We start from the raw sequence: 45,986 nt of genomic DNA, 5'->3' as shown, positions 1-45,986 counted from the left end.
GTCAACTGTGGGAGGGGGCTTGCTCCCGATGGCGGTGGGTCAGTCAATTCATGTATCAACTGTAAAACTGCTATCGGGAGCAAGCCCTCTCCCACAAAATGCAAAAGCAAAACTGCTGTGTATGCAAAGCCGCATTTGATCCGCTTCAAACACTCAAAATCAAAAGCAGGCGGCCTGAAAGCCGACCCCATCTTCCAGGCTGAATGCAGTCAACTGTGGGAGGGGCTTGCTCCCGATGGCGGTGGGTCAGTCAATTCATGTATCAACTGTAAAACTGCTATCGGGAGCAAGCCCCCTCCCACAAAATGCAAAAGCAAAACTGCTGTGTATGCAAAGCCGCATTTGATCCGCTTCAACCACTCAAAATCAAAAGCAGGCGGCCTGAAAGCCGACCCCATCTTCCAGGCTGAATGCAGTCAACTGTGGGAGGGGGCTTGCTCCCGATGGCGGTGGGTCAGTCAATTCATGTATCAACTGTAAAACTGCTATCGGGAGCAAGCCCTCTCCCACAAAATGCAAAAGCAAAACTGCTGTGTATGCAACGCCGCATTTGATCCGCTTCAACCACTCAGGTCGGCTTTCAGGCCGCCGTGCTGTTGCTTTTGATCTGCTGTTGATCTGAGAAGCGCCCCGTTAAACCACGATGCCCACACTACGCCTTAACCGTCTGCGCCTTGGCCCGCATCTTGTCGGCCATCACCGTCATTTCGTCATACAACAACTGCGGGTTCTGCTGCTTCAATGCCCACGCCATTCGCCCCTGTTCATGCGGCAAAATCATAAACTCGCCCGCTGCCACCCGCAGGTAAATATAGTCAGCGATGTCCGCCGCCGTGATCGGCGAACTCTCCAGCAACTTACCCACCTGCGCCTTCATCGCTGGCGTAGGCCCGCGAAACGAGTCGAGCAAATTAGTCTGAAAAAACGACGGGCACACCACATGCACGCCCACTGCCTGCTGCTTGAGTTCCACCAGCAAACTCTCGGACAACGCCACCACGCCCGCCTTGGCCACGTTGTAATTGCTCATCGCGGGGCCCTGCATCAGCGCCGCCATCGAGGCGATGTTGATAATCCGGCCCTTGCTCTTTTCCAGCAGCGGCAGAAACGCCTTGCAGCCTTTAACCACGCCCATCAAGTTGATCGCGATCTGCCAGTCCCAGTCTTCCAGGGACAATTCGGCGAAGAAGCCACCCGACGCAACCCCTGCATTGTTGACGATCACATCAATACCCCCCAGCTTCACCTCGCACGCTTGGGCAAAAGCGGTGAGCTGGCTGTAGTCGCGCACATCGCAGCGCTGGGTAAAGCCGTCGCCACCCGCCTCGCGTACGCGCTTGAGGGTTTCCTGCAAGCCCGCCTCACTCACGTCAGACAAGGCCAACTGCCAACCCTCGCGGGCCCAGCGCAGCGCGATTTCGCGACCCAGGCCGGACCCGGCGCCGGTGATCATCATGCGATTTTGCATAGGACAGTAGCCTTGTGGTTCACAGTAGAAGTGATCCGCAGTGTAGCGAAGGTTTTTACCGCACCCACGCACCATCCAATTGATGAATGCCTTGAGCAAACCCAAGGCCGGGTGCGAGGACGACTTAACGCGTAAGTTCAATATTTCTCAACTAACGTGTGGTAAGTGCCAACGGGTTAAAAGAAATAAACATGTTTGCGAAATGCTTTAAGAAATCACGGAATTTTTTACCCGGTCGTACAGTCGGAGTTGTTAACGCGCTCGCATTTACAGTGTGCGGTCCCAACGTTAAATAACCGGTCCTTGAAGAAGGCCTATAAGGAAATAAAACATGAGCCTCATTCTAATCATCATCCTCATCCTGCTGCTGGTCGGCGGCCTGCCGGTGTTCCCGCACTCGCGTAACTGGGGCTATGGCCCGTCGGGTATCCTCGGTGTTGTGCTGGTGGTGCTGCTGGTGCTGTTGTTGCTCGGCCGGATATAAAAGCCGGACAAAAAAAGAGGCCTTAATGGCCTCTTTTTTTTCGTCGGTTAGTTAGTCGGGCTTGCCGTCAACTACACCGGCAGTGTTATCCAACAGGCTCTTGGTGGCCGTCTGCAGGAACGAATCGAGTTTCTGCTTCAACGCCGCTTCGTCCGGTGACTCGGAAATTAACTTACCGGTCGGGTTAGCGCCCAGTTCGTAGGACCACAGCTTCGGCGGCATTTCCTTCGGCAATACCAGCACGCGGTCATCTGTGACCAGCGCTACGGTCTGGTCGCTGCCCGACGGCTTGATTACGCCAAAGCCCTTGTCGCCTTCCGGCAGGTTGAGCAGGTCACGGCCCCAGCACTGGTGCAAGGTGTCGCCGCCCAGGCGGCCCATGATGGTTGGCACGATGTCGATCTGCGTACCCACGGTGTGGTCACGCTGGCCGAACTTCTCCTGCATGCCCGGTGCAATCATCAGCATCGGCACGTTGAAGCGGCCCAGGTCCATCTCGGTGATCTGCTGCTCGTTACCGAAGCCGTGGTCACCCACAACCACGAACAGGGTCTCTTTGAAGTACGGCTCTTTACGGGCTTTTTCAAAGAACTGGCCCAGCGCCCAGTCGGAGTAACGCATGGCCGTCAAATGCTCGTTGAGGCTGCCACGGTCGGTGACTTTCTCAACCGGCAATGGCGTCGGCAACGCGTACGGCGTGTGGTTGGAGAGGGTTTGCAGGAGTGCGTAGAACGGCTTGCCGCCTTCGCGGGCCTTCAGTTCTTCGAGGCCACGGTTGAACATGTCCTGGTCGGACACGCCCCACGTCGGGTCGGAGAACACCGGGTTAACGAAGTCATTACGCCCGATGAAGTTGGTCATGCCCTGGTTGCTGAAGAAGCCCGACTGGTTGTCCCAGGCGAAGTCGCCATTGTAGACATACACGTCGTCAAACTTGCGCGCGCTGAGCAACTGCGGCAGGCCCGACAGCTTGTGGCTGCCTTCCGGGGTTTGCATCAGGTATTCGAAGCCCGGCAGGTTCGGGAAGCAGGCCATGGTGGCAAACATACCCTGGTGGGTGTGGGTGCCGTTGGAGAAGAAGCGGTCGAACAGCAAACCTTCCTTGGACAACTTGTCGAAGGCCGGCGTGATATTGCCGGGGCGACCCAAGGCGCCCACCGAGTGCCCGGCGAAGCTTTCCATCAGGATCACGACGACGTTCTTGATCGGCAGGGTTTTCTCGGCCGGCGGCGTGTAGTCACGGCGTACGGCGGCAGTGTCGGCATCCACCAGCTTTTCTTGCGGCAGCAACAGCATGTCACGCACGGTCTGGGTGGCCAGCGGTTGCTCCAGGGTGGCTTTCCAGATGTTCGAGCGGTCTTCGGAGAAGCGCGACTTGGCCGCAGCGATCAGCGACAGGGTGCCGTTCAAGCCCAACTGGTTGGCGAAGTTCGAATCGGTGGTGTAAACATCACCCCAACGCAGCGGCGGGCCCTGGCGCAAGGTGCCACGGATGGCAACCACGGCGACCAACAGGCAGACCACGAACACCGCGATGCGGGTGTACCACGGCGCCACTTGGCGCGTGCCGACAGTGCCGCCGCTGAACGGCCCGCGTGGGCGCGTCGCACGGTCGGCGCCCTTGAAGGCGATGCTCAGAATCAACGTGCCCACGGCCCAGGCCAGCAGGTAGCGCACCACCGGGAAACCATACCAGAGCATGCTCATCACGGTTTTCGGGTCTTCTTTCACATACTGGAAGACCAGGCCGTTGAGGCGCTGGTGGAACTCACGATAGAAGTCCATCTCCATCAGGCCCAGGAACAGCGCAATGCTCGACGCGACGGTCAGCCACAAACGGAAGAACCCGCGCGCCGCCATGGCCCGAACGCTGAACAACGCCAGCAGCAGCGGGACCAGCACGTACATCACCAGGCGAATGTCCAGGCGCAGGCCGTTGCCGAAGGCTTCCAGGAAGGTTGAGGCCGGTGTGTCGAGGATCATCTCGCGGTTGTAGGCCAGCAGCGCCAGGCGCAGCAGGGAGAACATCACCATCATGACCAGTGCGCAGAGCAGCGTGTACGCCAGATGGGATTTGACGGTCGGTTGCAGCAGGCGATTAGAAGCTCGCTGCTGACTCAGGGCGTCCGGGTTTGCCATGTCGTTTCAGGACCCATTGGAAGTTTAAGTTGCGAAATAATGCAGTTGCGTCCGACCCTCGCCCAGGCTGGCTGGGGTAGGCGGTTAACGCGGTGGCGCAAATGGTGCCCGATCAACGGCATCAACGCTATTAATTACTCAACGTGCGCCGCTGACCCACCTTTAGTGGCGTGGGAAACAGGGCGTGAGGGGGAGCCATAAAGCCGGGGAATTGTCTTGGATAAGATGTGAAAATTGTGTGCAGCGAATATTTCGAAACACAAATCTTCTGAGCGCACATAAAGCAAATGTGGGAGGGGGCTTGCTCCCGATGGCGGTGTCTTAGTCATTAAACAAGTGACTGTCACACCGCTATCGGGAGCAAGCCCCCTCCCACATTGAGTCAGCGGTTATATCCGCACGTTACCGCGCGGCCCGGCGATTGCCCAGATGATCAGGCCCAGCACCGGCAGCAACAGGATCAGCAGAATCCACAGCACCTTGGCACCGGTGCTTGCGCCGCTTTTGAACACATTTATGATCGCCCAAATATCCAGCGCGAGGATGATCAGGCCAATCAGACCATTAAACGTTGAACCCATGGTGTCGCTCCTAAGTGAGGTCATGCAACTTGTAGGATAGCCAGCCCTGGCAGGGGTTCCGTTTTATTTCAGACGTGTAGGGCGATGCGCAGCGCTTCGAGGGAAGGTTCAGCCTTGATGCCGACCTCGGCACACAATTCAAGCACGCGCGGCAGGTCATTACCGTAGACCAACACGGCCTGTATCTCGTCATCGAGCAACTGGCTGAAATTAAGCAGCACATACCCGCCATCTTCCGGGCTGAGGGCACTCATCTGGATCTGGATACGGTTGAGCGCGGTGAGGTCCTCGGTTTTGGCCAACTGCTTGGGCTTGAGGTTGAACGCCACGCCCGCGCCGAACGACGCGACGATCTGCGCAAACAAATCGCCATAGGTGTCGGCCTGAAACAACACGGTATCCGGCAAGCTGCCCACCACTACCCACTCACCCAGCGTGATCGGGAAGGAGTCGTCGTAGTTGATGTCCGGGTTCGCTGCCAGGAATGCCGCAGGGTCAGCGTAGGCCTGCGCCGCTTCTTCGGCGATGCGCGCCACCTCGTCTGCGCTCATCACGCCGGCGCTGATTTTGCTGATGAGTTCGACGAGTGCGGCTTTCATGGGGAGATCCTGTGGTGGGCTGGTTTTAAAGGGCGCGTAGCCTACACCAGTTTCTGCAAGTGCGCCGCCGTGTCCATGGCCCCCATGGTCTGCGCCGCCGCCAGTGCGGTGGCACCCTGCGCGTCGGTGGCCTTGGGGTTGGCGCCCTGACCGAGCAAGTACTCAAGCATTTCGACACGGTTGAACATTGCCGCCATCATCAAGGCTGTACGGCCGTCCGAGGAGGCTGCGTCTACTGGCGCGCCGCCTTCGATCAGCGCCTTGACCACCGGCAGGTTGCCTTTGAACGCCGCACCGGCCATCGGCAATTGGTTCTTGTCATTGGCGATCAGCGGATCGGCCTTGGATTCCAGCAGCACTTTCACCGCGTCGACGTGGCCGTGGTAGGCCGACAGCATCAACAACGTGTCGCCGTTATGATTACGCAGGTTAGGCGGCAAGCCTTTGGCCAGCAACGCGGCGAGCATGGCGGCGTCGCCTTTGCGCGCGACATCGAAGACCTGCTCGGCAAACGCTGCGGCTTCGTCTTCGGTCATTTGTTTAGGCTGGTCTGGCATGTGGAGGCTCCTTGTGGGGTGCTGCTTTAAGTACTGGATAAGGCGCCCAGTGTCGCGACGGAGTTCCCTGCTGTCATGACTTTTTTGCCAAAAGTGAGCATAACCACAATCAATAGCGAAACTGCCCGCCCTGGATCTGCGCCAACAGTTCGCCGGTGACCGGGACGTAGCAGTCAGCGCCCGGCAGCCACGCATAGACCGGGTCGGTGCCAGCCTTGTGCGGGTCGAACGCTTCCTCCTTGAGCCGTACCTTCTGGTATTTGAACGTGCCGGTGGTGTCCATTTTCACTTTGATCCGCAGGAACAACGGCACAGCGTAGTGCGGTAACCGTCCGTGAGCGAACTGCAGCAGTTCACGCATATCCAGGCACGCCAGGGATTCACTCGGGGTGATGGCGACCATGCCCGCGCGGCCATTGGTGTTGTCGATCTCGACGCCGTAAGCCACCACTTCGGCGATCTGCGGGTGCTGCAGCAAGACGTTCTCGACTTCAGTGGTGGAGACGTTTTCGCCCTTCCAGCGGTAGGTATCGCCTAGGCGATCAACAAATTGCGCGTGGCCAAAGCCAATACTGCGCAACAGGTCGCCGGTATTGAAATAACGATCACCCTTCTCGAACACGTCCGTGAGCACCACCTTGCGGTTCTTTTCCGGCTCGGTGTAGCCGTCAAACGGCGATTTTTCGTCAATTTTGGCCAATAGCAGCCCCTGCCCGCCCGTTTGCACCTTGCGCATAAAACCATCACTACCACGTGTGGGCTCACCGCCTTCGTGGGAGTAGTCCACCAGCGCCCACTGCTGCAGGCAAAAGCCGATGGTGTTGTCGAAGTTCAGCACATTGGTAAAGCCGATATTGCCGTCGCTGGCAGCATACAGCTCGCACACATGCTCAACCGCGTAGCGCTGCTTGAACTGCGCCCACACACCGGGGCGCAGGCCATTGCCGACCATCTTGGTCACACGGTTATCGCGGTCCAGCGCGCCGGCTGGCTGATCGAGCAGGTAGCGGCACAATTCACCGACGTAACCCAAGGTGGTCGCGTTGAATTTTCGCGCATCCTCCCAGAACTGGCTGGCGCTGAATTTTCGCCGAATAGCGAACCCGGACGCTCCGACAATGGCCGAGCCCCAGCACACACACAACCCGGTGGCGTGGTACAGCGGCAAGGTGCAATACAGCACGTCTTGCGGGCACATGTTCAAGGCAATGCTGGCGAAGCTGACCGCAGTTTTGGTCCAGCGTCCGTGCTTCATGATGCCGGCCTTGGGCAAGCCCGTGGTGCCGGACGTGTAGATATAGAAGCACGCGTCGTTGAAAAAAACTTGCCCGGTGCTGGCGGGGTTTTCCACCGAGCCGTCGGCACTCGCGGCCATCAGGTCGATATAACCCTCGGGCAGCCTGCCGCTCTGTTGATCGGCGACATACCAGGTTCTGTCCGCGGTGATCGCCACGTGGTCGCGCACTGCCGCGTGAGCGTCTAGCAATTCTGCACCCACCACCATCGCCACCGGCTTCACCAGGTTCACGCTGTGCACCAGCGCCGCCTGGGTTTGCGAGGTGTTGAGCATGGCGCAGATGCCGCCCGACTTGGCCACCGCCAGCACGCTCAGCAGCAGCTCGGGGCGGTTTTCGATAAACAGCGCGACCACATCCCCCTTGCCGATGCCTTGGCCCTGCAGGTAATCGGCGATGCGGTTGGCACGCTGGTTGGCTTGGCGGTAGCTGAGCACGCTGTCGCCGTACAAAATCGCCGCGCCCTCGGGGTTGCGCAGCGCCGCCTGTTCAAACTGCCAACCAAGGCCGCAGGGCTGCCGTGGGTCGGTGACATTGGCGGCGCGCATGCCGCGCACCACACGCGGCAGCGCCCGAACAATCGCCGGCACCTTACGCAGCATTTTGCCCCACGTGATCATGTCGTCTTGCTGATGACTCATGGCGGAACGTCCTTTTTCTTATTGTTTGTCTGATCCAGAACAACCGCAGCGTTGACGCCAGGGCGGCGCGAATGCCTTGCTGGAAAATACGCCTGCCGTTCTTCGGCTGTACACGCAGGATTTGAAAAGTTTTGTATCCCGGCCCCACACGCTGTACCCAGGGAATTTTGCGGCGTGTGAACAGTCTTTATCAGTAAGCGAACCGTGAAATGCCCGGGTTAGATAGCGCAAAATGCAGGACGCACGATGGCCTTTCATGCAAATTGCACGAAAGTGAATTTCGTGAAAATTTTTAAGTTATTGATTTATAACGATTTTTTCGAACACCCAATACTGGCACAATCACTGCACCTATCACTCCATGCTTGCCAACTTGAGCCAACGGAGCTGATAGACATGAGCCTGATCCAAGATAAATTCGCTTCTGTATTTTCCCAATACGATGTCACCACTCAGCCACGCCCCGACGGCGGTATCCTGCTGACCCTGCGCAATAGCGAAGGCAAGCAGGTCAAGCGCTCGATTTCGTACCAACAGCTGCACACTGCCGATCAACTGACGTGGGTGATCAGCGCGATTCGTCGCGACCTGGCCGAACAAGCCAGTGACCTGCCGCAGATTTCGATGCTGCAAAGCCAGAACCGCTTTGCCCTGCCGACTTACCATTCGGCATAAGTGCCGGATGTAAAAAGCTGCCAGACATAAAAAGGGCCGCGACGCCGTTAAGCGTTGCGGCCCTTTTTTTTATGCGTTCAGCAAATGCCCTGGCGGGCCGCTTCATTCATCGCCTGTACACGGTTGCTGACTTCCAACTTGCCGTAGATGTTACGCAGATGGAATTTCACCGTAGCCTCGGAAATGGCGCGAATCTGGCTGATTTCCCAGACGGTCTTGCCCTCTGAGGCCCAACGCAGAACTTCCAGCTCGGTCGGTGTGAGGCGTTTGCCGCGTAAGCTCAGGCGCCGTCTAACCGCCATGGGCACCGCAGCCTGCGTACAGCACAAGTCCTCTGGGCCACTCATTAATCTCTCTCCTTTTTATTAACGTATCCCTACCACCCTTCGGATTCTTCCCATTGACAGGCGATATAAACATCGGGATTGGAGAGAGTTACATAACCCCGGAGATGAAAGCATAAGGCGCAGAATAAACAGCTGCGCCTTACAGAGAATTGGGTTTATTCCCACAGCAATTTCCAACGTGCTGCGGTTAAACAGTCAGATATGAATGCTTAATCGTCCAACCCTGGAAACTTGGCAGCAATACCGTCGCCGCTGAACGCTGGCTCACAGCCTTCGGCAGTATTGAACAGACGCATTACCACCACATGGGGGTTCTCACCCATATCAAACCAATGCGGCATGCCCGCCGGAATCACCAACAAGTCATTTTTCTCACAGCGTACGGCGTACACGTACTCACCGACGTGCAACGAGAACAGGCCTTGGCCGGCGATAAAAAACTGCACGTTGTCTTCGCTGTAGCGGCACGCCTTGAGCAACCTGGCGCGCAATTCAGCGTTGTGCGCAGGGTCGCCCGTCAAACTGAGCACCTGTGCGCCAGCGTAGCCCAGGGCGTCGATTTGCGGTTGGTACGCCGCGATCATTTCAGCGTCGCTGGCGCCCTGCTCGATGGGGCTGGGCTGCCAGCGCTCAAACCGCACGCCGAGTTCGGCCAGGGTAGCGGCGATGTCGCCGAAGTGGGTCAACACCTTGTTTGGGGTAGCGGGTGTGGCGACGTGGTAAACAGCGACATAACTCATTGCACGGTTCCTTGGTTCGGCGCTTGCAATCGAAGGCCAATGATAACGGCGGCTGCCAGCGCCGCAATGCTCGCAATGCTGAAGGTCAGCGTCGGGCCCAGCAGGTTCCAGCTATAACCCGAATACAAGGCGCCCAGCGCGCCCCCAGTACCGGACAGGGCGGCGTATAACGCCTGGCCCTGGCCTTGCTGTCGCGCGCCGAAACTGCGTTGCACAAAGGCAACCGCCGCTGCATGAAAGCTGCCAAAGGTGGCAGCGTGCATGAGCTGGGACAGCAGCAGCACCCAGAACACCTCGGCAAATGAACCCAGCAGCAGCCAGCGTACCGCCGCCAACAAGAAGCTTGCCAGCAACACCCGTCGCACTGAAAAGCGCGCAAGGATGCGGCTCATCGCCAGGAACATCAGCACTTCCGCCACCACGCCCAAGGCCCAGAGCATGCCGATGACGCCACGGCTGTAGCCCAAATGTTCGAGGTGCAGCGTGAGGAACGTGTAATACGGGCCATGACTCAGTTGCATCAGCGCCACGCAGGCATAAAACGCCAGCACCCCGGGGCTGCGCAGTTGCGTGAGGAACCCCTCGCCCGCCAGACGATTGCCGTGGGTGGCGGGCTGCGCGTTCGGCACCCACAGGCTCGCGCCAATAATACCGGCCATGATCACCACGACCACCACCGGGTAAATGTCCAGGCTCAACCCGTCGAACACACGCCCCATGATCACTACGGTGAGGATAAAACCGATGGAACCCCACAGCCGGAGCTGGCTGTAGCGTGCGGTATTTTTTTGCAGATGGGCCAGCGTGATCACTTCAAACTGCGGCAATACGGCGTGCCAGAAGAACGCATGCAGCGCCATCACCAAGGCCAGCCAGGCGTAGGTTTTGCTGACGAATATCAGCGAAAAGCTGGCCAGGGTGCACACCGCGCCAAACCGTACGATGGCCAGGCGCCGACCGGTGTAGTCGCCGAGCCAGCCCCACAGGTTCGGCGCCACGCAGCGCATCAACATGGGGATGGCCACCAACTCGCCGATGCGTGCGCTGGAGAACCCGAGGTGGTTGAAGTACAGCGCCAGGAATGGCGCGGTCGCCCCCAGCAGGGCGAAGTAGAACAGGTAGAAGCTGCAGAGGCGCCAGTATGGGAGGGCTGGAGTCAGCATAAGTGTGGGGTTGCAGGGGGCCGCTGCGCGGCCCAATGCGAGCAAGCGCGCTCGTCACTGGGAGCTTGCTTGCCGCATGCGGTCACAGTTGGCCCAGCACCGGGGTGGTTACGCGCACATCGGCGTTTTGCCCACGGTTGCGCAGCAGGTGGTCCATCAGCACGATGGCCATCATCGCCTCGGCAATCGGTGTGGCACGGATGCCCACGCACGGGTCGTGACGACCCTTGGTGATCACCTCGACCGCGTTGCCGTGTACGTCGATCGAACGGCCCGGGGTGGTGATGCTCGACGTGGCTTTCAACGCCAGGTGCGCAACAATCGGCTGGCCGGAAGAAATGCCGCCGAGGATGCCGCCCGCGTTGTTGCTGAGAAAACCCTGCGGCGTGAGTTCATCGCGGTGTTCGGTGCCGCGCTGCGAAACACAGGCGAAACCGGCGCCGATTTCAACGCCTTTCACCGCGTTGATGCTCATCAAGGCATGCGCGAGTTCGGCGTCGAGGCGGTCGAAGATCGGCTCGCCCAGGCCCGGTTTGACGCCCTCGGCGACCACGGTGATCTTGGCGCCCACGGAGTCCTGATCGCGGCGCAACTGGTCCATGTAGGCTTCCAGTTCCGGCACTTTGTCGGGGTCGGGGCTGAAAAACGCATTGTCGTCGACGCTGTCCCACGTTTTGAACGGAATTTCGATCGGGCCGAGTTGGCTCATATAGCCACGAACGACGATGCCCTGGGTCGCCAGGTATTTCTTGGCAATCGCACCGGCAGCCACGCGCATTGCGGTTTCGCGGGCCGAGCTGCGGCCACCGCCACGGTAATCGCGCTCGCCGTATTTGTGATGGTAGGTGTAATCGGCGTGGGCCGGGCGGAACAGGTCCTTGATCGCCGAGTAGTCCTTGGACTTCTGGTCGGTGTTGCGGATCAGCAGGCCGATGGCGCAACCGGTGGTGCGGCCCTCGAACACACCGGAGACTATCTCGACTTCGTCGGGCTCCTGGCGCTGCGTGGTGTGGCGGCTGGTGCCGGGCTTGCGGCGGTCAAGGTCACGCTGCAGGTCTTCCAGGCACAGCTCAAGGCCTGGCGGGCAGCCGTCGACAATGGCGACCAACGCCGCGCCATGGCTTTCGCCGGCGGTGGTGACTGTGAACAGCTTGCCGAAGGTATTGCCGGACATGCAGGGCGCTCCGTGAAATCAGTTGAATCAAGTCAACCGTAATAACTTAAGGCGGGCAGTATACGCAGGCTAACCGACTAGTTCATCCTCGAAACCTTACCGGTAGACGTTGGTCCAACCGGCACCTCCCCAATGATGGCGCGATGATGCTGCGAGTTCTGCTTTTGACCCTCACTCTGTTTTCCAGCCTTGGCTTCGCCGCCTCCCCCGTCGTGCTGCAACGGCCGATCAGCCTCGACACCGGCAGCGGCGAGCTGTTTGGCTCGCTGTTATTGCCCAAATCCGACGCGCCAGTCCCCGTGGTGTTGATCATTGCCGGTTCCGGCCCTACCGACCGCAACGGCAACAGTGCCGACGGCGCGCGCAACGACAGCCTCAAGCGCCTGGCCTGGGTACTGGCGCGGCACAACATCGCCAGCGTGCGCTATGACAAGCGCGGCGTGGCCGCCAGCCTCGCCGCCACCCCCGACGAACGCAACCTGACCCTGGACGCCTACGTGGCCGACGCGGTGGCCTGGGGCAAGCAGCTCAAAACCGACAAGCGCCTGGGCCCGCTGATCGTGCTGGGCCACAGCGAAGGCGCGCTGGTCGCTGCACTTGCCGCGCCGCAACTTGATCCCGCAGGTGTTATTTCCCTGTCCGGCAGCGCGCGCCCGGTAGACCAGGTAATCCGCCAGCAACTGGCCGACCATCTGCCCCCCGCCCTGTTGCTGCGCAGCAATGAAATACTCGACCACCTCAAGGCCGGCCAAGTGGATGCCGATGTGCCGCGCCCGCTGGAGGGTATTTTCCGACCGAGCGTACAGCCTTATCTGATCAGCCTGTTTCGCGCCGATCCGTCGGCCGCCTTCGCCAAACTGAACATGCCCGCGCTGATCATCCAGGGCACCCACGATATTCAAGTGGGCGTCGCAGATGCCCGGCAGCTGAAAAACGCCAAGCCCGACGCAGAGCTGACCGTGATCGAAGGCATGAACCATGTCATGCGTATCGTGCCCAAGGACGTGAAGGAGCAGTTGGAGTCCTACAACGACCCAAAACTCCCGCTCGCCGCCGAGCTGGGCGAGCGCATCGTGCGTTTTATCCAAGGGCTTCAACCGCGTTAAACGACTCGTTGCCTCCAGTCCTGGAAAAAGCGGCCGATAAGCCCAGGGTCGACAGTAAAAAGACTGCCGACCCGCAGGGCTTGGACAGGATCGCAGCGCATGACAACCACACAAGCATTACCCGAACAGAGTGCCGACACCCCGGCCGAAAACGCCGAAGCCGTTGAGGCCCCAGCCCTGCCGTGGGCGGACGTGCACGCTGAACACTTCAAGCTGCTGCGCCTGGCACCACTGGCCACAGACCGCGCCACCGGCGTGCGACCGTTGCGGTTTGTGCAATTCGGTTATGCCGAGCGGCACGATAAACACCACAGCCTGTTGCGCATGATCATCCAGTTGCCGGGCCAGCGCGTGCGCCGCGAGCAGAACCACCTGGACATCTGGGTGGATCACGATGAACGCCGCGTGCATTTCGGTCCGGGTACCAGCCTGGAAATCGAACCGGCCAACCGGGGAATCGGCCGTTTCCTGGTAGCCCAAGCCGCCGCGTGGGCGAAAAAGAAGTGGTCGGACTACCGCGTCGACGGCGTGGACTTATCCAACAAGGACGCGCTGAACGAAGCGACCCGCCTGCGTCGCGACCACTTTCTGCGTATCCACGGTTTTGATGTGGCCTACGCCGATGTGCAGCACCTTAAGGGTAAAGTGCAGCCAGGCAGAGTCGGCGATGTGCTGGACAGTTGGAACACTGAGAAGGTGCAGTTCGTCGAGATTCTGGAAGCTGCGCAGATGCTGCAACAGGCCGAGCATAACCTGGCGGAGCACGAAGTAAAGCTGCGCAAGGAAGAGGAAAAAGTCACCAAATTCAAGCGCGAGGACACCGGCCTGCGCTTTACCATTACCTGTTTGGTGGCGTTTACCGTGTTTCAGGCGGGCTTGTTGATCTGGATTGCGACGCATCGGTAAGCGGCGATTGACCTTGGATCAAACGGGCTTTTGTGGGAGCGGGCTTGCTCGCGATTGCAGTGTGTCAGTTGAAAAATATCTACCTGACACACCGCTATCGCGAGCAAGCCCGCTCACACATTTGACCGCGCAAGCGGCGGTCAGACCCGAGCCGCAAACACCGCTTGATGCTCGCGGCATTGCTCGGCCGTCAACATAAACACCCCGTGCCCGCCACGCTGGAACTCCAGCCAGGCAAAGTCCACCTCCGGGTACAACGCCTCAACATGCACCTGGCTGTTGCCCACCTCAACAATCAACAAGCCTTTCTCGGTCAAATGCTCCGCGGCCTCGGCCAGCATGCGCCGCACCAGGTTCAAACCGTCATCGCCACAGGCCAGACCCAACTCCGGCTCGTGCTGATACTCATCCGGCATGTCGGCAAAGTCTTCGGCATCCACGTACGGCGGGTTCGACACAATCAAGTCAAAGCGCTGCCCCGGCAGGCCATCAAAACCATCGCCCTGCACCGTGTAAACGCGCTCGTCGACACCATGGCGCTCGATGTTCTGATTAGCCACCTCCAACGCCTCATAGGACAAGTCGCCCAGCACCACTTCGGCATTCTGGAACTCATAAGCACAGGCGATGCCGATGCAACCAGACCCTGTGCACAGGTCGAGGATGCGCGCTGGCGGCTGGGCCAGCCACGGTTGAAAACGCTGTTCGATCAGCTCGCCAATCGGTGAGCGCGGGATCAACACGCGTTCATCGACGATAAACGACATGCCGCAGAACCAGGCTTCCTTCAACAGGTAAGCGGTGGGCACGCGGTCGTGTATACGGCGATGCAACAAGCGCTGCACGTGGGAGATCTCTTCTTCTTCCAGGTTGCAATCCAGGTAGCTGTCGGCGATTTCCCACGGCAGGTGCAAGGCACCGAGCACCAATTGCCGGGCTTCGTCCCAGGCATTGTCGGTGCCATGCCCGAAAAACAGGTCTTCCCCATGGAAACGGCTGACAGCCCAACGGATGTGGTCGCGCAACGTGCGCAGGCGGGATGTGATCACGGGGCAAGCTCCTGGAAAAAACGACTGGCGATTCTATCAGCCTTCGTCTGCACCGACGACGTACGAAAGCCCTTCGCCGTGCGTCGGATTTCATCCAGTTTGCCATCGCCGGGGTAAACACGCTGCCTACTTGACAGGGCTGCACGTCAATAACGGCGTACCTTACGATGGTAGCGATTCACAGAACCGCTCAGCCAGTGGACAATGTCACAAAAGCCCCACTCACAGGAGCCCCAGAATGTCCGTTCCAAAGACGATGTTTCAACTCAGCGGTCGCGGTTACGCAGCAGCCAACCTGAACCACGCGACCCTCCTGATCATCGACGCCCAGAAGGAATACCTCAGCGGCCCACTCGCCCTTTCCGGCATGGACGCGGCGGTGGGCAACATCAAGCAACTGGTGGCCGCAGCGCGCAGCGCCGGGCGCCCGATTGTGCATGTGCGCCATTTGGGCACCGTCGGCGGTCTGTTCGACCCGCAGGGCGAGCGCGGCGAATTCATTGCAGGCCTTGAGCCGCTCGGCGACGAAACCATCATCGGCAAGTTGCTGCCCAGCGCCTTTCATGGCACCGGCCTGGAAAAACACCTGCAAGACCTCGGCTCGCTCGACCTGATCGTGTGTGGGTTCATGAGCCACTCCAGCGTCAGCACCACGGTGCGCGCGGCCAAGAACCTGGGCTTTCGCTGCACCTTGGTCGAAGACGCCTGCGCCACTCGCGACTTGCCCTGTAAAGACGGCGTGCTGAGTGCCGAGCACGTGCAACAGACCGAAATGGCCATAATGGCCGACAACTTCGCGACCCTCGCGTCGACCAAAGACCTTATCTGACCTGATCGCACTTCCGATGAGCGGCGCGGCGTGTTTATTACCCCGCTCATGCGCAAGGCCCGCTCATTTGGCGCATTTACCTCGGGCACTGGAACAACCTGTGTATCTTCCGGTCGAAGGGCCGATACCCTGGAGGAAAGGTCGGAATGAAGATATCCGATGGTGGATTTGATGCTCGTCGCTTGCGCCCCAAGGGCCCGAGCAACTGGCGTCTGCGCCTGGTGGCCGGCTTTGCCGCGCTGCTGGCAATGGTAGGTTTGCTGCTGGCGGGTGCTGGTGGCGCCGGTTTAGTGGGGCATTCACCGGCACTTGGCGAGCTGAATGCGAGCCCGGGCGGCTCGGCTCTGCTGTTGGTCATGGGCCTGCTGGTGGTGTGGCTGGGCGTGTGGTTGTGGCGTCGCAGCCGTCGGCGGATGCGCCAACCGTTGTCGCTGAACATCGCTTCGCACTTGATGAAAAAGCACGACTGATGGCGCTTGGATAGCGTTTCCTGCGCCCTGGCCGCCGCGATTAGGTAAACTGCCCGCCCTTCGCGGAGGCTGACATGCAAGACGACGATTTTTCCCTGTTCAAAAACGAGCTGCGCGGCGTCAAGCCGATCAAGCACGACCGTGCCGATACCGGCAAACCCAAGGCTGACCGGGCGCAGATCGCCAAGCTGCGCCAGGCCGCAACCGTGCGCACCGATGCCACCACCGTGGATGGTTTGTCGGACCAGTTCGTGATCGACGTCGGCCCCGAAGACGAGCTGATGTGGGCGCGTGACGGCGTGCAGGAAAGCCAGATGCGCAAGCTCAAGATCGGCCAGATCCCCTTCGAAGGCAGCCTCGACCTGCACGGCATGAACGTCGAAAAAGCCCGCGAAACCCTCTGGGCGTTTCTTGCCGAAGCGACTAAATTCGAAATCCGCTGCGTGCGCGTCACTCACGGCAAAGCCGTGCGGCTGGACGGCAAACGGCCGATGATCAAGAGCCACGTCAACACCTGGCTGCGCCAGCATGCCCAGGTACTCGGCTTTACCTCGTGCCAGGCGCGCCACGGTGGCGCGGGTGCGGTGTATGTGATGCTCAAGCGCACCATGCTGGAAGGCCGCGACGAGTAACAAGTGCCATCGTCAGGCTTGCAGCGATGTGCCCGCCACCGTAACCTTGCGCTTTGCGAACATCCCACAGGTAGTTTCATGTCCCTGGAACAGAATTACACCGACATTCTCGGCCAACTCGGCGAGGACGTTTCCCGCGAGGGCCTGCTCGACACGCCAAAACGTGCCGCCAAGGCAATGCAGTACCTTTGCCGCGGTTATGCACAGACCCTCGAAGAGGTCACCAATGGTGCCTTGTTCAGCTCTGACAACAGCGAAATGGTGCTGGTCAAGGACATCGAGTTGTACTCGTTGTGCGAACACCACCTGCTGCCGTTTATCGGCAAGGCTCACGTCGCGTATATCCCGAGCGGCAAAGTGCTGGGCCTGTCCAAGGTCGCGCGCATTGTCGACATGTATGCGCGCCGCCTGCAGATCCAGGAAAACCTCAGCCGCCAGATCGCCGATGCGGTGATGCAAGTCACCGGCGCGCTGGGCGTGGCCGTGGTGATTGAAGCCAAGCACATGTGCATGATGATGCGCGGTGTGGAAAAACAGAATTCGTCGATGATCACCTCGGTGATGCTCGGTGAGTTCCGCGAAAACGCGGCCACCCGCAGCGAATTCCTCAGCCTGATCAAGTAACCGGCTGGGTACAAAAAGACCGGCGTTCATCGCCGGTTTTTTTTCGCCTTCCGAAATCAGGTAAGCTGCGGCCCATTCTGTATCGGGCAAGAGGTTTCAGCCATGTTCGTCAAAGCACTTCGAGTAGGCCTCGGCCACGTCATCATCGCGGGCGACGCCCTTACCCGCCCACGCAAAAAGCAGCGCAGCGCCGAACAACAGGCGCAGGTCAACGCCGCCGCCGAGCACCTGACTTTGTATCAGTTCCACGCCTGCCCGTTCTGTGTGAAGACCCGTCGCACACTGCACCGCCTGAATGTGCCGGTGGCGTTGAAGGATGCGAAGAACAACGCACACGACCGTCAAACCCTGCTGGAGCAAGGTGGCAAGATCAAAGTGCCGTGCCTGCGTATCGAAGAGAATGGCCAGACCACCTGGATGTACGATTCCAAAGTGATCATTGATTACCTGGACAAGCGCTTCGCAGCGGTCTGACCGACCGATGCGAAGCCAACGCGGGAGGGAGCGTGCTCCCTTCCCACCGTTGACCGGGTGAATCAGCCCAGCATCGCCACGTGCTTGGGGTGGCTGGCCACGCGCGTCAACCACGCCTGCACGGCCGGGTACGGCGCCAGGTCAAAACCACCCTCGTGGGCCACGTGGGTGTAGGCGTACAGCGCTATATCGGCAATCGAATATTGCTCGCCCACCAGGTAGGGCGTGGCTTGCAATTGGCGCTCCATGACCTTCAAGGCCTTGTGCCCGCGCTTGTGGGTGGTGGTGTATTCCTCAAGGCGGTCTTGCGGCATGTTCAGGTAGAACTGGATAAACCGCGCCACTGCAATGTAGGGCTCATGGCTGTATTGCTCGAAAAACTGCCACTGCAATACTTGAGTGCGCAAGCGCGGCTCGGTCGGCAAGAACTCGCTGCCATCGGCGAGGAAGTTGAGGATCGCATTCGATTCCCACAGGCAGGTGCCGTCTTCCAACTCCAACACAGGGATTTTGCCGTTGGGGTTCTTGGCCAAAAATTCGGGGGTCTCGGTGCCACCCTTGAGGATGTCGACATCGATCCATTGATACGCGATGCCCAACAGGTTGAGCATCAACTTGACCTTGTAGCAATTGCCCGACTTGTAATCGCCGTAAACCTTGTACATGGGGCTCCCCTTATGCCGCTTGCGCGTGCTGTGCTTGACGGACCACTGCGGCCAGGCGCTTGAGACCTTCGTCCAACCGGGACGGGTCGATGTGACTGAAATTCAGCCGGAACGAGCCAAGGTGCTGGTCGGGCTCGGAAAAGAACGGTTCACCGGGCATAAATGCGACGTTCTGATCGAATGCTTGCGCCAACAAGGTGCGGGTGTCGAGCGGTTGTTTCAAGGTCAGCCAGAAGAATAATCCGCCCTGCGGCGTTTGCCAGTCGGCCAAGTCGCCGAAATGGCGCTGCAGGGCAGCCTGGAATGCATCGCGACGCTCGCGGTAAAAGCTGCGCAGTTGCGTCAGGTGTTGCTGGTATTTTTCGCTGCCGACCCACTGCATCGCTTGCCATTGGCCGACGCGGTTGGTGTGCAGGTCGGCAGACTGCTTGAGCTTGAGCAGGTGCGGGTACAGGTCCGGGCTGGCGATCAGGTAACCGACGCGCAGGCCGGGCAGCAAGGTTTTGGAGACGGTGCCGGTGTAGATCCAACTGGCCTTTTGCAGGCGCCCGGCGATGGGCTGCGCGCTGGCGCCGTCGAAGGTCAGCTCGCGGTAAGGTTCATCTTCGATCAAGGTCACGCCGAACTCATCCAGCAACGCGGCGACGGCTGCGCGCTTGGCCTCGCTGTAGCGCACGGCCGATGGGTTCTGGAAGGTCGGGATCAGGTAGATGAATGCCGGTTGATGGTGTTCGAGGCTGGCGCGCAAGGCCGCGAGGTTGGGGCCGTCGGCTTCCAGTTGCACGGTCAGGCAGTCGGCGCCGAACAGTTGGAATATCTGCAACGCGGCCAGGTAGGTCGGGCCCTCAAGCAGGATCTGCGTGCCTTTGTCGATATACAGTTTGGCCGCCAGGTCGAGTGTTTGCTGGGAACCGCTGACCACCAGCACCTGGCTGGCCTGGCACGGTACGCCAATGGCGCGCGCCTGCGCGGCGAGCAGTTCACGCAACTGCGGCTCGCCTTCGCTCATGCCGTATTGGCCGATGTTCAGCGGCATGTCGTCCCAGTTCAGCGCGGGCAGCATGGCTTCGGCGGGCAGGCCTCCGGCGAACGACATCACTTCCGGGCGCTGCGCCGCGGCGAGGATTTCACGGATCAAGGAGCTTTTGAGGCGCGTAACACGTTCAGAGAAGGCCATAAGGTCACCGGTGGCAAAGCGTGCAGGAAATACGTCAAACTGGTTGACCGAAATTACGACGACTTGAGTAGATACGTCAATATGCTTGACCTTAAAAACCAAAGCAGCCAACAGCAAGCCATGGAAGCCTTCTTCTTCGGTTACCAGGCGTTCACCGCCAAGGCCGATGAAATGCTTGAGCGCCGAGGCCTGAGCCGCGTGCACCAGCGCATCGTATTTTTTATCGCGCGCTACCCCGCATTGAGCGTGAAGCAACTGCTGGAATTACTCGGCGTGAGCAAGCAGGCGCTGAACATGCCATTGCGCCAATTGCAGGCAATGCACTGGGTGAACAGCGTGGCGTCCGAGACCGACAAACGTAAACGCCTGCTCGAATTGAGCGAAGAAGGCCGGCGTTTCGAGCAAGCGTTGCGCCGCGAACAGGTGAAGTTGTTGCAGCGCGCGTTCAGCGAAGCCGGGGCGGACGCGGTCGCGGGGTGGCTGGCAGTGAATCAGGCACTCGCTGGCTTGCCTTAGGCCGTGAGGCAAGCGGCCTTATTGTGGCTGGCTCGCCACAATAAACCACCTTCTGCGCACACAATCGAAAACACTATTTGCTTTATTTGTATACAAAAGCATAATCAACTTTGCGTGAGTTTCTGACCTATTAGTCAACAAAACCCGCCAGTACCTCAAAGCGCCGTTACCCACGCAAGTGACCGGCGCCGCCAATAACAATAAAACGCTTGAGGAGTATTCGCTGTGGATAGCCGCAAAACCGAAGCCCCTACGCTGGACCTCTCCACACCGCACAACGGTTGGCTGGAGCGTCTGTTCAAACTGCGCTTGCATGGCACCACCGTGAAGACCGAGCTGATCGCCGGCCTGACCACCTTCATCACCATGGCCTACATCATCTTCGTCAACCCGAACATCATGGCGGACGCAGGCATTGATCACGGCGCAGCGTTCGTTGCCACTTGCATCGCCGCCGCGCTCGGCTGCCTGTTGATGGGCCTGTACGCCAACTGGCCGGTGGGGCTGGCGCCGGGCATGGGCTTGAACGCGTTTTTCACCTACACCGTGGTCGGCACCCTGGGCTACCACTGGGAAACCGCGCTGGGTGCGGTGTTTATCTCGGGCGTGTTGTTCATGGGCCTCACGCTTTCAAGGGTGCGCGAATGGCTGCTCAACAGCATTCCGGTGAGCCTGCGCCATGCGATGGGTGCGGGCGTCGGCTTGTTTCTCGGGGTGATTGGCCTGAAAACCGCCGGCATCATCGTCGACAGCCCCGCCACGCTGATCAAGCTCGGCTCCTTGCACGAGCCCGCGCCGCTGTTGGCGGCAGTGTGCTTTTTGCTGATCGCGATTCTCAGCTATCACCGGGTATTCGGCGCGATCCTCATCAGCATCATCGCCGTAACGCTGGCCGGTTGGGGCTTGGGCCTGGTGCACTACAACGGCATTCTCTCCACGCCGCCGAGCTTGGCACCGACCTGGATGGCGATGGACATCAAGGGTGTATTCCATGTGAGTATGATCAGCGTGGTTTTCGCCTTCCTGTTTGTGCACATGTTCGACACCGCCGGTACGCTGATGGGCGTTGCACAGCGCGCCGGGCTAGTGAATGCCGATGGCAAGATTCATAACCTGTCGCGCGCCTTGAAGGCCGACAGCGCGTCCAGCGTATTCGGCGCCATGGTCGGTGTGCCACCGGTGACCAGCTACGTAGAAAGTGCCGCCGGTGTGGCCGCGGGTGGGCGCACCGGGCTGACGGCCGTCACCGTGGGCGTGTTGTTTGTGGCGGCGATGTTTTTTGCACCGCTGGCCGGCATGATCCCTGCTTACGCCACCGCCGGTGCGCTGATTTACGTGGCGATGCTGATGATGGCAAGCATGGCGCACATCAATTGGGATGAGGCCACCGACAGCATTCCGGCGATCGTGACGGCGATCATGATGCCGCTGACATTCTCGGTCGCCGACGGTATCGCCTTGGGCTTTATCACGTATGTGGCGCTCAAGGCAGGCACCGGCAAGTACCGCGAAATTTCCGTGAGTTTGTGGGTGCTGTGCGTGATATTTATCGCGAAGTTTGCGTTCCTGTAATGCGGTAGTTGAATTTTTGGGGCCGCTGCGCAGCCCAGCGCGCAAGCCCGCTCGCCACAGGTAAGGCGCGGCCCGATTGCTGTATTGGGTGAGGCTTTTGGACGATTGGAGGACTGTAAATGACCCTGGAAACCTGGCTGCTGTTCAGCGGCGCTGCACTGATTGTGATCCTGATTCCAGGCCCGCTGTCGCTGTTGATGATCAGCAATAGCCTGAATTACGGCCTGCGCCGTTCATACCCGGCGTTTTTGGGCGGGGTATTTGCCTCGATCTGCTTGCTCAGCGCGTCGGCCTTGGGCTTGGGTGCGCTGTTGCTGGCGTCGGAGCAACTGTTCAGCGCCTTGAAGATTGTCGGCGCGCTGTACCTGTTCTACCTTGCCTGGCAGAGCTGGCAGCAATCGCGCCTGCCGTCCCAGGCGGCCGCCGTGCCGAACGCGCTGCCGGCGCCGCGCTTTGCTGCGCTGTTCGGCCGAGCCTTTGTGCTGGGCGCGAGCAACCCCAAAGACATTCTGTTTTTCGCAGCTTTCCTGCCGCAGTTTCTGAACAGCCAGCACGCGTTTGTGCCGCAACTGCTGAGCATGATCGCCACGTGGGCGGTGCTCGACCTGTTGTGCAAGCTGGCCTACGGTTTGGGCGCGCATGGCGCCGCGCGCTATCTGCGCAGCGGCGCAGGCCAAAGCTGGTTCAACCGCGTGAGTGCGGCACTCTTCAGTTGCGCCGGCATTGCCTCGCTGATCAAGGTTCGAGCGGGTGCGCTTTAACCACGCCAGAACCTTGCGCCGCGCATAAAAAAGCCCGCTGTGTGAGCGGGCCAAGCTAACCAGGCGCCGAGATCAGCTACCGCGATAGGTGGAGTAGCTGTAAGGCGAAAGCAGCAACGGTACGTGGTAGTGGTCCTGTTCGGCGCTGATGCCGAAGCGCAGTACCACCACGTCAAGAAACGCCGGTTCCGGCAATTGCACGCCACGCGCGCGGTAGTAATCGCCAGCGCTGAAGTGCAGTTGGTACACGCCGCTGCGGTAGTCGTCGCCTTGCAACAAGGGCGCGTCGCAGCGCCCGTCATTGTTGGTCACGGCGCTCGCCACCTGCACCAGTTGCGTGCCTTCGACGCGGTACAGCTCAACCTTGATTGCGCTGCCGGGGCACCCGTGCGCGGCGTCCAAAACGTGTGTGGTCAAACGTCCCATGGCGTCTATGCGCCTCCATAAGTCAGTAGAAGGTAAATTCGCCCCGTTTCAGGGCGTCGAAAAAGCCGACGGTGGCCGATTAAGACACTTTTCAAAAAAATTGTACACAATAAAAATCACAGCGCCGCCGATCCTATTGGCCGCGTTAGCCTGACGGGCAGTTCATGGGTAATCCTTGCTTTCAAACAACCTTTTGTCCTTTAGCTGACCAGTTAGGCAAGTTTCTTGCTTGAGCCTGTACGTCGATCACTGCGGAAAAAATGCAAAAAACCAGGCTTACAAAATTTGCCATAAGTTGTATACAATCAATCATCGCAGTGACTCCACCCTGTTATTTCACTGCTCGGCCGCCACCCCAATGATCACGAACAAGAAGGAAGACTGCAGTGAGCGCTGACTACCCACGCGACCTGATCGGTTACGGCAGTAACCCTCCTCACCCCCACTGGCCGGGCAAGGCACGCATCGCGTTGTCGTTCGTACTCAACTACGAAGAAGGCGGCGAGCGCAACATTTTGCACGGCGATAAAGAGTCCGAAGCGTTTCTCTCGGAGATGGTCTCGGCCCAGCCGCTGCAAGGCGAACGCAACATGAGCATGGAGTCGCTGTACGAATACGGCAGCCGTGCCGGTGTATGGCGCATCCTCAAGTTGTTCAAGGCATTCGATATTCCGCTGACGATTTTCGCCGTGGCCATGGCCGCCCAACGCCACCCGGATGTTATCCGCGCAATGGTCGACGCCGGCCACGAGATCTGCAGTCACGGCTACCGCTGGATCGACTACCAGTACATGGACGAAGCCCAGGAGCGCGAGCACATGCTCGAAGCCATCCGCATCCTCACCGAGTTGACCGGCGAGCGCCCATTGGGCTGGTACACCGGGCGCACCGGCCCCAACACGCGGCGGCTGGTGATGGAAGAAGGCGGCTTTCTGTACGACTGCGATACCTACGACGACGACCTGCCCTACTGGGAACCGAATAACCCGACCGGCAAGCCGCACTTGGTAATCCCTTACACGCTGGACACCAACGACATGCGCTTTACTCAGGTGCAGGGTTTCAACAAGGGCGACGACTTTTTCGACTACCTTAAAGACGCGTTTGATGTGCTCTACGCCGAAGGCGCCGAGGCACCGAAGATGCTGTCTATCGGCCTGCATTGCCGCCTGATCGGCCGCCCTGCACGCCTCGCCGCCTTGAAGCGCTTTATCGAATACGCAAAGGGCCATGAACAGGTGTGGTTCACTCGCCGTGTCGACATTGCCCGCCACTGGCACCACACCCACCCGTACACGGGAGCGGCCCAATGAGCGCCTTTCAAACACTGAAACCCTCGACCTTGAGCCGCGACGAATTTGTCGCAGCGTTTGCTGACATCTACGAACATTCGCCATGGGTGGCCGAACAGGCCTTCGACCTCGGCCAGGACCCTTCGATCGATCAGATCGAAACCCTGCACCAGCGCATGAGCGACATCCTGCTCGGCGCCGATCGCACCCGGCAACTGGCGCTGATCAATGCTCACCCGGACCTGGCCGGCAAAGCGGCCGTCCAGGGCCAACTGACCCAAGCCAGCACTGCTGAGCAAGCTGGCGCGGGGATTCACCAATGCTCAAGCGAGGAGTTCTCGCGCTTCACCGAGCTGAATGATGCCTACAAGGCCAGGTTCAAGTTTCCCTTCATCATGGCGGTAAAAGGCAGCAACCGGCATCAGATCCTCGCCGCGTTCGAAACGCGCATCCATAACCCGGCAGACGTCGAGTTCAACTGCGCACTGGCCGAGATCAACAAGATCGCGCTGCTGCGCTTACTGGCCCTCTAAACCACCGTCCCCAGCCACTTTACTCAAGGCAGACAAGAAGAATGAAAGCTTACGCCGCACCTTTCGAGAAGTTCGTCAACCTGGCCGACGCCCGTTTGGGCACCAAGATTGTTTCGGTGACCGATGACTGGTTCGCTGACGCCAACCGCCTGTTTCAGCCGACCCCGGCCGTGTGGAAGGAGGGCGTTTTCGACGATAACGGCAAGTGGATGGACGGCTGGGAGTCGCGCCGCAAGCGTTTTGAAGGCTACGACAGCGCGGTGATTCGCCTCGGCGTACCCGGCTCGATCAAGGGCGTGGACATCGACACTTCATTCTTCACCGGCAACTACCCGCCGTCGGCCTCGCTGGAAGCCTGCTTCCTGGCGTCGGGCGAGCCGGATGAAAACACCCCGTGGGTGGAAGTGCTGTCGGCCGTCGAGCTGCAAGGCAACAGCCACCACTACCACGAGATCAGCAACGGCGAGGCGTTCAGCCACTTGCGCTTCAACATCTACCCGGATGGCGGCGTGGCCCGTCTGCGGGTGTACGGCATTCCGTTCCGCGACTGGTCGCAGGTGGGTGACAACGAACAGGTCGACCTGGCGTCGGCGCTGAACGGCGGCCGCGCACTGGCGTGCTCCGATGAACACTTCGGGCGCATGAGCAACATCCTCAACCCCGGCCGTGGCGTGAACATGGGCGATGGCTGGGAAACCGCGCGTCGTCGCACGCCAGGCAATGACTGGGTGATCGTCGCGCTGGGCCACCCCGGCGAGATCGAGAAAATCATCGTCGACACCCTGCACTTCAAGGGCAACTACCCGGACACGTGTTCGATCCAGGGCGCCTTTGTGAAGGGCGGCACCGACAGCCAGATCGAAACCCAATCGCTGTTCTGGCGCGAATTGCTGCCGGCGCAAAAGCTCGAAATGCACGCTGAGCACTCGTTCGCCGAGCAAATCAAAGCGCTCGGCCCGATCACCCACATCCGCCTCAACGTGTTCCCGGATGGCGGTGTAAGTCGCTTGCGAGTGCTTGGCAAGGTTTCGAAATAAGCGGTGAAGCCATTCGCGAGCAAGCCCGCTCCCACATTTTGAATTGTGAATACCTTCAAATGTGGGAGCGGGCTTGCTCGCGATGACGCCAGATCAAACAACACAGCACTCAGACAAGAAGACAAGAAGACAGCCATGCGCACACTGATGATCGAACCCCTGAGCAAAGAAGCCTTCGCGCCGTTCGGAGACGTTATCGAAACCGATGGCAGCGATCACTTCATGATCAACAACGGGTCGACCATGCGCTTTCACAAGCTGGCGACAGTCGAAACCGCCCAGCCTGAAGACCACGCCATCATCAGCATCTTTCGCGCCGACGCGCTGCAGATGCCACTGACCGTGGGCATGCTGGAAAGACACCCGCTGGGCAGCCAGGCGTTTATTCCGCTGCTCGGCAACCCCTTTCTGATCGTGGTCGCGCCACTTGGCGATGCACCTGTATCGGGCTTGGTCCGCGCCTTCGTCACCAACGGCAGGCAGGGCATTAATTACCATCGCGGCGTTTGGCACCACCCGGTGCTGACGATCGAAAAGCGGGATGACTTCCTGGTGGTTGATCGCAGTGGCACCGGCAATAACTGCGATGAGCATTTTTTCCAAGAGGATGAGCGATTGATCCTCGCCCCCCACCAATAAGAGAAGGCCGGATCACCCGACAACAAGGGTGACAGGCGAGAGGTAAAGACTGTGGAAGCACATCTGTTGGAATGGCTGAACCTTAGCGTGCGCTGGGTTCACATGATCACTGGCGTCGCGTGGATCGGCGCTTCCTTCTATTTTGTCTGGCTGGAAAACAACCTCAATCGCGTCAACCCCAAAGACGGCCTGGCCGGTGATTTGTGGGCGATCCACGGTGGCGGTATCTACCACCTGGAAAAATACAAACTGGCCCCACCGACCATGCCGGACAACCTGCACTGGTTCAAATGGGAAGCCTATTTCACCTGGATGTCGGGCGTCGCGCTGCTGTGCGTGGTGTTCTACCTCAACCCGACGCTGTACCTGCTCGCCCCCGGCAGCAGCCTCAGCGGCACCGAAGGCGTATTGCTGGGCATTGGCTCACTGTTCGCCGGTTGGTTCATCTACTCGTTCCTGTGCGACTCGGCGCTGGGCAAGCGCCCTGCCCTGCTTGGTCTGATCCTGTTTGTGCTGTTGATTGCAGCCGCGTACGGCTTCAGCAAAGTCTTCAGTGGCCGCGGCGCTTACCTGCACGTGGGCGCAGTCATCGGCACCATCATGGTGGGTAACGTGTTCCGCATCATCATGCCCGCCCAGCGCGCGCTGGTGGCCGCAATCGCGGAGCAGCGCACGCCGGACCCGTCATTGCCGGCCAAGGGTTTGCTGCGTTCGCGGCACAACAACTACTTCACCTTGCCGGTGCTGTTCATCATGATCAGCAACCACTTCCCTAGCACTTACGGCAGCCAATACAACTGGCTGATCCTGGCAGGCATCGCCGTCGCCGCCGTGTTGGTGCGCCACTACTTCAACACCCGGCATAACAGCCAGAAGTATGCGTGGACGCTGCCAGTGGGCGCCTTGGCAATGATTTGCCTGGCGTATGTCACCGGGCCCAAGCCAGTTGCAGAAGTCGCAAAGGCGCCTGCCGCCATCGAGTACCAACCTCTGCCGGAAACCGCGTTGGGTGGCGGCTTGAAACCGGCCGTACCGGCCGCGCCCGCAGCACCGGCTGCCGCACCTGCGCCTGCACAGGCGACGATTGATTTCGACAAGGTGCATGGCGTGATCCAGGAACGCTGCGCCGTGTGCCACTCGGCCAAGCCCACCAGCCCGCTGTTCAGCACCGCACCGGCAGGCGTGATGTTCGACACCCCGACGCAAATCCAGCAGCAGGCGGCGCGCATTCAAGCGCAGGCCGTGGCCAGCCAGATCATGCCGCTGGGCAATATCACTCAGATGACCCAGCAGGAACGGGAGTTGATCGGCACCTGGATCAACCAAGGCGCCCACACCCACTGAGATTGATCGTTCCCATGCCGAGTGGGAACGATCGATTGCTGCCGCGCCCCATTTTTGCCCCACACGCGCACTAACAACGCACTTGAGCCAAGGCCTGGGAGCCAGTATTCTCCGCGCCCGCTCGAATCGACTCTAAAACAAACAGCGACTGTAAAAGCTGACTGCAGGGCCAATTAATCCTGGCCCAATGCCTGCGGCCAACGTGTACAAAAAACCCTCTGGACTCAACTGCATCAAGTGCAGGCGAAGAGGTTTTTTCGGCTTTTTGAACACCTTGGCGCAGCGCTTGCTAAAAGCATCAAAGCTGACCAATCAGACGATTTTTGCAGCGAACCAAAAGGCGCCATACCAGAGCGCCTGCGTAGAAAAATAATCCTAAACTTTGACTCGGGAGCAACCGAATGAAACCTATGTTGAAAGGCCTGATGTTGACAGGCTCGCTGCTGGCCGGTGGCCAAGCCGCGGCGGGTGACCTGTTGCAATGGCAGAACAACAGCCTGACGTACCTGTGGGGCAAAAACTTCACCATCAACCCACAGATCCAGCAGACGGTGACGTTTGAACATGCTGACGCCTGGAAGTACGGCGACAACTTTTTGTTTGTCGACCGCATCTTTTACAACGGCAAGGAAGACGGCAACGTAGGCCCAAGTACTTACTACGGCGAGTTCAGCCCACGCTTGTCGTTCGGCAAGATTTTCGACAAAGACCTGTCATTCGGTCCGATCAAAGACGTGCTGCTGGCGTTCACTTACGAGTTCGGCGAAGGCGACAACGAGTCGTACTTGTTCGGCCCGGGCTTTGACTTGAACATTCCGGGTTTTGACTACTTCCAGTTGAACTTCTACCAGCGTCAGACCGAGGGCAATCGCCCTGGCGACAACATTTGGCAGATCACCCCGGTCTGGGCGTACACCCTTCCCGTTGGCAACTCTAACGTACTGATTGACGGGTATATCGACTGGGTAACCGATAACGACAAGACTTCACGCGGTACTTATCACGCCAACCTGCACATCAACCCACAGGTCAAATACGACTTGGGTAAAGCGCTGCACTGGGGCGAGAAGCAGTTGTATGTGGGCTTTGAGTATGACTACTGGAAGAACAAGTACGGCATTCAGGACACCGGTGCTTTTGAGACCAACCAGAACACCGCAAGCTTCCTGGTCAAATACCACTTCTAACAGTTGATCACTGTGGCTGCAGGGTTGTGCCTGGGTTTTGAGTGCATATCCGTTATTGAGGTTATGGCTTATATCGGTTGCGCTCTTACAGCGGGCCGCCTTTAGATCAAGATCACAATCAAAAGCAGGCGGCCCGAAAGCCGACCCAATCCCCCAAGCAGAGTGTGGTCAAACTGTGGGAGGGGGCTTGCTCCCGATGGCAGTGGGTCAGTCAATTCATGTATCAACTGTAAAACTGCTATCGGGAGCAAGCCCCCTCCCACAAAAAACAAAAGCAGATCTGCTGTGATGCAAAGTCGCCTTTGATCTGCTTCAACCACTCAGGTCGGCTTTCAGGCCGCCGTGCTGTTGCTTTTGATCTGAGATAAACCACGATGGCCGCACACAGGCTTGAAGCCGTGGGTAACCCGGCAGGACGCCGGGTTAGCCATCACCCAAATACTCAATATGTACCCAACCTGAAGAACACCCCAACCCCGTTTCCCGCGCGACAGCGCTGCATCAAAGATGCAGCCACACAAAGCAAAATCGCGGCGGTTATCGACGACGCTTTTCGTACAACTTGGGCTCACCCGGTGGCCGGCTCTTGAAGCGCCGGTGCGTCCACAGGTACTGCTCTGGGCATTCACGCACCGAGGTTTCGACCCACTGGTTGATACGCAGGCAGTCAACCTCGTCGGTTTCGCCGGGAAAATCCGTCAACGGCGGGTGAATCACCAAGCGATAACCGCTGCCATCCGCCAGCCGCTCCTGCGTAAACGGCACCACCAACGCCTTGCCCAAACGCGCAAACTTGCTGGTGGCTGTCACCGTGGCGGCCTGCACGCCGAACAGCGGCACGAAGATACTTTGCTTGGCGCCGTAGTCCTGGTCCGGCGCATACCAGATCGCGCGGCCGGCACGCAGCAGCTTGAGCATGCCGCGCACGTCTTCGCGCTCGACCGCCAGGGAGTCGAGGTTATGCCGCTCGCGGCCACGGCGCTGAACGAAGTCGAACAGCGGGTTGGCGTGCTCGCGGTACATGCCATCGATGGTGTGCTTCTGGCCGAGCAAGGCCGCGCCGATTTCCAGGGTGGTGAAATGCAGGGCCATGAGGATCACGCCCTTGCCATCCAGCTGCGCCTGTTTGAGGTGCTCAAGGCCTTCGACATGCGCCAGGCGTGCGAGGCGCTGACGCGACCACCACCAGCTCATGGCCATTTCAAAAAAGGCGATGCCGGTAGACGCGAAGTTTTCCTTGAGCAGCTTTTTACGCGCGGCCGCGGACTTTTCCGGGAAGCACAGCTCCAGGTTACGCGCGGCAATGCGCCGACGGTCGCCGGCCACGTGGTACATGCCCGCGCCCAATAAACGACCAATGGTCAAAAGTGCCCGGTACGGCAATTGAGTGATCAGCCACAAGAGGCCGAGCCCCAGCCATAACAGCCAAAAACGCGGATGAAAAAATACAGCTCGAAAACGCGGGCGATCCATTACAGATTCCGGTAAAGACAGGGCCGCGCATTCTACAACGGTTCGACTCGGCTTGCGGCCCGTGGATGTTCTCGTTATAAGTCTCGACACTTTTCGTGACAAGCCGCTTTTGCCGACCATGAGCCAAACCGAACCGCTAGACCAAGATCCCGTGTTCCAGCTGAAAGGCAGCATGCTCGCCATTACCGTGCTGGAACTGGCCCGCAATGACCTCGACGCCCTCGACCGCCAACTGGCCGCCAAAGTCGCCCTGGCGCCAAATTTTTTCAACAATGCCCCGCTGGTACTCGCGCTGGACAAACTGCCGGCTGGCCAGGGCTTGATTGATTTGCCCGGCCTGATGCGCGTCTGCCGCTCGCATGGTTTGCGCACGCTGGCCATTCGCGCCAGCCGTATCGAAGACATCGCCGCCGCAATCGCTATTGAACTGCCCGTGTTGCCACCGTCCGGTGCGCGCGAGCGGCCGCTTGAGCAGAGCGAAGGTGAAGTGAAGAAAGCCCCGGAAAAACCGCCGGAGCCCAGCGTCAAGCCTACAAAGATCATCACCTCTCCCGTACGCGGTGGGCAGCAAATTTACGCCCAGGGCGGCGACTTGGTGGTGATCGCTTCGGTCAGCCCGGGCGCGGAACTTCTGGCCGATGGCAACATCCATGTATACGGCCCTATGCGCGGTCGTGCTTTGGCCGGCATCAAGGGTGATACCAAGGCGCGTATTTTTTGTCAGCAGTTGACCGCTGAGCTAGTGTCCGTAGCAGGCCAGTACAAGGTTGCAGAAGATTTGCGCCGCGATCCGCTGTGGGGCGCCTCGGTTCAAGTCAGCCTGTCGGGCGATGTGTTGAACATCACCCGTCTTTAACGGATACTGCCGCATTTTCCAAGCATCTCTAGACTCTGATAGCACAGCGAAACCGGCAAAACTTGTGTAGGAACAACTGAAAGTTGGCGTTTCCACGCGCAAACCACATCTTTTTCCTACAGAAGCTGTCCGCATGCCGCGAGTTTCAAGAGATGTTTTTCAGGGGCTGAAAAGTCCTTTTTCCTTAGGGGTGAAACACCTTGGCCAAGATTCTCGTGGTTACATCCGGCAAGGGTGGTGTGGGTAAGACCACCACCAGCGCCGCTATCGGTACCGGCCTCGCTTTGCGCGGCCACAAAACAGTCATCGTCGACTTCGACGTCGGTTTGCGTAACCTCGACCTGATCATGGGCTGCGAACGCCGCGTGGTGTACGACTTCGTCAACGTGGTAAACGGCGAAGCCAACCTGCAACAGGCTTTGATCAAGGACAAGCGCCTTGAGAACCTGTACGTACTGGCCGCCAGCCAGACCCGCGACAAAGACGCGCTGACCAAAGAAGGCGTGGGCAAAGTACTCGCCGAGTTGAAAGAAACCTTCGAATACGTGGTCTGCGATTCGCCGGCCGGAATCGAAACCGGTGCGCACCTGGCGATGTACTTCGCCGACGAAGCCATCGTCGTCACCAACCCGGAAGTTTCCTCGGTACGTGACTCGGACCGCATGCTCGGCCTGCTGGCGAGCAAATCCCAGCGTGCCGAAAAAGGTGAAGACCCGATCAAGGAGCACCTGCTGCTCACGCGCTATAACCCTGAGCGCGTCAGCAATGGCGAAATGCTCGGCGTTGAGGACGTCAAAGACATCCTCGCCGTAACGTTGTTGGGCGTGATTCCGGAATCCCAGGCAGTGCTGAAGGCTTCCAACCAGGGCGTTCCGGTGATTCTTGACGACCAGAGCGACGCAGGCCAGGCGTACAGCGATGCAGTTGATCGCTTGCTGGGCAAGACCGTGGAACATCGCTTCCTCGACGTTAAGAAGAAGGGATTCTTCGAGCGTATCTTTGGAGGCAACTAAACAATGAAATTTCTCGACTTCTTTCGGGCCAACAAAAAGCCAAGTACCGCGTCGGTAGCGAAAGAGCGTCTACAGATCATCGTGGCGCACGAACGCGGCCAACGCAGCACGCCGGACTACCTGCCAGCCTTGCAAAAGGAACTGGTCGAGGTGATCCGCAAGTACGTCAATATCGGCAACGACGATGTGCATGTCGCGCTGGAAAACGACGGCAGTTGCTCGATTCTGGAACTCAATATCACCCTGCCTGATCGTTAATCGAACAGGCGGTCGCCACGGCGGCTCGGTCACCTTGATCCCGTTTCGGGAACGCGGTGAGCGAGCCGCCGTTGGCGTTTGTTACGAGGCTGTTTAATGCCGTTGTCGAATATCCATATCCTTCACCAGGACGAGGCTGTCCTGGTTGTGAACAAGCCAACCCTGCTGCTCTCGGTGCCCGGTCGCGCCGACGACAACAAGGATTGCCTGATCACCCGCCTGCAGGAAAACGGCTACCCCGAAGCGCGCATCGTGCATCGTTTGGACTGGGAAACGTCAGGGATCATCCTGCTGGCCCGCGACGCCGATAGCCATCGCGAACTGTCCCGCCAGTTTCATGACCGCGAAACCGAAAAGGCCTACACCGCGTTGGCCTGGGGCCAGCCGGCACTCGACAGCGGCAGTATCGACTTGCCCCTGCGCTACGACCCGCCGACCAAGCCTCGCCACGTGGTCGACCATGAATTCGGCAAACACGCGCTGACCTTCTGGAAGGTGCTGGAGCGTTGCGGCGACTGGTGCCGTGTGGAGCTGACGCCGATCACCGGGCGCTCGCACCAGCTGCGTGTGCACATGCTGTCGATCGGCCATCCGTTGCTCGGTGATGGCCTCTACGCGCATGAACAGGCCTTGGCCGCTTGGCCGCGGTTGTGCCTGCACGCGAGCATGTTGAGTTTTACGCACCCGCAGAGTGGCGAGCGTTTGCGCTTTGAGTGCCCCGCACCCTTTTGAAGTGCAAACCCCATCTACTGTGGGAGCGGGCTTGCTCGCGATGCAGGCACCTCGGTCCAGCAGGCACACCGAGTTGATGCCATCGCGAGCAAGCCCGCTCCCACATTTGTTCTGTGCACTTCGCGCCCTCGAACGGTAAACTCCGCACATTGCTGTCTGGAGCTATTTATGCGCGAAGCGTTGAATCAAGGCCTGATCGACTTCCTCAAGGCCTCCCCTACTCCTTTTCATGCCACTGCCGCCCTCGCCCAGCGCCTGGAAGCGGCCGGTTACCAGCGTCTCGACGAACGTGAAACCTGGGCCACCGAGGCCAACGGTCGTTACTACGTTACCCGTAACGACTCCTCGATCATCGCCTTCAAACTCGGCCGTCATTCGCTGCTGCAAGGCGGCATTCGCCTGGTCGGCGCCCACACCGACAGCCCATGCTTGCGGGTTAAACCGCAACCGGAGCTGCAACGCCAGGGTTTCTGGCAATTGGGCGTCGAAGTCTACGGCGGTGCGCTGTTGGCCCCGTGGTTTGACCGCGACCTGTCGCTGGCCGGGCGCGTAACCTTCCGCCGCGACGGCAAGGTCGAAAGCCAGTTGATCGACTTCAAGCTGCCCATCGCCATCATTCCCAACCTGGCGATTCACCTGAACCGTGAAGCCAACCAGGGTTGGGCGATCAATGCCCAAACCGAGCTGCCGCCGATTCTCGCGCAGTTTGCCGGTGACGAGCGCGTGGACTTCCGCGCCGTGCTCACCGAGCAACTGGGCCGCGAGCACGGCTTGAACGCGGATGTGGTGCTCGACTACGAGCTGAGTTTTTACGACACGCAAAGCGCTGCGGTGATCGGCCTGAACGGCGACTTCATTGCCGGTGCGCGCCTCGACAACCTGCTGTCGTGCTACGCCGGCCTGCAAGCCTTGCTGACCAGCGAAACCGACGAAACCTGCGTGCTGGTGTGCAACGACCACGAAGAGGTCGGCTCCTGCTCGGCGTGCGGCGCTGACGGCCCGATGCTCGAACAGACGCTGCGCCGCTTGTTGCCGGAGGGCGACGAATTCGTACGCACCATTCAGAAATCACTGTTGGTGTCTGCAGACAACGCCCACGGCGTGCACCCCAATTACGCTGAAAAACACGACGCCAACCACGGTCCAAAACTCAACGCAGGGCCGGTAATCAAGGTCAACAGTAACCAGCGTTACGCCACCAATAGCGAAACCGCCGGGTTCTTCCGCCACCTGTGCATGGCCCAGGAAGTCCCGGTGCAAAGCTTTGTGGTGCGCAGTGACATGGGTTGCGGCTCGACCATCGGCCCGATCACCGCCAGCCATTTGGGCGTGCGCACCGTGGACATCGGCCTGCCGACGTTTGCCATGCACTCGATCCGTGAACTCTGCGGCAGCCACGACCTGGCGCACCTGGTGAAGGTGTTGGGCGCGTTCTACGCAAGCCGTGATTTGCCCTGAGCCCACGCTAAAAAATGTGAGACGGAGCTTTTGTGGGAGCGGGCTTGCTCGCGATGCAGGCACCTCGGGCCATCAGGCACACCGAGTTGCAGCCACCGCGAGCAAGCCCGCTCCCACAGTTGATCGCGGTCGGGGCTGATCTACGTCATCTGCACTTCCCGCAATCGGGCCTAAACTTGTCAGTATTCCGACTCCGACAAGGCCGTCGCACCATGATCTCCATGTCCTCTTTTCACACGATGCTTATCCCTGTTCTGATCGGCATGTTCCTGCTGATGGTTGGCTTCAACTTTCGCGAGAAGCCCGTGGCGGTGTTTGGCATGTGGATCGGCATGCTGCTGATCCTCGGCACGATGGTTTACAAGATCCTCGCCAAACTGGCGGAATGACAAATGCACTCGCATTGGGCATAGCGGCCTCGTACACTCGGTCAATTCGTCGTTTCCAAGGTTGACCGCCTCGTGCTTTCCCGTCTGTTTGCCCTGCCCTGCTACTGCCTGATCGCCCTGCTGACGCTGCTGCCGCTCACGTCCGCCCAAGCCGTGGGCTTGCCCGGTTTGCTGGGCGGCACCCACGCCGCCCAACCCCAGGCCGACGTGCCGCTGGGGCAGTCGTTGGACGAGGTGATCAAGACCCTGGAAAACGACCAGCAACGCACCCAGTTGCTGAGCGACCTGAAAAAACTCCGCGAAGCCACGCAAAAAGCCCAACCCGCTGCCGAACAGGGCGTACTGGGCTTGATCGGCAGTACGCTGTCGGGCCTTGAGCAGCAGTTCTCCGGTGCCGACAGCCCGCTGGGGCGCTGGACCAATGAGTTTGAGCAAGCCAAGGATGAGTTCAGCGCCTTGATGCTGCCGGCCGCCGAATGGCTGCCGATCATTTTCGGTTTTGCCGTGATCCTCGCGGTGTGGAGCCTGCTGGCCGCCGCGCTGATTTGGCTCGGCCACCGCGTGCGCGTGCGGTTCGGCCTGCCCGAAGAATTGCCGCAGCACCCGCGCACCTGGGACATGCTGCGCTTCGCCCTGCGCAAACTGGGGCCGTGGTTGATCGCGCTGGTGATCACGGTTTACCTCAGCTACGCGCTGCCTTCATCGCTGGGCAAATCGCTGGCGATGGTGCTGGCGTATGCACTGGTGGTCGGCACCTGCTTTTCGGCCATTTGTGTCATCGCCTTCTCCCTGCTGGACGGCCCGCATCGCCACCGCGCGCTGTATATCCTGCGGCACCAGGCGTTTCGGCCACTGTGGTGGATCGGCAGCTTCGCCGCCTTTGGCGAAGCCCTGAGCGACCCACGACTGGTCGCGGCGCTCGGCCAGCACCTGGCCCACACAGCGGCGACTGTGGCCAATGTGATGGCGGCCTTGTCGACCGGCGTATTTATCCTGCGCTTCCGTCGGCCGATCGCCCACTTGATCCGCAACCAGCCGCTGTCTCGTCGCCTCACGCGCCGCGCCCTCAGCGACACCCTGTCGATCATCGGCACCTTCTGGTACTTGCCGGCGCTGCTGCTGGTGGGCATCTCGTTGTTCGCCACCTTCCTCTCCGCCGGCGACACCAGCACCGCCCTGCGTCAGTCGTTGTTGTGCACGGTGTTGCTGGTGTTGTGCATGGTGATCAACGGCCTGGTGCGGCGCCACGCACTCAAGCCGCAACGCGGTCACAAACGCCATGCGCTGTATTCCGATCGCCTGAAAAGCTTCGTGTACACCCTGGCCCACTTGGTGGTGTGGCTGGTGTTTATCGAACTGGGCCTGCGCGTCTGGGGCTTGTCGCTGATTCGCTTTACCGAGGGCGACGGCCATGAAGTCAGCGTCAAGTTGTTCGGCCTCGCCGGGACGTTGCTGTTTGCCTGGCTGATCTGGATTCTCAGCGACACGGCGATCCACCATGCCCTGACCCGCTCGCGCAAAGGCCTGGCCAACGCGCGTGCGCAAACCATGATGCCGCTGATCCGCAACGTGCTGTTCGTGACCATTTTTATCATCGCCGCGATCGTCGCCCTGGCGAACATGGGCATGAACGTGACGCCGCTGCTGGCCGGTGCCGGTGTGATCGGCCTGGCCATTGGTTTTGGTGCGCAGTCACTGGTGGCGGACTTGATCACCGGTTTGTTCATCATCATCGAAGACTCGCTGGCCATCGACGACTACGTGGACGTCGGCGGCCACCTCGGCACGGTCGAAGGCTTGACCATTCGTACCGTGCGCCTGCGCGACATCGACGGCATTGTGCACACCATCCCGTTCAGCGAAATCAAGAGCATCAAGAACTACTCGCGGGAGTTCGGCTATGCGATTTTCCGGGTGGCGATTCCGTACAACATGGAGATCGACGAGGCGATCAAGCTGATGCGCGACGTTGGCCAGAAAATGCGTAACGACCCCCTGCAACGCCGCAATATCTGGTCGCCGCTGGAGATTCAGGGTGTGGAAAGTTTTGAGTCGGGCAGCGCGATTTTGCGCGCACGCTTTAAAACGGCGCCGATCAAGCAGTGGGAGGTGTCGCGGGCGTTTAACTTGTCGCTCAAGCGCCATCTGGATGAGGCGGGGCTGGATTTGGCGACGCCGCGTTTGAGTGTGCAGGTGGTGACGGCGGGCGTGGTGGGGTTGGAGAAAGAGAGCAGTGCGTGAAGTGGCGGGTTGTGGTGTTGCCAGCACAACCCCCTGTGGCTAGCGGGCTTGCAGGGTTAGCCTGCGAGGGTGGCGCCGTCCATCTTTTGGCGCAGGCTCAACGGGCGCATGTCGGTCCAGACTTCTTCGATGTAGGCCAGGCATTCTTTTTTCATGCCGCTCTTGCCCACGGTGCGCCAGCCTTCCGGCACGGCCTTGTAGTCTGGCCAAATGGAATACTGTTCTTCGTGGTTGACCACTACCTGAAACAGGATGTCGTCGCGGTCAAATACTGAGGTCATTGCGGTTCTCCGTCGCTCAAAGGCTGGCTGCGCACCACGCGCAGCGCTATATCTGTAGAAACGTACCAAGCGCGCGAAAAATTAGAGGCGGCTGACCGCTGCCGCCAGGGCGCGCCCGAAGATCTCGGCCACGCGATCGATCTCGGCAGCGGTGATCACCAGCGGCGGCAAGAAACGCACGACGCTGCCATGCCGACCGCCGAGTTCCAGGATCAGCCCGCGCTTGAGGCATTCGCGCTGCACCAGCGGCGCCAGTTGGCGATGCACCGGCGGGTGGCCCTGAATGTCGAGCGGGCCCTGCGGGTCAACCAGTTCCACGCCCAGCATCAGCCCACGGCCACGAATATCGCCCAACTGCGCAAAGTCGCGCTGCAAGATACGCAGGTGCTCACCGAGGCGCTCGCCCATGGCAGTGGCGTGGCTGGGCACGTCGTGTTCCTTGAGGTAGCGCATCACCGCCGAACCCGCCGCCATCGCCAATTGATTGCCGCGAAACGTCCCGGCATGTGCGCCCGGCAACCAGGTGTCGAGCCAGTCGCGGTACACCACCACCGCCAGCGGCAAGCTGCCGCCAATGGCTTTGGACAGCACCACCACATCCGGGATGATGCCGGCGTGTTCGAAGGCAAACATCTTGCCGGTGCGGCCGAAACCACTCTGGATTTCATCGACGATCAACGCCACGCCAGCCTGCTCGGTGATACGCCGCAGGCCGCGCAGCCAGTCCAGATCGGCCGGAATCACGCCGCCCTCGCCCTGCACCACTTCAACAATCACCGCCGCCGGCAACAACACCCCGGCTTCCGGGTCGTTGAGCAGGTTTTGCAGGTAATGCAGGTTGACCTGCACGCCTTGCGCACCGCCCAAACCGAATGGGCAACGGTAGTCGTAAGGGTACGGCAAGAACTGCACGCCATTACTCAGCAGTGCGCCCAAGGGTTCTTTCGGCCCCAGGCTGCCCATCAGGCTCAGCGCGCCCTGGCTCATGCCGTGATAACCGCCCTGGAACGACAGCACCGTGCTGCGCCCCGTGGCGGTACGCACCAATTTCAACGCAGCTTCGACTGCATCAGTGCCGGTGGGGCCGCAGAACTGGATTTTCGCTTCGCGGGCCAGCTCGGTCGGCAACAGGCCGAACAGGTCCTGCACGAACTGGTCCTTCACCGGCGTGGTCAGGTCGAGGGTGTGCAGCGGCAGCTCGTCGATCAATACCTGTTGAATCGCTTCGATCACCACCGGGTGGTTGTGGCCCAGCGCCAAAGTGCCCGCACCGGCCAGGCAGTCGATGAAACGGCGGCCTTCCACGTCTTCCACGTAGATGCCTTTGGCGCGTTTGAGTGCCAGCGGGATGCGCCGCGGGTAACTGCGGGCATTCGATTCCTGCTGACGTTGGCGGGCCAGCAATGGGCTTTCTTCGAACGCGTAAAGCGTTTCCGTGGGCGCCGCGGTGGAGTAAACCTCGGGGGCTTCGATACGGCTGGTAGCGACTGACATCTCTCGATCCCTCAATACGCTGGTGGGGGTGACCAAACTGCCGATCCGTGTGTTTATGTGTGGCTCAGGCGCACGGATGTGATGTTTTGGAGACGTACCAGCGTTGATGCGATTTAGGCGTCTGGTCGCTTTTGACCCGGTGCCCGTCCGAGCAGATCCTTCCCACGCTCTGCCTGGGAAGGATCACGGAACCTCACCCGGCGCGATACCGCTCGTTCAACGCATACAAAATCGCACACGTCTCACCGTCCAGCACCCCACGGTAATCGCTCTGCCGAAAGTGCATTTGAAACGCCCGGGTACGTTGCTCAAATGCCTGACGACTCCAGGCCGGTTTGTACCCATACCGCTGAAACGCCCGCTCTACCTCCACCTCCGGCGGCAACCCGATGCAAAACCTGCGCTGGTACATCGCCCGCGTCGGTTCTTCAAACCAGGCGCCCACGCCTGCCTCAAACAAGCAGCGCCACGGCAAGCGTGGCCCCGGATCGCTCTTGCGCCAGTACGCCACGTCCGAATGCCCAAGCACGTCGACCGGTGCAATCTGCGGATAGCGCCCAAGCAGGTCGCGCAGCAGGGCAATCAACACATCGACCTGCTCCTGTGCGTACGCAGGAAAGGTGAACACACCGCCATCATCGCGGGCCACATTGACAATCTCGATGCCAATCGAGCGGCTATTGAGGTTGTCCCGCCCACCCCAATGGCTGACGCCGGCATGCCAGGCACGCTTATCTTCAGCCACCAGCCGAAACACCCGTAGCTCGTCATAACCGGTGGCGCGGTAACCGGCGTCATCGGGATCGGGCAGCAAATAGTGAGCGCTGACCCCGTCTTGGGTCAGGGTGCGCAGCGACGAAGCAAAGGGCGCCGCGGTGTAATGCAGGATCACCTGCCGCACGGGCTCGCCGTTGCGCTCGTTGAAATCCTTGGCGGGGAAACTGCTATCGATAACCAACATAAGAACCGTCCTTTTCAGTACAGGCCGAGTCATTCAGCCCGTTCAAACGCAAATAATTACCGCCATCCTGACGCGCTGAGCGTCAGGTGGGCGGTAGCTATTTATGAGCGTTTGAATAAAAGTGATCAGCGCCGCAAGGGCATGCCCAAGTCGACCCGCAAGCCATCCGGCTGGCTGTCGAATTTCAATGAGCAGGAACAGCGCTGCACAATCGCCTGCACAATCGCCAGGCCCAGCCCGCAGCCCTCGCTGTTGCCATTGCGCCAGAAGCGTTGGGTCAGGTATTGCAGGTCCTCGCTGGAGATCTGCGTGCCATGGTCACGCACGCGGAACACCACCGTGTTGGCGCTGGTGAATACATTCAGTTCCACGCGTGTGTCGTGCGGGGTGTGACGCAGGGCGTTATCCAGCAAGTTACGCAGGGCGGCCACGGCCAGGGCGACCGGCATCTCCACCGGGGTTTCGGTAAGGTTGCCTGCCAGCACCAAATCTATACGGCGGTTATCACCCGCGTTCGCGTCCTGTATTGCCAGCCGCGCGACCTGTTCGGCGCTCGACTGCAGGCCATCGTCGAACGACAGGCTGCCTTCCACGCGCGCCAGCAAGAGCAATTGCTCAAGGGTGCGGTGCAGGCGGTCGGCGCCCTCTTCGGCATGCGCCAGCGACTGGTCGCGCGCCGCGCCGTCGGTCATGCGCGCCACTTGCAGGTGGGTCTTGATCGCCGTCAGCGGGCTGCGCAGTTCGTGGGCGGCGTCGCCAGTGAGGCGGCGCTCACGCTCGATGGTCTTGGCGATGCGTTGCAGCAGTTGGTTCTGGGTGTCGAGCAACGGTTTCAATTCGCTGGGCAGCGGGTGAATCTGCAGCGGTTCGAGGGAGTCGGCACTGCGGCGCATCAATGCATCACGCATGCGGTTGAGCGGCAACAGGCTCTGGCCGATGCCCAGCCACAGCAGGCACAAACACCCGAGCAAGGCCACGCCGACCGGCACCGAAGCCGCCAGCAATATCGACAGGTTCAGCGCCTCGCGCTCAACCTGACGGTCGGCGGTGGTGATCAGCAGGTCGCCGCGCGACAGGGTGAAACTGCGCCAGCCCACGCCGTCGATAACCTGATCGCGAAAACCGCTCTTGCGCGATTCCAGGCCTTCATCGGGTGTGGTGTGGCTGCGCGCCAGAATTTCGCCGCGCAAGGAGCTGACCTGACAAGCCATGCCGCCCGGCACATTCAGTTGTTCGGTGCGCAAATGCGTGCCGCCGCTGACGCTGGCCAAGCCCGGCATTTGTTCGGTCAGCCCGGCGACCATGCGTGCCGACGCCACCAGCCGCTGATCCAGCGAGAACATCATCTGGTTGCGCAAATCGTTGAGCATCCAGGCCGCCGCCAGCACCCAGATCAACACAAAGGCAGCGCCCAGCTTGAACGTCAGGCGCAGGCGCAGGCTCATCACGACAGGTGCTCTGCTTCATCCGCCGGGCCAGCATCCGCCGCGCCCAGGCGATAGCCCAAGCCGCGCACGGTCTCGACGATGCCATTGCCCAACTTGCGCCGCAGGTGGTGGATGTGCACGTTGAGGGCGTTGCTTTCCAGCTCGTCGTTAAAGCCGTAAACGCTGTCTTTGAGCTGTTCGCTGGACAGCACACGGCCCTTGTTGTGCAACAGCGCCTGCAACAGCGCTTGCTCGCGACGCGAGAGGTCGACCGGCTGGCCCGCCAGGAAGGTTTCGCGGCTGCTCGGGTCGTAGGCCAGTTGGCCGTGTTCGATCAGGTTAACCCGGCGCCCCGCCACGCGGCGCAGCAGGGTTTGCAGGCGGGCGGCAAGTTCGCGCAGGTCGAAAGGTTTGAGCAGGTAGTCGTCGGCACCGGCTTGCAAGCCGTCAACGCGGTTGGTCACCGAGTCACGCGCGGTGAGAATCAGCACCGGGATTTCCAAACCTTGGCTGCGCAGTTGCTGCAGCAGTTTAAGGCCGTCTTCATCGGGCAACCCGAGGTCAAGCACCATGATGTCGAACGTCGCCGCCTTGAGCATCGCCCGCGCGGCAGCGGCCGTGGCCACGCGCTCGACGGTAAAGCCCTGAGCGCCGAGCCCGGCGACAATGCCGCTGGCGATCAGTTCGTCGTCTTCACAGACCAGTACGTGCATGGTGAACCCTTCATGAAAGATGCGGGGATTAAAGGGGCTGCGGATTAAGCGCAGATTATGCCGTGAAAACAGGCGCGCTCTGTCACCGCCTTCACTTTAGAATAGCTGCCGGTTAATCATCGGTTAATCAACGCCACACATTGTGTGCCTCACTTGCATCAAACTAAGGCTTGACCATGCGGTATTTGTTTACCTTTTTGCTGGTGGTATTCGCAGGGTTTGCCCAGGCTGCGCCGGGTAATCCTTTCGAGACCAAACCCGAGTTCCTGCCGGTGGGCAAAGCCTTCACCTTTACCTCCGAGCGCCTGGAGTCTGGCGAGACCCAGCTCTATTGGCAAATTGCCGATGGTTATTACCTGTACCAACAGCGCATGAAGTTCGACGGCCTGGCCGAAAAGCCGGTATTGCCGCAGGGCGAAGCGCACAGCGATGAATTCTTCGGCGAGCAGCAAGTGTATCGCCAAGGCCTGGAAGTCAAGATTCCTGCGGGTGCCACCGGCCAGCTCAAGCTCGGTTGGCAGGGCTGCGCAGATGCCGGCCTGTGCTACCCGCCGCAGTCGATTACCGTAGACCTGGGCGGTAACCCCGCCGTTGCCGGCACAGCGCAGGCTCAGGACCAAAGCCTGGCCAGCGGCTTGCAACAGCGCAGCCTGGGTTGGAGCCTGCTGGTGTTCTTTGGCCTCGGCCTGCTGTTGGCATTCGCCCCGTGTTCGCTGCCGATGCTGCCGATTCTGGCAGGCTTGGTGGTCGGCAGTGGCGCCAGCCCGCGTCGCGGGTTTGCCTTGGCCAGTAGCTACGTGGTGTGCATGGCCCTGGTGTATGCGGCGCTCGGCGTACTCGCCGCGCTGCTCGGCGGCAACCTGGCCGCACTGCTGCAAACGCCGTGGATTCTGGGCAGTTTCGCTGCACTGTTTGTGATGCTCGCGCTGCCGATGTTCGGTTTCTTTGAGCTGCAACTGCCGGCTTTCGTGCGTGACCGCCTGGATAACGTCAGCCGCCGGCAAAGCGGCGGCAGCCTGATGGGCGCAGGCGTACTGGGTGCGCTGTCCGGCCTGCTGGTTGGCCCGTGCATGACCGCGCCGCTGGCCGGTGCGCTGTTGTATATCGCGCAAAGCGGCAATGCTCTGCACGGCGGGCTGATCCTGTTCGCCATGGGCATCGGTATCGGTATTCCGCTGTTGCTGCTGGTCACGGTGGGCAACCGCTTCCTGCCCAAACCGGGCACTTGGATGAACATACTCAAGGGCATCTTCGGCTTTCTGTTCCTGGGCACGGCGGTGCTGATGATTCGCCCTGTGGTGGATCAAAGCCTGTGGCTCGGTTTGTGGGGCGCATTGGCGCTGGTGATGGCGTACTGCGGCTGGGGTCTTGCGCGTGAATACGGGCTGGCGGCCAAGCTGTTTGGCGCCACGTCTTTGGTGCTCGGCCTGTGGGGCGCGCTGCTGGTGGTGGGCGCGGCCGGTGGCAGCGACGACCTGTGGCAACCCTTGAAGGTCTACAGCGGCTCAAAACTTGCCGCTGCGCCGAGCGCCCACGACGCGTTCATCACGATCAACGACCCGGCCGAGCTGCAACGCCAGCTCGACAGCGCCAAGGCCCAGGGCCAATGGGTGTTGGTGGACTACTACGCCGACTGGTGCGTGTCGTGCAAAATCATGGAAAAACAAGTGTTCGGCAAACCCGACGTGTTGGCCGCATTGAAAGACGTGCGCCTGCTGCGCCTCGACGTCACCGCCGACAACGCTGCCAGCCGCGCGCTGCTCGGCCATTACCAAGTGCCGGGGCCACCGAGTTTTGTGTGGGTCGGCCCGGACGGTGAAGAACGCCGTGCCCAGCGCATCACCGGCGAAGTGAATGCCGACGCCTTCCTGCAACGCTGGACGCAAACCCGAGACGCGCGCTAATGCTGACCTTGACCATCGGCACCTTCGCCATCGCCCTGAATCACATCCTGCTGATCAGCGCGTTGATTCTAGCCACCGTGGTCGGCTGGCGCGTGGCCAAGCGTGGCGGTGAAAACCCGGAGTCGGTGCTGTTCAGCCTGTTCCTGTTAGGCCTGCTGGCCGCGCGCGTCAGCTTTGTGTTGATGTACTGGGACGAATACCGGCACGACCCGCTGCAGATGGTCGACCTGCGCGACGGTGGTTTTCTCGCCTGGCCCGGCGTGATTGCACTGGTACTCGGCGCGTTGGCCTACGGTTGGCGGCGCCCTGCCCTGCGCAAACCGCTGAGTGCGGCGGTGGTCACCGGGCTGGTGTTTTGGGGCATGACCAGCGTGTCCCTGAGTCTGTACGACAAGGGCTCGCAACTGCCGGACATCACGCTGCGCAACGCCAATGGTGAGGTGGTGCAACTCGCCGATTATCGCGGCGGGCCGCTGGTGATCAACCTGTGGGCCACCTGGTGCCCGCCGTGCCGCCGGGAAATGCCGGTGCTGGAGCGCGCGCAACACCTGCGGCCCGACGTGACCTTCCTGTTCGTCAACCAGGCCGAAAGCATGCAAAGCGTCAGCACCTTCCTCGCCACCCAGGGTTTGACGCTCGACAACGTGCTGTTTGACGCCAGTGGCCGCCTCGGCCAAGCCGTGGGTTCGATGGCCCTGCCGACCACGCTGTTCTACCAAGCCGATGGGCGCCTGATCAACAGCCACCTCGGCGAACTGTCCCAAGCCAGCCTGGCCCGCGCCATGGAACCCTTCGACACCGCCCCAACAAGGAAACCCACATGCCAAGCCTCCGCCACCTGCTGACCTTGCTGCCTCTGAGCCTGTTGTCTCTGAGCCTTGCCGCCACCCAGGCCCAGGCCGAAGACTGGCCGGCACCGATCAAGCAGATCGAAGCCAAGGGCGCCAAAATCCTCGGCACGTTTGACGCGCCCAGCGGCCTCACCGGCTACGCCGCGCAGTACCAGAACCGCGGCATGGCGCTGTACCTGACCGCCGACGGCAAAAACGTGCTGGCCGGCAACCTCTACGACGCACAAGGCAATGACCTGAGCAACGCGCCGCTGGAAAAACTGGTGTACGCGCCAATGGCCAAGGAAGTCTGGGCCAAGATGGAAAAAAGCAACTGGATTCAGGACGGCGATAAAAACGCACCGCGCACCGTCTACCTGTTCAGCGACCCCAACTGCCCGTACTGCAACATGTTCTGGCAACAGGCGCGGCCATGGGTCAAAGCCGGCAAGGTACAGTTGCGCCACGTGATGGTCGGCATCATCCGCGAAGACAGCCCCGGCAAGTCGGCCGCACTGCTCGCCGCCAAAGACCCGCAAAAAGCCCTGGAAGAACACGAAGCCGCCGGCAAGGCCAGCAAATTGCAGGCACTGGACAAGATCCCGGCTGCTATTGAAGCCAAGCTTGATGCCAACATGAAGTTGATGGAGGAACTGGAGTTGTCGGCCACGCCAGCGATTTTCTACCTGGATGACAAAGGCGCGCTGCAGCAACAGCAAGGCGCGCCATCGCCTGAAAAATTGAACAAGATCATGGGGCCGAAATAAGCGAACTCGGTCAAAACTGTGGGAGCGGGCTTGCTCGCGATGGCGGTGTATCAGTTGAAAATACTTATCTGACACACCGCCATCGCG

At 60.2% G+C, this 45,986-nt stretch carries 49 protein-coding genes; 29 read left to right on the top strand and 20 right to left on the bottom strand.

The window, feature by feature from the left end; genetic code table 11:
* A partial coding sequence (locus tag ACOZK9_RS25525; RefSeq protein ID WP_421556843.1) for a hypothetical protein occupies positions 1-480 on the top strand: 480 nt, incomplete at its 5' end.
* A 172-nt stretch (positions 481-652) separates the two neighbouring features.
* Here the strand turns inward: ACOZK9_RS25525 and ACOZK9_RS25520 are convergent.
* The gene (locus ACOZK9_RS25520) at positions 653-1,468 is read right to left on the bottom strand and encodes an SDR family oxidoreductase (protein ID WP_421556842.1); all 816 of its coding nucleotides are present in this window, start codon (positions 1,466-1,468) and stop codon (positions 653-655) included.
* Positions 1,469-1,799: 331 nt separating this feature from the next.
* Between ACOZK9_RS25520 and ACOZK9_RS25515 the strand changes: the two genes are divergently transcribed.
* Positions 1,800-1,952, top strand: coding sequence for a DUF3309 family protein (locus ACOZK9_RS25515; protein WP_015885095.1), 153 nt, complete (start codon positions 1,800-1,802; stop codon positions 1,950-1,952).
* 51 nt (positions 1,953-2,003) lie between these two features.
* Here the strand turns inward: ACOZK9_RS25515 and ACOZK9_RS25510 are convergent, their stop codons facing one another.
* The 5 genes from ACOZK9_RS25510 to ACOZK9_RS25490 all read right to left on the bottom strand — a co-directional run bounded on the left by ACOZK9_RS25510 (position 2,004) and on the right by ACOZK9_RS25490 (position 7,764).
* Positions 2,004-4,091: an LTA synthase family protein gene (locus ACOZK9_RS25510; protein WP_122249549.1), complete on the bottom strand. Its 2,088-nt coding sequence runs from the start codon at positions 4,089-4,091 to the stop codon at positions 2,004-2,006.
* Between the two features lie 389 nt (positions 4,092-4,480).
* Entirely contained in the window at positions 4,481-4,672 is a 192-nt protein-coding gene (locus ACOZK9_RS25505; RefSeq protein WP_003172956.1) for a PLDc N-terminal domain-containing protein, read from the bottom strand.
* 68 nt (positions 4,673-4,740) lie between these two features.
* Positions 4,741-5,271 (bottom strand): hypothetical protein, encoded by a 531-nt coding sequence (locus ACOZK9_RS25500; protein ID WP_058414201.1) that lies wholly within the window; start codon positions 5,269-5,271, stop codon positions 4,741-4,743.
* A gap of 41 nt (positions 5,272-5,312) precedes the next feature.
* Positions 5,313-5,828: an ankyrin repeat domain-containing protein gene (locus ACOZK9_RS25495; RefSeq protein WP_058414202.1), complete on the bottom strand. Its 516-nt coding sequence runs from the start codon at positions 5,826-5,828 to the stop codon at positions 5,313-5,315.
* Positions 5,829-5,937: 109 nt separating this feature from the next.
* Complete coding sequence (locus ACOZK9_RS25490) at positions 5,938-7,764, bottom strand: long-chain-acyl-CoA synthetase (protein ID WP_421556841.1); 1,827 nt, start codon at positions 7,762-7,764, stop codon at positions 5,938-5,940.
* Positions 7,765-8,160: 396 nt separating this feature from the next.
* Between ACOZK9_RS25490 and ACOZK9_RS25485 the strand changes: the two genes are divergently transcribed.
* Positions 8,161-8,439, top strand: a complete 279-nt coding sequence (locus ACOZK9_RS25485; RefSeq protein WP_048721059.1) for a DUF3509 domain-containing protein — start codon at positions 8,161-8,163, stop codon at positions 8,437-8,439.
* Positions 8,440-8,516: 77 nt separating this feature from the next.
* Here the strand turns inward: ACOZK9_RS25485 and ACOZK9_RS25480 are convergent, their stop codons facing one another.
* From ACOZK9_RS25480 to aroC, 4 genes are all read right to left on the bottom strand, one after another.
* Entirely contained in the window at positions 8,517-8,786 is a 270-nt protein-coding gene (locus ACOZK9_RS25480) for a response regulator transcription factor (protein WP_058414204.1), read from the bottom strand.
* Positions 8,787-8,995: 209 nt separating this feature from the next.
* A complete protein-coding gene (locus tag ACOZK9_RS25475) occupies positions 8,996-9,526 on the bottom strand; it encodes an acireductone dioxygenase (RefSeq protein WP_421556840.1) in 531 nt (176 codons plus the stop codon).
* A complete protein-coding gene (locus ACOZK9_RS25470; RefSeq protein WP_152745603.1) occupies positions 9,523-10,686 on the bottom strand; it encodes an MFS transporter in 1,164 nt (387 codons plus the stop codon). The genes ACOZK9_RS25475 and ACOZK9_RS25470 overlap by 4 nt, the downstream gene beginning before the upstream one ends.
* Positions 10,687-10,771: 85 nt before the next feature.
* Entirely contained in the window at positions 10,772-11,863 is a 1,092-nt protein-coding gene (gene aroC, locus ACOZK9_RS25465) for a chorismate synthase (RefSeq protein ID WP_058414206.1), read from the bottom strand.
* A gap of 143 nt (positions 11,864-12,006) precedes the next feature.
* Between aroC and ACOZK9_RS25460 the strand changes: the two genes are divergently transcribed.
* Both ACOZK9_RS25460 and ACOZK9_RS25455 read left to right on the top strand, forming a co-directional pair.
* On the top strand, positions 12,007-12,969 hold the full coding sequence (locus ACOZK9_RS25460; protein ID WP_152745596.1) for an alpha/beta hydrolase: 963 nt from the start codon (positions 12,007-12,009) through the stop codon (positions 12,967-12,969).
* A 99-nt stretch (positions 12,970-13,068) separates the two neighbouring features.
* On the top strand, positions 13,069-13,875 hold the full coding sequence (locus ACOZK9_RS25455) for a hypothetical protein (RefSeq protein WP_421556839.1): 807 nt from the start codon (positions 13,069-13,071) through the stop codon (positions 13,873-13,875).
* A 140-nt stretch (positions 13,876-14,015) separates the two neighbouring features.
* Here the strand turns inward: ACOZK9_RS25455 and prmB are convergent, their stop codons facing one another.
* The gene (gene prmB, locus ACOZK9_RS25450; RefSeq protein WP_058414209.1) at positions 14,016-14,924 is read right to left on the bottom strand and encodes a 50S ribosomal protein L3 N(5)-glutamine methyltransferase; all 909 of its coding nucleotides are present in this window, start codon (positions 14,922-14,924) and stop codon (positions 14,016-14,018) included.
* Positions 14,925-15,162: 238 nt separating this feature from the next.
* On the opposite strand from prmB, the gene ACOZK9_RS25445 reads away from it, so the two are divergent.
* The 5 genes from ACOZK9_RS25445 (at position 15,163) to ACOZK9_RS25425 (ending at position 17,953) form a co-directional block, all read left to right on the top strand.
* Positions 15,163-15,753, top strand: a complete 591-nt coding sequence (locus ACOZK9_RS25445; RefSeq protein WP_122249553.1) for a cysteine hydrolase family protein — start codon at positions 15,163-15,165, stop codon at positions 15,751-15,753.
* Between the two features lie 146 nt (positions 15,754-15,899).
* A complete protein-coding gene (locus ACOZK9_RS25440) occupies positions 15,900-16,223 on the top strand; it encodes a hypothetical protein (protein WP_058414211.1) in 324 nt (107 codons plus the stop codon).
* Positions 16,224-16,297: 74 nt separating this feature from the next.
* On the top strand, positions 16,298-16,855 hold the full coding sequence (locus ACOZK9_RS25435; RefSeq protein WP_058414212.1) for a Smr/MutS family protein: 558 nt from the start codon (positions 16,298-16,300) through the stop codon (positions 16,853-16,855).
* Positions 16,856-16,933: 78 nt separating this feature from the next.
* Positions 16,934-17,479: a GTP cyclohydrolase I FolE gene (folE, locus tag ACOZK9_RS25430; protein ID WP_058414213.1), complete on the top strand. Its 546-nt coding sequence runs from the start codon at positions 16,934-16,936 to the stop codon at positions 17,477-17,479.
* A 102-nt stretch (positions 17,480-17,581) separates the two neighbouring features.
* Complete coding sequence (locus ACOZK9_RS25425; RefSeq protein ID WP_058414214.1) at positions 17,582-17,953, top strand: glutathione S-transferase N-terminal domain-containing protein; 372 nt, start codon at positions 17,582-17,584, stop codon at positions 17,951-17,953.
* 62 nt (positions 17,954-18,015) lie between these two features.
* On the opposite strand, the gene ACOZK9_RS25420 is transcribed toward ACOZK9_RS25425, so the two are convergent.
* Positions 18,016-18,618, bottom strand: a complete 603-nt coding sequence (locus ACOZK9_RS25420) for a glutathione S-transferase family protein (protein WP_122249555.1) — start codon at positions 18,616-18,618, stop codon at positions 18,016-18,018.
* Positions 18,619-18,628: 10 nt separating this feature from the next.
* A complete protein-coding gene (locus tag ACOZK9_RS25415) occupies positions 18,629-19,795 on the bottom strand; it encodes an aminotransferase-like domain-containing protein (RefSeq protein ID WP_421556838.1) in 1,167 nt (388 codons plus the stop codon).
* Positions 19,796-19,876: 81 nt separating this feature from the next.
* Here ACOZK9_RS25415 and ACOZK9_RS25410 point away from each other — a divergent pair, with 81 nt between their 5' ends.
* The 3 genes from ACOZK9_RS25410 (at position 19,877) to ACOZK9_RS25400 (ending at position 22,644) form a co-directional block, all read left to right on the top strand.
* On the top strand, positions 19,877-20,311 hold the full coding sequence (locus tag ACOZK9_RS25410) for a MarR family winged helix-turn-helix transcriptional regulator (RefSeq protein WP_058414217.1): 435 nt from the start codon (positions 19,877-19,879) through the stop codon (positions 20,309-20,311).
* A gap of 225 nt (positions 20,312-20,536) precedes the next feature.
* Positions 20,537-21,883 (top strand): NCS2 family permease, encoded by a 1,347-nt coding sequence (locus tag ACOZK9_RS25405; protein ID WP_421556837.1) that lies wholly within the window; start codon positions 20,537-20,539, stop codon positions 21,881-21,883.
* Between the two features lie 119 nt (positions 21,884-22,002).
* The gene (locus tag ACOZK9_RS25400) at positions 22,003-22,644 is read left to right on the top strand and encodes a LysE family translocator (RefSeq protein ID WP_058414219.1); all 642 of its coding nucleotides are present in this window, start codon (positions 22,003-22,005) and stop codon (positions 22,642-22,644) included.
* Positions 22,645-22,716: 72 nt separating this feature from the next.
* Here ACOZK9_RS25400 and uraH read toward each other — a convergent pair whose 3' ends face one another.
* The gene (uraH, locus tag ACOZK9_RS25395) at positions 22,717-23,070 is read right to left on the bottom strand and encodes a hydroxyisourate hydrolase (RefSeq protein ID WP_152750733.1); all 354 of its coding nucleotides are present in this window, start codon (positions 23,068-23,070) and stop codon (positions 22,717-22,719) included.
* A 386-nt stretch (positions 23,071-23,456) separates the two neighbouring features.
* Between uraH and puuE the strand changes: the two genes are divergently transcribed.
* The 6 genes from puuE (at position 23,457) to ACOZK9_RS25365 (ending at position 29,102) form a co-directional block, all read left to right on the top strand.
* Positions 23,457-24,383 (top strand): allantoinase PuuE, encoded by a 927-nt coding sequence (gene puuE / locus ACOZK9_RS25390; RefSeq protein ID WP_421556836.1) that lies wholly within the window; start codon positions 23,457-23,459, stop codon positions 24,381-24,383.
* Complete coding sequence (gene uraD, locus ACOZK9_RS25385; RefSeq protein ID WP_058414222.1) at positions 24,380-24,895, top strand: 2-oxo-4-hydroxy-4-carboxy-5-ureidoimidazoline decarboxylase; 516 nt, start codon at positions 24,380-24,382, stop codon at positions 24,893-24,895. The genes puuE and uraD overlap by 4 nt, the downstream gene beginning before the upstream one ends.
* 41 nt (positions 24,896-24,936) lie before the next feature.
* Entirely contained in the window at positions 24,937-25,932 is a 996-nt protein-coding gene (gene alc / locus ACOZK9_RS25380; RefSeq protein WP_152750731.1) for an allantoicase, read from the top strand.
* A gap of 135 nt (positions 25,933-26,067) precedes the next feature.
* Positions 26,068-26,571: an ureidoglycolate lyase gene (locus ACOZK9_RS25375; protein WP_058414224.1), complete on the top strand. Its 504-nt coding sequence runs from the start codon at positions 26,068-26,070 to the stop codon at positions 26,569-26,571.
* A gap of 51 nt (positions 26,572-26,622) precedes the next feature.
* The gene (locus tag ACOZK9_RS25370; RefSeq protein WP_122249560.1) at positions 26,623-27,915 is read left to right on the top strand and encodes a urate hydroxylase PuuD; all 1,293 of its coding nucleotides are present in this window, start codon (positions 26,623-26,625) and stop codon (positions 27,913-27,915) included.
* A gap of 401 nt (positions 27,916-28,316) precedes the next feature.
* Positions 28,317-29,102: an outer membrane protein OmpK gene (locus ACOZK9_RS25365; RefSeq protein ID WP_058414226.1), complete on the top strand. Its 786-nt coding sequence runs from the start codon at positions 28,317-28,319 to the stop codon at positions 29,100-29,102.
* A gap of 537 nt (positions 29,103-29,639) precedes the next feature.
* Here the strand turns inward: ACOZK9_RS25365 and ACOZK9_RS25360 are convergent.
* Positions 29,640-30,575: a lipid A biosynthesis lauroyl acyltransferase gene (locus ACOZK9_RS25360; protein WP_058414227.1), complete on the bottom strand. Its 936-nt coding sequence runs from the start codon at positions 30,573-30,575 to the stop codon at positions 29,640-29,642.
* Between the two features lie 118 nt (positions 30,576-30,693).
* Here ACOZK9_RS25360 and minC point away from each other — a divergent pair, with 118 nt between their 5' ends.
* The 7 genes from minC (at position 30,694) to ACOZK9_RS25325 (ending at position 37,522) form a co-directional block, all read left to right on the top strand.
* Positions 30,694-31,431: a septum site-determining protein MinC gene (gene minC / locus ACOZK9_RS25355; protein WP_058414228.1), complete on the top strand. Its 738-nt coding sequence runs from the start codon at positions 30,694-30,696 to the stop codon at positions 31,429-31,431.
* A gap of 200 nt (positions 31,432-31,631) precedes the next feature.
* Positions 31,632-32,444 (top strand): septum site-determining protein MinD, encoded by an 813-nt coding sequence (gene minD / locus ACOZK9_RS25350; RefSeq protein WP_017737535.1) that lies wholly within the window; start codon positions 31,632-31,634, stop codon positions 32,442-32,444.
* A gap of 3 nt (positions 32,445-32,447) precedes the next feature.
* Positions 32,448-32,702 (top strand): cell division topological specificity factor MinE, encoded by a 255-nt coding sequence (gene minE, locus ACOZK9_RS25345; RefSeq protein WP_003175252.1) that lies wholly within the window; start codon positions 32,448-32,450, stop codon positions 32,700-32,702.
* Positions 32,703-32,798: 96 nt separating this feature from the next.
* Positions 32,799-33,434, top strand: coding sequence for an RluA family pseudouridine synthase (locus ACOZK9_RS25340; RefSeq protein ID WP_058414229.1), 636 nt, complete (start codon positions 32,799-32,801; stop codon positions 33,432-33,434).
* Positions 33,435-33,602: 168 nt separating this feature from the next.
* Positions 33,603-34,892, top strand: coding sequence for a M18 family aminopeptidase (locus tag ACOZK9_RS25335; protein ID WP_421556835.1), 1,290 nt, complete (start codon positions 33,603-33,605; stop codon positions 34,890-34,892).
* Between the two features lie 221 nt (positions 34,893-35,113).
* The gene (locus ACOZK9_RS25330; protein WP_421556844.1) at positions 35,114-35,281 is read left to right on the top strand and encodes a hypothetical protein; all 168 of its coding nucleotides are present in this window, start codon (positions 35,114-35,116) and stop codon (positions 35,279-35,281) included.
* Between the two features lie 72 nt (positions 35,282-35,353).
* Positions 35,354-37,522, top strand: a complete 2,169-nt coding sequence (locus tag ACOZK9_RS25325; protein ID WP_421556834.1) for a mechanosensitive ion channel family protein — start codon at positions 35,354-35,356, stop codon at positions 37,520-37,522.
* Between the two features lie 56 nt (positions 37,523-37,578).
* On the opposite strand, the gene ACOZK9_RS25320 is transcribed toward ACOZK9_RS25325, so the two are convergent.
* The 5 genes from ACOZK9_RS25320 to ACOZK9_RS25300 all read right to left on the bottom strand — a co-directional run bounded on the left by ACOZK9_RS25320 (position 37,579) and on the right by ACOZK9_RS25300 (position 42,398).
* Positions 37,579-37,803, bottom strand: coding sequence for an MbtH family protein (locus ACOZK9_RS25320; RefSeq protein WP_058414232.1), 225 nt, complete (start codon positions 37,801-37,803; stop codon positions 37,579-37,581).
* An 81-nt stretch (positions 37,804-37,884) separates the two neighbouring features.
* Positions 37,885-39,297: an aspartate aminotransferase family protein gene (locus ACOZK9_RS25315; RefSeq protein ID WP_421556833.1), complete on the bottom strand. Its 1,413-nt coding sequence runs from the start codon at positions 39,295-39,297 to the stop codon at positions 37,885-37,887.
* 193 nt (positions 39,298-39,490) lie between these two features.
* Positions 39,491-40,258: an N-acetylmuramoyl-L-alanine amidase gene (locus ACOZK9_RS25310; RefSeq protein ID WP_122249566.1), complete on the bottom strand. Its 768-nt coding sequence runs from the start codon at positions 40,256-40,258 to the stop codon at positions 39,491-39,493.
* A gap of 125 nt (positions 40,259-40,383) precedes the next feature.
* Positions 40,384-41,703, bottom strand: a complete 1,320-nt coding sequence (locus ACOZK9_RS25305; protein WP_122249567.1) for an ATP-binding protein — start codon at positions 41,701-41,703, stop codon at positions 40,384-40,386.
* Positions 41,703-42,398 (bottom strand): response regulator, encoded by a 696-nt coding sequence (locus tag ACOZK9_RS25300; RefSeq protein ID WP_058414236.1) that lies wholly within the window; start codon positions 42,396-42,398, stop codon positions 41,703-41,705. The genes ACOZK9_RS25305 and ACOZK9_RS25300 overlap by 1 nt, the downstream gene beginning before the upstream one ends.
* A gap of 176 nt (positions 42,399-42,574) precedes the next feature.
* Here ACOZK9_RS25300 and dsbD point away from each other — a divergent pair, with 176 nt between their 5' ends.
* From dsbD to dsbG, 3 genes are read left to right on the top strand one after another with little or no spacing between them, the layout of a single operon-like run.
* Positions 42,575-44,302 carry a protein-disulfide reductase DsbD gene (dsbD, locus tag ACOZK9_RS25295; RefSeq protein WP_421556832.1) on the top strand — a complete coding sequence of 576 codons (1,728 nt, stop codon included), beginning with the start codon at positions 42,575-42,577 and terminating at the stop codon, positions 44,300-44,302.
* The gene (locus ACOZK9_RS25290; RefSeq protein ID WP_421556831.1) at positions 44,302-45,147 is read left to right on the top strand and encodes a prolipoprotein diacylglyceryl transferase family protein; all 846 of its coding nucleotides are present in this window, start codon (positions 44,302-44,304) and stop codon (positions 45,145-45,147) included. The genes dsbD and ACOZK9_RS25290 overlap by 1 nt, the downstream gene beginning before the upstream one ends.
* Positions 45,123-45,899, top strand: a complete 777-nt coding sequence (dsbG, locus tag ACOZK9_RS25285) for a thiol:disulfide interchange protein DsbG (RefSeq protein ID WP_058414239.1) — start codon at positions 45,123-45,125, stop codon at positions 45,897-45,899. Before ACOZK9_RS25290 ends, dsbG begins: the two co-directional genes overlap by 25 nt.
* The last annotated feature ends 87 nt before the right edge of the window (positions 45,900-45,986 follow it).

Source organism: Pseudomonas kitaguniensis (genome assembly GCF_049199985.1).
GTDB classification, from domain to species: Bacteria; Pseudomonadota; Gammaproteobacteria; order Pseudomonadales; family Pseudomonadaceae; genus Aquipseudomonas; species Aquipseudomonas kitaguniensis.
The sequence above is the reverse complement of the archived record's forward strand: the minus strand, read 5'-3'. Positions and strand labels throughout refer to the sequence as shown.

Bases quoted from the DNA above. Each gene is read 5' to 3' on its own strand.
- ACOZK9_RS25520 (WP_421556842.1), bottom strand. From the start codon at position 1,468: ATGCAAAATCGCATGATGATCACCGGCGCCGGGTCCGGCCTGGGTCGC.
- ACOZK9_RS25515 (WP_015885095.1), top strand. From the start codon at position 1,800: ATGAGCCTCATTCTAATCATCATCCTCATCCTGCTGCTGGTCGGCGGC.
- ACOZK9_RS25510 (WP_122249549.1), bottom strand. From the start codon at position 4,091: ATGGCAAACCCGGACGCCCTGAGTCAGCAGCGAGCTTCTAATCGCCTG.
- ACOZK9_RS25505 (WP_003172956.1), bottom strand. From the start codon at position 4,672: ATGGGTTCAACGTTTAATGGTCTGATTGGCCTGATCATCCTCGCGCTG.
- ACOZK9_RS25500 (WP_058414201.1), bottom strand. From the start codon at position 5,271: ATGAAAGCCGCACTCGTCGAACTCATCAGCAAAATCAGCGCCGGCGTG.
- ACOZK9_RS25495 (WP_058414202.1), bottom strand. From the start codon at position 5,828: ATGCCAGACCAGCCTAAACAAATGACCGAAGACGAAGCCGCAGCGTTT.
- ACOZK9_RS25490 (WP_421556841.1), bottom strand. From the start codon at position 7,764: ATGAGTCATCAGCAAGACGACATGATCACGTGGGGCAAAATGCTGCGT.
- ACOZK9_RS25485 (WP_048721059.1), top strand. From the start codon at position 8,161: ATGAGCCTGATCCAAGATAAATTCGCTTCTGTATTTTCCCAATACGAT.
- ACOZK9_RS25480 (WP_058414204.1), bottom strand. From the start codon at position 8,786: ATGAGTGGCCCAGAGGACTTGTGCTGTACGCAGGCTGCGGTGCCCATG.
- ACOZK9_RS25475 (WP_421556840.1), bottom strand. From the start codon at position 9,526: ATGAGTTATGTCGCTGTTTACCACGTCGCCACACCCGCTACCCCAAAC.
- aroC (WP_058414206.1), bottom strand. From the start codon at position 11,863: ATGTCCGGCAATACCTTCGGCAAGCTGTTCACAGTCACCACCGCCGGC.
- ACOZK9_RS25460 (WP_152745596.1), top strand. From the start codon at position 12,007: ATGATGCTGCGAGTTCTGCTTTTGACCCTCACTCTGTTTTCCAGCCTT.
- ACOZK9_RS25455 (WP_421556839.1), top strand. From the start codon at position 13,069: ATGACAACCACACAAGCATTACCCGAACAGAGTGCCGACACCCCGGCC.
- ACOZK9_RS25445 (WP_122249553.1), top strand. From the start codon at position 15,163: ATGTCCGTTCCAAAGACGATGTTTCAACTCAGCGGTCGCGGTTACGCA.
- ACOZK9_RS25440 (WP_058414211.1), top strand. From the start codon at position 15,900: ATGAAGATATCCGATGGTGGATTTGATGCTCGTCGCTTGCGCCCCAAG.
- ACOZK9_RS25435 (WP_058414212.1), top strand. From the start codon at position 16,298: ATGCAAGACGACGATTTTTCCCTGTTCAAAAACGAGCTGCGCGGCGTC.
- folE (WP_058414213.1), top strand. From the start codon at position 16,934: ATGTCCCTGGAACAGAATTACACCGACATTCTCGGCCAACTCGGCGAG.
- ACOZK9_RS25425 (WP_058414214.1), top strand. From the start codon at position 17,582: ATGTTCGTCAAAGCACTTCGAGTAGGCCTCGGCCACGTCATCATCGCG.
- ACOZK9_RS25420 (WP_122249555.1), bottom strand. From the start codon at position 18,618: ATGTACAAGGTTTACGGCGATTACAAGTCGGGCAATTGCTACAAGGTC.
- ACOZK9_RS25415 (WP_421556838.1), bottom strand. From the start codon at position 19,795: ATGGCCTTCTCTGAACGTGTTACGCGCCTCAAAAGCTCCTTGATCCGT.
- ACOZK9_RS25410 (WP_058414217.1), top strand. From the start codon at position 19,877: ATGCTTGACCTTAAAAACCAAAGCAGCCAACAGCAAGCCATGGAAGCC.
- ACOZK9_RS25400 (WP_058414219.1), top strand. From the start codon at position 22,003: ATGACCCTGGAAACCTGGCTGCTGTTCAGCGGCGCTGCACTGATTGTG.
- uraH (WP_152750733.1), bottom strand. From the start codon at position 23,070: ATGGGACGTTTGACCACACACGTTTTGGACGCCGCGCACGGGTGCCCC.
- uraD (WP_058414222.1), top strand. From the start codon at position 24,380: ATGAGCGCCTTTCAAACACTGAAACCCTCGACCTTGAGCCGCGACGAA.
- alc (WP_152750731.1), top strand. From the start codon at position 24,937: ATGAAAGCTTACGCCGCACCTTTCGAGAAGTTCGTCAACCTGGCCGAC.
- ACOZK9_RS25375 (WP_058414224.1), top strand. From the start codon at position 26,068: ATGCGCACACTGATGATCGAACCCCTGAGCAAAGAAGCCTTCGCGCCG.
- ACOZK9_RS25365 (WP_058414226.1), top strand. From the start codon at position 28,317: ATGAAACCTATGTTGAAAGGCCTGATGTTGACAGGCTCGCTGCTGGCC.
- ACOZK9_RS25360 (WP_058414227.1), bottom strand. From the start codon at position 30,575: ATGGATCGCCCGCGTTTTCGAGCTGTATTTTTTCATCCGCGTTTTTGG.
- minC (WP_058414228.1), top strand. From the start codon at position 30,694: ATGAGCCAAACCGAACCGCTAGACCAAGATCCCGTGTTCCAGCTGAAA.
- minE (WP_003175252.1), top strand. From the start codon at position 32,448: ATGAAATTTCTCGACTTCTTTCGGGCCAACAAAAAGCCAAGTACCGCG.
- ACOZK9_RS25340 (WP_058414229.1), top strand. From the start codon at position 32,799: ATGCCGTTGTCGAATATCCATATCCTTCACCAGGACGAGGCTGTCCTG.
- ACOZK9_RS25335 (WP_421556835.1), top strand. From the start codon at position 33,603: ATGCGCGAAGCGTTGAATCAAGGCCTGATCGACTTCCTCAAGGCCTCC.
- ACOZK9_RS25330 (WP_421556844.1), top strand. From the start codon at position 35,114: ATGTCCTCTTTTCACACGATGCTTATCCCTGTTCTGATCGGCATGTTC.
- ACOZK9_RS25320 (WP_058414232.1), bottom strand. From the start codon at position 37,803: ATGACCTCAGTATTTGACCGCGACGACATCCTGTTTCAGGTAGTGGTC.
- ACOZK9_RS25315 (WP_421556833.1), bottom strand. From the start codon at position 39,297: ATGTCAGTCGCTACCAGCCGTATCGAAGCCCCCGAGGTTTACTCCACC.
- ACOZK9_RS25310 (WP_122249566.1), bottom strand. From the start codon at position 40,258: ATGTTGGTTATCGATAGCAGTTTCCCCGCCAAGGATTTCAACGAGCGC.
- ACOZK9_RS25305 (WP_122249567.1), bottom strand. From the start codon at position 41,703: ATGAGCCTGCGCCTGCGCCTGACGTTCAAGCTGGGCGCTGCCTTTGTG.
- ACOZK9_RS25300 (WP_058414236.1), bottom strand. From the start codon at position 42,398: ATGCACGTACTGGTCTGTGAAGACGACGAACTGATCGCCAGCGGCATT.
- dsbD (WP_421556832.1), top strand. From the start codon at position 42,575: ATGCGGTATTTGTTTACCTTTTTGCTGGTGGTATTCGCAGGGTTTGCC.
- ACOZK9_RS25290 (WP_421556831.1), top strand. From the start codon at position 44,302: ATGCTGACCTTGACCATCGGCACCTTCGCCATCGCCCTGAATCACATC.
- dsbG (WP_058414239.1), top strand. From the start codon at position 45,123: ATGCCAAGCCTCCGCCACCTGCTGACCTTGCTGCCTCTGAGCCTGTTG.